The following is a 57671-nucleotide window of genomic DNA, read 5'->3' on the forward strand; positions in this document are numbered from 1 at the left end:
GGCGTTTTTGCGTTGTTACCTGAAGAGTACAAAGAAATCAACGCGATCGAGGATGAGGTAGCCAAAAAGCAAGCCGTTCTTGAAAAGGTGCGGCCTCTGCTGGAGCCGGTGCTGTCCTTTTTTGTGGCATTTTGTCATGCACTCCAAGAGGATGAAAACGAACTCACTGCCGTAGACGCTTATTGGCTCGGGTTGGTCGACGAAGTATTTGGAAACAAGGAACTCTCCGCACTACGCCTTGTAGGCGAGCACAAGGATGATTAAGGGTCCAAGTTCCAACATATGTGCGGTACGTCCGGAATTGCGGAAGCAAAAGATTGCGGAGGCATTCAGCACAAAGCCGGAAGGCGAATTGCCGATGCCGGAGTACGACTACAACGCATCAGCCGATTCATCCGACTGAGTCGAGATTCGTGTAAGGCTCTGGAATTTGCTAGATGCTGATTTGGTGGAGCTGAGCGGGATCGAACCGCTGACCTCCTCGTTGCGAACGAGGCGCTCTCCCAGCTGAGCTACAGCCCCACAAGAGAAATCCGCGCATCTGGTGGGCGCGGACGGTGGCACAACCAACGAGAGTTAGTTTAGCAGACAAAGGGCGCGTCTCTCAACGCGCCCTTTGTCTGCGATCTTTTGATTTCTGTGGAAGCTTTACCGCAGTGCTGCCTGCTTCTGAACGCTGGCTGCCTTGTCGGCCAGCGCCTGTGCCTGCGGCAGGTAGCCGACGGCCTTCTGAATCATCGGGTCCCATTCAGCGCGGACGTGAAGGCCTTCGGTCTGTCCGAACTGCGAGGTGAACAGCTCGGCCTTGATATTGGCCTGGATCCAGTCCTTTACCGCATCGAACTCGGCGTCGGTATAGGTCAGGCTCTGCGTCGGAGGGTTGGTCTTCAGGAAGCTCTTGAAGTCGCTGATCACCGCGTCATCCGCGGTAAACTCCTTGGTGACCGGCTTCGCTGCCAGGTAGTGCTTGGCGTAGTTCATGAAGGCATAGCCAATCAGCAGGCGATCCTGCAGCGGGGTGGACTTCGGCGTGTCGACCTTCTCATCCGGTGTAATACCGCCGCCGCCATAGACCGTGCGACCGCTGTCGGTCAGCTTTACCTCGCGGTTGGCGCTGTCCTTCGGCGTGTCGCGTACGTAGTAGTAGTCGTACAGCGATACGTTGTCGTAGTTGCGCTGAATCAGGCGTCCGCTGGGCGTGTAGTAGTGATAGGTGGTCAGCGCCAGGCCGGTGTTCTCGCTCAGCGTGCTTACCGTCTGAACCAGGCCCTTGCCGAAGGTGGTCTCACCCACGATCAGGGCGCGGTCATGGTCCTGCAGAGCTCCGGAGACGATTTCGGCTGCCGAAGCGGTATTGCGGTTCACCAGGACGACGATCGGGTAACGCTTGCCCTGCTCGCCGCGGGTGGCGCGGTAGACCTCATCCGGGAAGGCGCGGCCCTTCTGGCTGACGACAATCTGCCCCTTCTGCAGGAACTTGTCGCTCATGGCAACCGCTTCCTTCAGCAGGCCGCCGGGATTGCCGCGCAGGTCGATAACCAGGCCGTCCAGCTTGCCATTCTTCTCAAATTTGTCGAGCGCATCGCCAACCTCGCGGCTGGTGGTCTCCATGAAGCTCGAAACATGGACATACGCCACGCCCGGCTTGATCAGGTAGGCCAGGTCGACCGAGTAACGCGGAATCTCATCGCGAACCAGGTCAAAGGTCAAAGGCTTTTCAGAACCCTCGCGGGCCATCACCACGGCAACGTGGGTTCCGCGAGCACCCTTCAGCAGGGTAGCCACGCCTGCCGAATCCATGCCATCGGTCGATTTGCCATCGACGGAGACGATCTGGTCGCCGGGGCGAATGCCGGCCTTGAACGCCGGTGTGCCTTCAAACGGCGCGACAACGATAATCTTGCCGCCCTGCGGCTGGATGGACATACCCACGCCGTAGTATTTGCCGTGCTGGTCCTCGCGCATCTGCGCGTAGGCCTTCGGATCATAGAAATTGGAGTGCGGGTCCAGCGTGTGGAGCATGCCGGGAATGGCGCCGTCGTAGATCGCCTTGTCGATGCGGTCGCCCGTCATCGGGTCGGCGTAGTTCTGCTCGACGATCGAGTAGACGCCGGTAAAGCTCTTCAGGCTGTCGCGGACCTTGTTTTCGTCGGTCGCCTGTTGCGCTCCGACCTTCTGGTTAACGAACGAACCGGCAAGCGCGCAGGTCGCGAGAAAAACGGTGGCGGAAAAGGCGGCACGGCGGGTGCGAAGAGCCATCTGGCAGGTACCTCGTTAACAGGTAAGAAAAAAGCAGCTCAATAGGCGGGCCGCTCTATCTCCCGCGTATGACGGAGTATAGCACCGGAAGGTGAGCCGGAAGGGTCGCCCAAATTACCCTCGCAACGCGTAGAATAAGCGGTGTCGATACCCGATTTCGTCCGTTCGCAGTCGAATCATGGTATGGCAGTTCAATCGGCAGGGAATCCGCTTCGACTTATGACCATTCGCACCTCTATTCTGACCGGCAGCGCCAGCCTGGCAATTCTGGCTGTCTCGGCCTTCGCGCAGACCAGCGCGCCGCGTTACGTCAGCCCTATCGCCCAGCGTCAGCCGGCGTATTCGCCCGCACCGAAGGCCATTACGCCCGATGCCGAGGTGGTCGAGGACATGGTCGTCCGTGTGAATGACCAGGTCATTACCCGGTCGGACTACGAGCGCGCCCAGGCGCAGCTCGAGGGCGAAATCGGCCAGAACAAGCTCTCCCCCGAGGACGCTGAAAAGCGCCGCAAGGACCTGCTGCGCGACCTGATCGACCAGCAGTTGCTCATCTCCAAGGGCAAGGAGCTTGGCATCAACGCGGACGCCGAAGTCGTCCGCCGTTTGGACGAGATCCGTAAGCAGAATCACTTTGACTCCATGGAAGCGCTGGAAAAGGCTGCTCGTGAGCAGGGTGTCAGCTTTGAGGACTTCAAGGCCTCCATCCGCAACAACATTATTACCGGCGAAGTTGTCCGCAATGAGGTCAGCCGCAAGCTGCAGATGACCCACGCCGACGAAGTGCGCTACTACAACGCGCACAAGGATCAGTTCCAGCAGCCGGAGCAGATTCATCTTGCCGAAATTCTGATTCCTACTCCGGCCACGCCCAGTGAAGTGGAACTTGCCGCCTCGCAGAAGCGCGCCGATGAAGTCGCGGCGCAGCTTGCAGCCGGAGCGAAGTTCGACGAGCTGGCAAAGACCGTCTCCGGCGGCCCCACCGCGCAACAGGGCGGCGAACTGGGCATGTTCAAGCGCGGTGCTCTGGCCCAGGTGTTGGAAGACAAGACCTTCGTTCTGAAAGCGGGAGAAAACACCGCTCCCATCCGTACCCGCCAGGGATTCGTCATCCTGAAGGTCCTCGAGCACATCCCCGCCGGTGTTCCTCCGCTGGAGCAGGTGGAGGGCCAGGTGCAGGAGGCCATGTACTCCGAGCAGATGAACCCGGCTCTGCGTGCCTACCTGACCAAGGCGCGTGAAGATGCCTACGTTGACCTGAAGCCAGGGTATGTCGATTCCGGCGCATCGCCTCGCCAGACCTCGTTCGTCATGACGGCCTATACGCCGCCGGCGCCGAAGAAGAAGGTGGAAAAGTCGCGTTTCGATACGACGAAGACCGGCCGTCTGGCACAGGCTCCGAATGCCCAGCCTGCCACCCTTCAGCTGGACAAGAACGGCAAGCCGAAGAAGATCAAGCGTGAGAAGGTTCGCTACGGACAGGCTCCGCGTAATGCTCTGCCTGCTGCCCCTGAGGACCAGGTAGCCAGCGGCACGCAGGAAGCTGCTCCGGGAGCGGCGATTGCTCCGGCGGATGCGAATCCTCTGGCTGCAGCCGATGCCGCGGCGGCCAATAACGCTGATCCGTTGGCGCCAAAGGCTCCGGTCGTTGACCATAAAACCCGTTATTCCTCCAAGCAGCAGGAGTTTCAGAAGGCCAAGACCGACCGCAAGGTCGCCTTCGCCCGGGAAAAGGCTGCGGCCCTGCCGGACGCTCCCGCGGAAGAAGAGGTCAAGACCCAGCAGGTACAGTCCTCCGCACTGGGCCTGAAGGGTGACACGCTCAAGAAGAAGAAGGTCAAGCGCAAGAAGGGCGAGGAAAAGAAGCGCATTCAGCAGACCGTCCAGGCGCCTTCAGAGACCCAGAAGGAAGTCGAAAGCCAGCGCAACGGCGACGGCACCTACAAGAGCCCCGTACCGCCGGGAACCGGCGACACCAGCAATAAGTAAAGCTGGACAGAAACAAAAAGCCCCGGAGAGATCCGGGGCTTTTTGTTTCAGGCAGGGCTTCATCTGGCGATGCAAAGCCGGGTGCCCATATCTGGTGGCATGATCGCCAGATGTGGGAGGGGAGTGCCGCTGCTGTAATCCCTGCAAACCCACATCTCAGAATCGAGATGTGGGCCACCCGTTTCCTTGGTTTCATCCTGAGCAGAAGGACCTGCATTTGTCGCTACCGGCTACACTAATCCCTATCCATGAAGAGCTTTTTCATCGCCGACGCCCCACAGTATGAGAACCAGTCCATCACCACCTACTTCGCCCTGGCCTCCATCTCTGCCCGCGACAAGAAAGGTGGTGGGGGGCAGTATCTCGTCCTCACATTAGCCGACAAGACCGGCACCCTGGACGGGCGCATGTGGGAGGAGTTTGAAGATGGTCTGCGAACCTGCCAGCCCGGCAGCTACGTGAAGGTGCAGGGGCAGATCACCAAGTACAACGGCAAGTTCCAGATCACACTTCAGAAGCTGCGCCTGGCCGCCGAAAGCGAAGTGGAGACGGCCGACTTTCTGCCGCACACCCAGTACGACATCGCGGAGATGTGGCAGGAGCTGCGCGCCACCGTCGATAGCTTCACCAATCCGCACCTGCAGCGGCTGGTCAATGCCTTCCTGGACGACCCCACCATCGGCCCCGCCTTCATGAGCGCGCCCGCAGCCAAGGTGTTGCACCATGCATGGATTGGCGGACTGCTGGAGCACGTCGTCTTCCTTCTGCGCATGTGCAAGCGTGTCGCTCCGCAATACCCTGAGGTCGACCCCGATCTGCTCTGCACGACGGCCATCCTGCATGACATCGGCAAGACCCGGGAACTCGAGTGGAAGTCCAGCTTTGGCTATTCTGCTGAGGGCCAGATGATCGGCCACATCTCCATCGCCATGGGCATGCTCCGCGACAAACTCGCCCAGGTCTCGCAGGTGGAGCCTTTCCCGGACCGTCTCCGCATTCTGGTCGAGCACATGATCCTGTCACACCACGGATCGCTGGAGTTCGGCAGCCCCAAGCTGCCCATGTTTGCGGAGGCGCTGGTCTTCCACGCCATCGACGACCTGGAAGCCAAGATGCAGAACCTGCGCACCCAGCTTGCGAATCACGTAGCCAACGGAGCCCGGCCGGACTCCGTGACGGAGTGGATCAGAAGCATGGATCGGCAACTGGTCGATTCACGCGCGTACCTCAGGGAGGAGTAGTGAATAAGTTCGCCTCTCTTTTGCTGGTCTCGCTATCCGTTTCAGCCTATGCAGGCACGCTTAAATGGCCATGTCCGCGGTCGACGCGTTCATCCCTCAATGCAGAAAGATCAAGGTTTCGAAGAATATCTTCGTAACATTCAAACTGAAGGGCGACGTGCTCGTCACAAGCAAAATCGGCGATACCTTCTAGTTTCCCGTGGGCCGCTCCATCCGGTCCACGGACAGCATCATGATGGAAGCCTTGGTGTACTCCAGCTTTAGCCCTAGCTGCTCCTGCACCGCCGTGAAGATGGAGATCCCTTCCGCAGGCGTATCAGCCGTCTCCGAGGTTGATTTACCCGCAGCCCACTTCAGATCGCAATTGTAACGGCCTTCCAGACCGGTCTTGTCCAGCACGGTGATCTGCAGAATCTGCGTCAGGTTCATGGTCAGGTTCTTCATGTCCGCATTTCTGGCGGAGATGTGGCCAGGACTGTTTTGCAGGGTCGGCACGGTTCCTTCTTTGGCCGTTGACGGCTCCATCTTCGGGCCGCCCTTGCTCGGCAGCAGGAAGTAAACATGGCCTTCCTTCTCCACTTCGTGGGCTTGCAGGTGAAACCGTTCGCGCAGCAGGGCCTGCAGCATGGCGCGTTTTTCCTGAATACTGAGACGTTGAAAGGCCGGAGCATCCTCATCACTGACCTTGGCCTGGATATTGAAGCGCTCGTGCGTCGCCCACTCCGGAAGATTGAGAAAACGCTCACTGTCTGCGTTCATCATGTTGTAGGCGATGCGCAGCAGCATCTGGGGCACGATGCTTTGGGCAAGATATCCGTTGGGCGTCATGCGCGAATAGGCATCCTCCTCATCGGAGACCTGAACCGGGCTGATGGAGACCACCTCGAACTTCACGGCAGGCGCAGGTGTCTGCTGCGCGGAGGCAAGAGTTCCCAAAAACAGCACGGCTGCGACAAAACATCTTGGTTTCATCCGGTTTTCCCTCAGTTGACAATAGGACGGGCAGGCGGCAAATTGGTCATGCTCTTGCGCTTGAATACCATCCATCCAACCATGCCACCATCTCGCGATAAAATCGTAGTTTATGCTTCGTTTCTCCACAGCAGGTGAAAGTCACGGCGAAAGTCTCGTCGCGCTGGTAAGCGGAATGCCCGCCGGCGTGCCCATCGATCTGGAGTTCCTCAGCCATGAACTCTGGCGGCGCCAGCAGGGCTATGGCCGTGGTGGCCGCATGCGCATTGAGCGCGATACGGCGCACATCCTCTCCGGCGTGCGTCACGGCAAGACCATCGGTTCGCCGATCGCCATGACCATTGAGAATCGCGACTGGAAGAACTGGGGCGAGATCCTCCCGGTGGAAGAGGGTGACCTCTCCAAGCACAAGGCCGTTGCTTCGCCGCGCCCCGGTCACGCCGATCTGGCCGGCGCCCTGAAGTACGACTTTCCCGATGCCCGCTACATCCTGGAGCGCGCCTCTGCCCGTGAAACCACGGCTCGCGTTGCCGCCGGAGCTCTGGCCAAGCAGTTGCTGCGTGCCCTCGGTATCGAGGTGGCAAGCCATGTCATCCGCGTCGGCAAGGCTGAGCTGCAGCGCCCGGTGACCTGGGAGGAGATCTTCGCCCTGCAGTCGAAGACCGAGGTTCTGCTGAACTGCGCCGACCCTGAAAGCGAGAAGGCCATGAAGGGCGAAGTGGACGGCATTCTGCGTACGGGCGACACCGTCGGCGGCGTCTTCGAGGTGGTCGCGCACGGCCTTCCGCCGGGCGTGGGGACCCACGTGAACTGGGATGAGCGCCTTGATGGCCTGCTTGCCCAGGCGGTGATGAGTCTGCAGGCGGTGAAGGCTGTCGAGATTGGCCGCGGAGTCACCGCCGCCGAATCCAAGGGATCAGAGGTTCACGACGCCATTGCCTATGGCGAGCAGGACGGACCGTTCACCCGCTTTGAGCGCGACCACAACAATGCGGGCGGAGTGGAAGGCGGCATCTCGAACGGCGAGGACGTGATTGTGCGCGGTTACCTGAAGCCGATCTCGACGTTGCGCCGCCCGCTGGGCTCAGTGAACTTTGAAAGCCGCGAGCCGGTGAAGGCGGCCTACGAGCGTTCGGATGTCTGTGTGGTGCCGGCAGCGGGGGTTGCGGCGGAGTCCATGGTGGCCCTGACGCTGGCAAAGCTGGTGGTTGAGAAGTTTGGCGGCGATTCTTTGAAGGAACTGAAGCGCAATTTTGACGGCTATTGTGAGCAAATCCGTAACTTTTAAGCCGGTTTAAACGCGAAAAGACGATGATTTATTCCATTATTAAGTACCCCGATCCCGTGCTTCTGAAGCCCGCCGAGACTGTTACGGTCTTCGACAAGGAGCTGAAGCAGCTGGTCGCGGACATGTTCGAGTCCATGTATGACGCGCAGGGCATTGGCCTGGCCGCGCCGCAGATCAACATCTCCAAGCGCATCTGCATCATCGACCTGTCGTTCAAGAAGAACCCGGCCGACAAGATTGTGCTCATCAACCCGGAGATTATTGAGAAGGACGGCAAGCAGCACGAGGAAGAAGGCTGCCTGAGCCTGCCCGATATCCGCGAGAAGGTACACCGCGCCGTCTACGTGAAGGTTCGCGCGCAAGATGTTGATGGTAAATGGTTTGAGGTCGATGGGACGGAGTTGTTGTCGCGCGCCTTCCAGCATGAGATCGACCATCTGCACGGTGTTCTGTTCATCGATCACCTGAGCCGCCTGAAGCGCGACCTGGTGTACCGTCGCATCCGCAAGATGCAGAAAAACGGGGAGTGGTAGAGCAGTGCGGCTGGTCTTCTGCGGTACACCGCAGTTCGCTGTACCCACCCTGCAGGCGCTGATCGACGCCGGGCACGAGATTCCGCTGGTGGTCACGCAGCCGGACCGCCCGGTGGGCCGCACCCAGGAAATTGTGGCCCCGCCGGTCAAGCAGCTTGCGCTTGCGCATGGGCGGCGGGTGCTGCAGCCGGAAAAGATCAAGACCAACGAAGAGTTCCGCCGCGAACTGGAGGCGATTGCCCCGGAGGTAATCGTGGTGGTCGCCTATGGGCGCATTATCCCGAAGTGGATGCTGGAGTTGCCGAAGTATGGCAATATCAACGGCCACGCCTCGCTGCTGCCGAAGTATCGTGGCGCCGCGCCAATCCAGTGGGCCATCGCGAACGGTGAGACGGTGACGGGGGTAACTACCATACTGCTGGACGAAGGGCTGGATACCGGGGCGATGCTGCTGAAGCGCGAGGTTCCGGTTGGGCCGGAGCAGACCTCGGTGGACCTGTTCCCGATCCTGTCGGAGATTGGCGCGTCGCTTATGGTGGACACGCTGCGTGGGTTGGAACTGAACACGATTGCACCGGTGCCGCAGAACGAAGCCGAGGCGACGCTGGCGCCGATCCTGTCGCGCGAGGATGGACGGATCCAGTACACGCAGACAGCCCAGTGGAACGTGAACCGCTGGCGCGGATTCCAGCCGTGGCCGGGGTGCTTCACCGTGTTTCGCGGCAAGAAGCTGACGGTACATGCAATGCGCGTGGTCACCGGAGTGGGTGAGCCGGGAGCTGTGCGCGTCGATGGGGAAACATTGCTGGTGGCCTGCGCCAATGGCTCCATGCTGGCTCTGGGTGAGGTGCAGGTTGAGGGCAAGAAGCGCATGGCGGCAGCGGATTTTCTGAACGGCTACCAGGTGAAGTCCGGCGAGGTGCTGGGGTGAGCGGTCATCGTCTGCTGGTGATCGACACCTGCGGGCAGGGCGGATCGGTGGCTGTTGCTTCGGACGGGTTGTTGCTGCAGGAAGAGCTTGCGCCGCGCATGGCGGCATCGCATGGGCTGGCCGCGGTGCGGCGGTTGCTGGATCAGGCGGGTTGGCCGCTGACGAGCCTGGGGGCCATTGCCGTGGTGCACGGGCCGGGATCGTTTACCGGGGTGCGGGTTGGCGTGGCGATGGCCAAGGGGCTATCGGAGGCCGCCGGTGTAGGGCTGATTCCGGTCTCGCGGCTGGATGTGCTGCGGCATATGCCCATGTCCGGGAATCCGGACATGGGGCACACGGCATCCTGTCAGTTTGCGGCGATGGATGCGGGCCGGGGTGAGTTTTACCTGGGCTCGGCCGAGCGGCAGGAACTGGTGACGCTGGAAGAGATGCTGCAGCAGGTGCCTGCCGGGGCGACGGTTGCGGTCTGTGAGGATCGTGTGGCCGACGCTCTGGATGCCTTTTCGCTGCTGCGTGTGGCGGAGCCGCAGGCAAAGGACGCGGTTTCGCTGGCATTCGCGGCACTGGCTGCCGGACTTGTTCTGGGAGCCGAGGCGGTGGACGCGCTGTACCTGCGGCGTCCGGATGCGGAGCGGGCGCTGGGACGGGCCAGCCACGCATGATTCGCCAGGCGGGAGAGCAGGATGCTGCTGCTCTGTTTTCTCTGCAGACAGCCGCGCCGGGCATGCCGCCGTGGACGGAGATTCACTGGCTGGAGCTGCTGCACAGCGATGCGGTTGTCCTGATTGCGGAGATGGATGGGGTCGCGGCTGGGTGCGCGGTCGTGTCGATGGTGCGGATTCCCGGGGAGACGACCGCTGAGCTTGAGGCGATTGTGGTGACGGCCAAATACCGCCGGACCGGGCTGGGTGAGGCGATGATGCGGGAGATGATGGCCACGGTGCAGGCGGAGGGAGCGGTGCGGCTGCTGCTGGAGGTCCGAACCGGGAATTTACCGGCGATCTCGCTGTATCAGAAGCTGGGCTTTGAAAAAGAAGGTCTGCGGCGGCGGTATTATCGCGATCCGGTGGAAGATGCCGTTCTGATGTCTGTGCGGTTTCCACAGGAGGCGGTTGCCCCGGAAAAAAGACAGGAGTAAATTCCTTGGCATCCGTTGAAGGAGGTTTTCATGCTTCCTGCGCACACCCCCACGTCGTTCCGTCATGAGCAGCTGACTCGTCTCGAGATGGAGCACGCGCGCTACTCTGAACGTCTGAACCACATTGTCACCAACCGTCTGCACTCGCCCTACGACCAGTGGGAAGAGGCCCGGCTGAAAAAGATGAAGCTGAAGTTGAAGGATGCGATGGAGCATCTGCGAGGGGACTGATTCCTGTCCCCGGGTATTTCACCATTTCCTGAACAGTGACAACGGTGCTCCCACCCGGGACGCCATGCTGTTTTTGTGTACTGCCGCAACTGGCGCTTCGCTAATTTTCGAAGGCCGGGAGGCGGAAGGCATGTCTTTTGTGTGAAGAGCAGGCCGCAGGCAACGTCCTTTTGCCGGGGCGGTTCTATAATCGGAAGAACTTTATGGTGCGTGACGGTCTTCTTTATGCGCTCGGCCTTGTGGTCGTCGCCGTTTTACTTTGGTTCCTGGTTGGCTCGGCCTGGCTGGTCACGATTCCGGTGTTGCTGGCGCTTTTCTTCCTGTGGTTCTTCCGCGATCCGTCGCGTACCGTGCCGCAGGGCAGAGGCCTGATTGTTTCCCCGGCGGACGGCAAGGTAACGGAGGCGGAGTGGATTGAGACCTCCGCCGGTTCGCGTCTGCGGATCAGCATCTTCCTGAACGTATTTGATGTTCACGTGAACCGTTCGCCGATTGAAGGCACGGTCACGCAGGTGGAGTACCGCAAGGGCCTCTACAAGAATGCGATGGCTCCGGATTCTGCTGTTGTGAACGAGCAGTCGCTGATTACGGTGGAGAATCCGCTGTACCAGGTCAGCTTCAAGCAGATTGCGGGTCTGCTGGCCCGCCGCATTGTGTGCAACGTAAAGCCGGGCGACCGGGTGGAGCGGGGACAGCGTATAGGCTTGATCAAGTTCGGTTCGCGCGTGGATGTTCTGTTGCCCTCTGAGGCTGTGCTGAAGGTAAAGAAGGGGATGCGGGTTAGCTGCGGGTCGACCGTGCTGGCTGAGATGCCCGCTGCACCGGAGGCCTGATGGCTGAAGTGATCGAGCGCCGGAGGAAGCAGCCGCGCCGCGCGATGTACGTCCTTCCGTCGTTGTTCACCGCGGGCAATATTGCGGTGGGCTTCTACGCGATTCTGCAGAGTATGCAGGCGGTGACGACCGGGGACCATAACTATTTTGACCGCGCCGCGCTTGCGATTGCGTTTGCCATGCCGTTTGACGCGCTGGATGGACGCATTGCGCGCATGACGAATACGGCCAGCGAGTTTGGCAAGGAACTGGACAGCCTGGCGGATGTTATTACCTTCGGTGTCGCCCCGGCGATCCTGGCCTACCTGTGGGGCTTCCGTATGCTGCCGGAGCTGGGCAATCTGGTCTTCCGGCAGAAGGTGATGGACCTGGGAATGTTTATATGTTTCCTGTTCCTGATCTGCGGAGCCAGCCGCCTGGCGCGGTTCAACATTACGAAAGATCCGCAGCCACAGAATCCTGGCAGACCTGATCGCAAGTACTTTGTTGGGATGCCGATTCCGGCCGCGGCGGGTGTCGTGGTCTCCGTGGTGCATTGCTTCAATGGCAGCCCGGTAGACAATATCTGGGTTGCGCTTTTGTGGCTGACGTTTGTGTCTTTTGTCGGTTTTCTGATGGTGAGCCGTTGGCGCTTCTGGAGCGGCAAGGAGATCAACCTGAGCCACGGACGTCCGTTTCGCCTGCTGATCCTGCTGACGCTGGCGATTGTTCCGATTTACCTGTTCCACCAGTATGTGCTGATTGCGCTGGGACTGGGATATACGGTATACGGGCTATTCTCGCGCGTGAGCTATGGCTGGATGCGACGCCGCGCCTCGCATGCTGCATCGAATTAGCAGCAACAGGAAGGAAGCAAGATGGAAGAACGTGTGTACCACGCGGGCATTGCCGGTGTGACGAGCCTGGCAGGCAAAGACCTGCATGAAGAACTTGGTCAGAGTGTGATGGCTGCGGCGGATGTTCGCTTGCTGGACCATGAGGAACTGGCCGGGCAACTGGAAGCCACCGATGACGAGATGAGCTTTATCCAGAAGATCGATGCCCATGCGTTTGAGGGGCTGGATGTCGTATTCTTTGCCGGCAGCGCTGCGCAGACTGCCGAGAGTTGGAACTTCGCCAGGAAGGCTGGCGCCAATATTGTGGACCTGAGCTATGCGCTGGAAAGCGAGCCGGAGACGCTGGTACAGGCTCCGTGGGTGGAGCAGGCATTGGCGGCGAAGGGGACGGGTACGCTTCCGGGATTGAGCACGGTTGCGGTGGTTGCCGCTCATCCGGCGTCATTGATGCTGGCGCTGATTGCCGCCCGTGCAGGGAAAAGCCTACCGCTGAAGAGCCTGGCTGCGGTGGTGTACGAGCCGGCCTCGCAGTTGGGCAAAGAGACGATGGACGAGCTGCACCAGCAGACGCTGAACCTGCTCTCCTTCCAGAATCTGCCGAAGGAACAGTATGACGCGCAGGCTGCGTTCAACCTGTTACCGGAGTTTGGGGAGAGCGCGCTGCAGCGGCTGTCCGTCACGGAAAATCGTATTCGCAAGCACTTTGATCTGCTGGCAGCAGGACGTCTGCCGGAGGTTGCGCTGCAGGTCGTCCATGCCCCCGTTTTCCATGGCTACACAGCCAGCGTTCTGGTGGAGTTTGCCGAGCCAGTGGATTTGCCCTTGTTGGAGCGGGCGCTGGAAGGCGAACACGTGGAGGTCCTGCTGGGGGATGCCGAGCCGCCAAGCAATGTATCCGCTGCTGGCCGTAAGGAGATTCTGGTGCGTCTTCCAGAGGACGCGGGACAGGCTGTGTCGCGCGTATGGCTGTGGCTTGCGGCGGACAACCTGAAGCTGGCTGCACAGAATGCGATTGCCTGTGCAGTGGAGTTGGAAAAGCTGCGTCCGCAAGGGAAGGTGCAGTAAACGTGCTGCGGTCGTTTCGGCTGGAAGCCGGGAAGCTGCGTGTGGATGAGACGGGAGAGAGTGTTCCCCTACACCAAGCGCAGTGGATTGACATGCTGTCGCCCACGCAGGAAGAGGAACACACGGTCGAGAGCGCGCTTGCGCTGTCTGTTCCTACGCGGGAAGAGATGGTGGAGGTTGAGAGCAGCAGCAACCTGTACCGCGAGAACGATGCGTCGTATATCACCATTCGCCTGCTGAGCCGACCTCGTGACCAGCAACCCAAGCTGGCGGCGGTGACCATGGTGGTAACGCGGGATAAGTTTGTCACGCTGCGCTATGCCGATCCCACACCGTTCAAGCTGTTCTGTGCCCGTGTAGACAAGAACCCGAAGGTGATTGAGCGCCCGCGTGAGGCGGTGCTGACCTTTATGGAGACGGTGGTCGATCGCGTCGCGGACATACTGGAAGAGATTGGCAATACTCTGGACCAGTTGGCCGGTGAACTCTTTGCGCAGGACGCGACCTCAGTGAAGAAGGACGTGGAGCAGGACCTGGCGCAGATGCTGCGACAGATTGGCCGCAGCGGCGACCTTGCCGGCCGTGCCCGAGAAAGCCTGCTGAGCCTTACCAGGGCGGCCGTATTCGTCGCCGGCGGAGAGGGCGGGGAAGAGCCTACCACCAGCGAAGCCCTTCGCCTGAAGACCTTGCAGAGAGACATCAGATCACTGCTGGAACACGATGCGTACCTGCTGTCGCAGATCCAGTTCCTCCTGGACTCGAATCTTGGCATGATCAGCATTCAGCAAAACGCGATCATCAAGATCCTGTCGGTGGCCGCAGTCATCTTCCTTCCACCAACGCTGGTGGGGTCGCTCTACGGCATGAACTTCGAGCACATGCCGGAGTTGAGGTGGCACATGGGGTACCCAATGGCGATTGTGATGATGGTACTGTCCGCAATTGTGCCGTATTGGTATTTCAGAAAGCGCGGCTGGCTGTAAAATCAAAAGTGCGCCGGGATGGCGGAACTGGCAGACGCAGCGGACTCAAAATCGTCCAAGACAGCGTTTAGAGTGCCATCAAATGACTAAAACTAAACGGCTTATACGAAAATCCCCTTAAGGATTTCTGTTGCACAACCCTTTCACACTTTGGTGTATGTTGGAGGTGTCAGGAGGTGCTTTCGCATGTCCGAACACCACACCATCCTCGGTGGCAAGGTCCACGTCTACAAACGTCCCAATAGCTCAAGCTGGCAATGCGCGACGTATTTAGCTGGGAAGAACCGGCGCACGACAACCAAAGAAGACAGCCTCTCGAAAGCAAAAGAGTTTGCTGAAGACTGGTACTTGCAACTGCGCGGTAAACTTCGCGACGGTGAGTTGAAGACCGGCAGGATGTTCCGCGATGCCGCGAAGTTATATCTGCGCGAGTTCGACATCATGACGCAGGGACAGCGAAACGCGACCTACGCGCGTGGCCAGCATGCGCGTACGAATGGTTATCTTGTGCCGTTCTTCGGCAGCATGGTTCTTCCCGAAATCACTGCGGGCAAAATCAATGAATACCGCATCCATCGACTAGAAGAAGCCAAAGCGTCCCGTGGCAAGCCTCCAGCGCATAGCACGATGCACCAAGAGATCGTGACGCTACGACAGATTTTCAAAACGGCATTACGGCACGGATGGATCGACCATATGCCGGACATGTCTGCGCCCTATCGGGCGTCGGCCAAGATTTCTCATCGAGCATGGTTTTCACCGGAAGAGTATAAGCAGCTTTACGAAGCGACCCGCAAACGGGCGCAACACCCGAAACAGCCACGATTCCGCTGGGAAGCGGAGCAGCTTCACGACTATGTTCTGTTCTCTGCGAATACCGGACTGCGGCCCGATGAAGCGATGTGCCTTCAGTTTCGTGATGTGAAGGTCATCGAAGATGAAGGCAGCGGCCAAACGATCTTGGAGATCGAAGTTCGAGGCAAGAGAGGTATTGGCTTCTGCAAGAGCACAGCAGGAGCAGTGAGGCCGTTCGAACGATTGAAGACCCGTCCTCGTCCTGACGGTGGACCGGGACGGACAGGAAGCCGTAAGGAAAACGGCGAATGGCAGCAACCAGGACCAACTGAACTTCTGTTTCCGAAGTGGTCGCGTGACTTGTTCAACGCAATTCTTGAAGAAGAGAAACTGCGGGTTGATCGTGATGGAAGGCCGCGAACGGCTTACAGTCTTCGGCACACCTACATCTGTTTGCGGCTGCTTGAAGGTGCCGACATCTACCAGATCGCAAAGAACTGCCGAACAAGTGTAGAGATGATCGAGAAATACTACGCCGCTCACCTAAAGACTCAACTCGATGCTTCTGCGATCAATGTGATGAGGCCACGTCCAAAGAAGGACGTGGCAAAGAAGGGTCCCAAGCGAGTAGAGCCGCAGCCGTTAGCCGAAGCGATGTAGTTGGTCTACCCGGATGGAAGCATCCGGGTTTGCTTTGGCACCGGATCAGGGCCGCTCCGGCCCGTTTTGATCCGGTGCTGTCTCTGCACACGAGCGTGTGCCAAAACTAACAACCCTTAATCGAAGCTATTGAGATAGCCATTTGGCATAGGCCATAACATCAATCATCGGAACTGTCCCGCTAAATTGAAGTTCTGAGATGAGCTTCAAAAGGAACGCCGTTGCAGGCTTGCCCTCTCTAACAAAAGCATAGCTGGCAGAAGTCCGATCACGGAAAAAGTGGCCGTGCGATGCGACACAACCAATATCCAGTCGCCCGAGATGCTGATCCTTCTGTAGGCTGGCTTTGATCGGATCGCCAAAGCATGGGGACCAGTCACTCTCGAACGTGAGCAGCCCTCCCAGAATAGTGATGGGATTTTTAGGTGGATAGACTCCACCGGCATGAGGAATAGGCAAACTTGTCCTGTGCAGGCGTCGGATGCTGCTCAACTTCGCTTGTGCGTAGGCTACCTGTTCGGCTGAAATTGCTTGTTTTGCCTCGAAGGCGGCGTAGACGCTTTCGGCTGGTACGACGAGTTGATCTTCATACTTTAGGATGAAGGGTGAATACTGACGATCGAAGATAATTATGTCGATCTGATCGCTGAATGAGCCTTCGCTGTCGACTACGTGGCCAGTCTCAGCAGCATAGCGCTGCGGAAGGTACTGCTGGAGAAGTTTGAGCCATACTCCTTCTGTTGCGTTACCCTTCGTCGTCGAATGACCGAAGGACTTTCGCGACGCTTCCAGCCTTCGATGGATGTCTTCATGCAAGGTCGATAGAAGTTGCCCTAATGACCATTCGCTCATTGCTGTACCTCCTTGAATGGTGGCGTTGGAACCATTTTCTTCGCGAGTTCGATTGCCCTCTTTGGATGGATGGCTTTATCTGGATAGGCGTCCAAGATGAGGTTGGGAAGAAATCGTTGGGTCAGGTCTGAGAATGTGAACCCATAGTTGTGCTTCGTATTCGGTCCCGTAGCATTGACTATCGCATCGAGATCGTGTGCGGAGAACCCTGCTTCCACTAGGGCACCGCTCAATACAGCCTTCCGCTGCGCATCGTCGGGTCTATAAAACTCAAGGATGTCTGCTGCTCTCCGTCGTACAGCAGGGTCCAATGCTCCGAGACGATTGGTGCACATGATGACCGCGGCTGGCAGGTTGCCCGTGGCAAGCCGGTTGATCCCACGGATCAGAGCATTCACGCCAGCACGGTCTTCATGGTGCATCTGAGCCGCTTCTCGGGATTGCGCTAGCGCGTCCGCCTCGTCGATCAGTAGGATGACCCCGCCCCGCGTCTTTCCGCCATTGCCTTTCAGCTTTGTTGCCTCGGCCACCGTGTGATCAAACGCAGCAGAGATGAGTTGGGTCATCTCTCCTACTCGTCCCTGCCCACGCGTCGATAAGCTCAGAGGGAGGAGGGTGATTTCGATGTGCTCTTGCCGCGCAACGGCATCACCAATCGTTTCGGCCAGCTCGGATTTGCCAGAACCAACATCTCCGGCCAAGATGACCAGAGGGGGGCGACTTGTAACAAGTGCAACAAGCCTTTCCGCATGAGGATGGTGCTTGTTAGCCCAATCGTGAAGATGCTTGGAATTGACCAAGAGCCCAAGTATCTTCGTCAGGCGCAGCTTGTAGTCGTCGAGTCCTACGAGGCGATCTAGTCGTTCTCTATATTCGAAGTCGGGATACGTCATACGACGCTCGAATAATTCGTCTAACGATAGCTGGCTCATTAGTAGCTCCGTACTGTGGACCTGTTGAGGGCTTTGCCGCCCGATGAATACGTACGATCGGATTCCAAGTAACCCGCCACTGTCGGTTCTTCAGATCCGCCTCGATAGAAAGGCTGGCTTCTCTTGAAGGCATCTCGTTCCGCCGGGCTAAGAGCATTCCATTTAGCCGTGTAGGTGGCGTAGCTATTAAAGGTGGCACCGCTGACATCAGCGCCCGGACGGACTTTTCCAGGATCATCATCGGCTGACTGCATACCTCCGAGGTCACGAGCTTTGTAGCGGAGGGTAGGTTCGATCCACTTCCCGTCACGTTGAAACCCGTGCGTCATCGTATCTAGGTAGCCGTTTTTCAAGAGTTCGATCAACTCAGTCTCATGCTGAGCAATCCAGCTATCTGACGGTTGACTGTAAAAACGCTGCATCCGCTTCAGATCTGCTGACACCTTGGAAGCAAGGTGCTTCGCGTGTGTCGCGGTAAATGTGACTTCATACGCAATCGAAAAACTTCCCATATCCTCACCCCTGAAAAGAAGAACCGAAAATTTTCTGCCAGTAGTAGACCGTTTCGCCCTTGGTCGGAGCCAATAGCGCGGCGTCAATCGCATCGCCAGCATCGAGAGCGGCTTCCACAATCATGTCGATCTGTGCCTTCGTATATAGACAGCTCACGTTATTAGCGGCATTTACTGGGTCGATGATCTGCATCGGTTCAGTGAAGGAACCAACAGTCGAGGCTTTATAGCAATCTTCGAAGATGATCTTTTCGCGCAGCCCTGACTTGGCGATGAACGTAAAGAAGCTCTGTAACGCCTCCGGATAATCACTGAATGAATGGCCCAAGTCGCTCAGATGAGAAAAGATCAGCTCGATCATGAATGACTTGAAACGGAATCCCTCGCGCTCGGCCTTCATCTGCTTCGCCCAGGCCTTCGCCAAACGCACTACTTGGGCGAAATCATTCGGGTGTGCCGTCTTCCTTTTCTTGGTGAAGCTGAGATGAAGAGGAATGCTCGTCTTAAGTAGGTGGCCGTCGTCCTGACTCACCAGATTGCCGTACCACTGCGGATCGTTATCGTAGAGGATTGGCACAATATCAACATCCAGGCCTGATCCCCTGAACGATACCGTTACGCTGTACGTCTGCGGCTTCACTTGCTCAGGTGAGAAGTTGGGGAACGCCTTACGGAGTTTTTCCGCAAGGTAGTCCAGGAGAGCCTTGATTTCGTGAGGCGCTTCCGCGCCGCTGATGTAGCAGGCGACATCGATATCGTTGAGCGACCGTAGGGCAGTTCCTTTAGCCAAACTCCCCGAGATCAGCATCTTCTTGAGTGAGAAGTCGGGATGGTCGGAGACATATCCTTCCAGCTTCTCGCGCAATCTTGCCGCTTGCGCTCGATATTCATTTGCCTTTTCTCGGGGGAGATTTATGCGAGCCTCAGCGAAAGCACATATTTCCCTGTGATCGATATGCGTCCTACTCATTAGTCCTCCAAAGCCCTCGCCAGCGAGTTCTGATCTAGAAGACTCGAACAAACGTGAGGAGCATCATTTCGAACCAGCATAGCAAAGATTCTCGTATGCGTATAGTTTCAATCCTAATAGATTGCATTTGGGATGCTAATGCTTGTGGATAACTGGTACAATCACGTATAAATATGAAATGGGTGACCAAGATTCTGAGGTTCGGCGTGGTGTCAAGGAACGCCTTGAATTCATCGAGTTTCGACTTTTCTGGGAAGGCCGCATCAACCGGGCGGACATCATGGAGCGGTTTGCGATCTCAACTCCCCAAGCCTCAAAAGACCTGAGCCTTTATGAATCCCTCGCACCCGGAAATCTTGCTTACGACGTGTCCGCAAAACGCTACTCTGCGTCCGCAGATTTCGTACCCCGGTTCATCGAACCGAACTCGAATACTTTCCTTAGTCAGCTCAGAAATGTTGCCGATCGCAATTTGTCAGTAGGGGAAACATGGCTTGGGGTGGTTCCCCCTGCGGAAATCGTTCCGATTCCGACCCGCCGAGTGAATGTTTCTGTTCTTCGCTCTGTGCTTCACGCTATAGAGCACCGAACCGCCGTTCAGGTTTTTTATCAGTCGATGAACGAGAAGCGTCCTGGCCCCATGTGGAGATGGATCGCACCTCATGCGCTCGCTCATGACGGACTTCGCTGGCACGTTAGAGCCTTTTGTTCGATGACGAAAGACTTCAAAGATTTCCTGCTCTCGCGTTGCTTGGAAGTAGGAGAAGAGACTTCCACAGAAATTAAGGCGAGCCAAGATAGATACTGGAACGAATACTTTAGCGTTGTATTGGTCCCCAACCCCGCATTAAGCCCTGAACAACAAGAGGTTGTTGCTCAGGACTATTGCATGGAGTATGGCCAGGTGGCAGTACCTGTTAGGAAGGCGCTGCTCTACTACTTCAATAAGCGATTGCGTATCGATGTGGCCAGGGAGAAGGATCGCATCAAGGAAACGCCAGTCGTTGTATTAAACGACCGCGCATTCCAAGATGCCTTAGCTGAAATGGAACCACACCAGCCAGAAAAGTAGGCAACAAGAGGAAGCCACGGAACGATGCCGAGCAGCTTTTTTGAACATCCGATTCTCAACTCGCCCTACGAGTATCCAGCGCGCCATTGGGAGATGGACGAAAGCGGCCAGCCGACTCAGCAAATCATCGAGTCGCGCCGTATTGCTCAATTCGTTACGCCCATCCCCAAACCTCGCAAGCATCGGCAACCAGCGATTCAGGAAGATATCGAGTTTGGCGACCATACTGGCGTCTCCACTCGTGCACAACGATACGAAACCATCCCAATCATCAACGAATTGCGGCAACAGGTTGATGAGTGGAGACGTCTGCCCAGTCCTTCCGACTGGTTGGTGACACCTGAAACGGCGCGATTACTCCAGCACTGGAGGCATCATTCGTTCCAAAGCATCCGCCCTTTCTTCTGTCAGGTAGAAGCTGTCGAGACGGCTATCTGGCTGACCGAAGTTGCGCCGAAGCGGCCGGCGTGGAAGAAATTTGTTGAGCATGTCGCTGCCGCCAATGCAAACGCCAACCCAGGTTTGAATCGCCTGGCTCTTAAGCTCGCTACGGGAGCGGGCAAGACGACTGTCATGGCCATGCTGATCGCTTGGCAAACGGTGAATTCGGTACGCCGTTCTGGCAGCACGAGCTTCACGCGAGGCTTTCTGGTAGTCACGCCGGGACTCACCATTAAGGACCGCTTGCGTGTCCTCCAGCCCAGCGACCTAGACAGCTACTATGCCAGCCGCGAGCTTGTACCGATTGACATGCTCGACGATATCAAGCGAGCGAAGATCGTCATTACGAATTATCACGCATTCAAACTGCGTGAGCGAATGGAGCTTTCCAAGGGCAACCGGGCTCTACTGGAGGGCCGCCATGGGGATGCGATCAATACCCTCGAAACCGAAGGCCAAATGCTTCAGCGCGTGATGCCCGACCTGATGGGCCTGAAGAACATCATGGTGCTCAATGACGAGGCCCACCATTGCTACAAAGAAAAGCCTGGCTCCCCAGACGAAGAAGACCTTACCCGCGAGGACAAGGAAGAAGCAGAGCGCAACAAGGAAGCAGCTCGACTTTGGATCAATGGGTTGGAGGCCGTCAAACGAAAAATCGGCGTTCAGCGAATTCTTGACCTTTCAGCCACTCCCTTCTTCCTGCGTGGTTCTGGTTATGCCGAAGGCACACTTTTTCCGTGGGTGATGTCAGATTTCTCGCTCATGGATGCCATCGAGTGCGGCATCGTGAAGCTCCCTCGTGTTCCGGTGGCAGACAACAGCCCCGGCGCTGAGGTTCCCATCTTCCGCGAACTCTGGACGAACATCCGCAAGCTTATGCCGAAGAAGGGTCGTGGCAAAGCGGATGGACTCGATCCCCTGAGCCTGCCGACGCCACTCTATACGGCACTGGATGCGTTGTACGGCCACTACAAAGAAACCTTTGAAAAGTGGCAAGAAGTTGGTTACAGGGTTCCGCCGTGCTTCATTATCGTCTGCCAGAACACAGCCATCTCCAAGCTTGTCTACGACTATGTTTCGGGTTTTTTCCGCAACAATGAAGATGGTTCGACGCAACTCGAAAATGGGCGTCTCGAACTTTTCCGGAACTTCGATGCTCATGGAAATCCCTATGCGCGTCCCCGGACCTTGCTGATCGATAGCGAGCAACTTGAGTCCGGCGAAGCGTTGGATGAGAATTTCCGCAAGGTTGCTGCATCAGAGATCGAGCAGTTCCGACGTGAACGCGTTGAGCGCACTGGCCTCCAGGAACGAGCGGAAGACATCGACGACGTTTCCATCCTGCGCGAGGTCATGAACACCGTCGGTAAGGAAGGCCGCCTCGGCGCGGAAATCCGTTGCGTTGTCTCCGTCTCGATGCTTACGGAAGGCTGGGACGCGAACACCGTGACGCACGTCCTTGGTGTTCGCGCATTCGGAACACAGTTGCTCTGCGAGCAAGTCATTGGCCGTGCGCTTCGCCGCCAGTCGTATGAACTGAACGAAGAAGGGCTCTTTGATGTGGAGTATGCCGACGTGCTCGGCATACCGTTCGACTTTGCGGCAAAGCCTGTTGTCGTGACGGCTGTTCCGCCGCGCCAGACTATCCAGGTGAAAGCAGTCAGGCCAGAGCGTGACAAGTTGGAGATTCGCTTTCCGCGTGTGATGGGCTACCGCGCGGAGTTGCCCAACGAGCGGCTCACCGCAAAGTTCACGGACGACTCCAAGCTGCTGGTGACACCGGAGCTTACTGGCCCATCGCAGACGCAGAACTCCGGCATCGTCGGCGAGAGTGTAAATCTCACGGTCTCGCATCTGCGTGACACCCGGCCCTCCACCATCCTGTATGAACTGACTACTCACCTGCTTTACACCAAGTGGCGCAACCCCGGTGAAGAGCCGCCGCTGCATCTCTTTGGCCAGCTCAAGCGCATCGTGAAGGAGTGGTTGGATACCTGTCTCATCTGCCGCGGCGACACGTATCCGGCGCAGGTACTTTATCGCCATCTGGCAGACATGGCCTGCGAACGTATCACGGCTGCCATCAATGCGGAGTCTGGCGACCGCGCGACCATCAAGGCGCTGCTCGATCCCTTCAACCCGGTCGGCTCCACCTCGCACGTCAACTTCGCAACATCGAAGACCACCCGTTGGCAGACCGATCCTCGGCGCTGCCAGATCAACTGGGTCATCCTTGATAGTGATTGGGAAGCTGAGTTCTGCCGCGTTGCGGAGAGCCATCCCCGTGTGCGCTCTTACGTGAAGAACCACAACCTCGGCTTTGATGTGCCTTACCGCTACGGCTCCGACAGCCGCATCTACCGGCCAGACTTCATGGTGCTGGTAGAAGACGGCCACGGCGAAGACGACCTGCTGCACCTTGTGGTTGAGGTAAAGGGATATCGTCGTGAAGATGCGAAAGACAAGAAAATCACGATGGAGACCTACTGGATTCCCGGCGTGAACAACACCGGCAAGTTTGGCCGCTGGAAGTTTGTCGAGTTCACCGAAGTCTTTGGCATGAACGCAGACTTTGCTTCCGTAGTCGAGAGTGAGTTCCAGAAGATGGTGGACTCCGTGACCGAACCCAATTCCGCTGAGAACCATTCTGTAGAGAATTAAGAGAAGACCGATGGCAAAGACCGCAAAGCCCAAACCGAAGAAGATCGTCCAAACCCTGGTGCATGAGGAGGCCTCGCGCAAGAACATCCCCACGGCGGAGTACCAGTCCGTCATGCGCGCCGAGGACCTTTCTCCCATCCGCGTGGCTTATGAGCGCCGCAACCGTGACCTGGACCCGCAACTGGTCTGGCGCGGCAAGGACGAGCAAGACTGGTCCGATCTCGTGGTGCCTGCGCCTCCGCTCTACATCCAGGAGAAGGTGCATCCCAAGGTTCTCATCGACGACCTCGAACGCCAGGCTAAGGCCGGACAGTCCGCTGTCGAGTCCCAGTTCGATCTCTTTGCGGATTTCAACGGCCTACCCAGTGAAGAAGCCCGCACGGAGTTTTACCAGCACGATGCCCACTGGTCGAACCGGATGATTCTTGGTGACAGCTTGCAGGTAATGGCATCGCTTGCGGAGCGCGAAAGCCTACGCGGCAAGGTGCAGTGCATCTACTTCGATCCGCCCTATGGGATCAAGTTCAACTCAAATTTCCAGTGGTCAACGACCAGCCGCGATGTGAAAGACGGCAATAAGGATCACATTACGCGTGAGCCGGAACAAGTGAAGGCGTTCCGCGATACGTGGCGCGACGGTATTAATTCCTACTTAACGTATTTGCGAGATCGACTGACGGTTGCCCGCGATCTCCTCGCTGAATCAGGTTCCATTTTTGTGCAGATCGGTGACGAAAATGTTCATCGTGTCCGGGCGGTGATGGATGAGGTGTTCGGGGATGAGAACTTCATTTCTCAGATTGTCTTTGAGAAAACGAGCAGCACTTCGACGGAGGAAATGGCTTCAATCAGCGACCACATTATCTGGTTCGCAAAGAGTCGCCCTTCGTTCAAATTTCGTGCGGCATACAGGATGAAAGTGCTCGGTGAAACCGGAACCACTCAATATGTCTGGTTCGACGAAGGTGGAGGTTTCGACAAGAGGCTCAGTGCGGACGAATTGAGTGGCAACTCCTCTACGACTGATCGTAACCGCGTATTTGCTTGTGACAACCTTACGAGCCAGCGCCCAGCACAAGGTACAGATGTCACTTCATTTGATTACAACGGCGCTGCTTTCACTCCCGGTAAAGGAACGTTTAAGACCGACGCGATCGGACTGAGCCACTTGGCACGAGGCGGACGACTTCGACCAATCGGGAAATCGTTAATGTATCGCCGCTTTCTCGCCGATTTCCCCGTCGTCCCCATAGCCAACTATTGGAATGACGTGAAGATGACCGGATTTTCTGAGGAAAAGACCTACATTGTGCAAACCGGGCAGAAGGTCATCGAACGCTGTCTCCTTATGGCCACCGATCCCGGCGACCTCGTGCTCGATCCTACCTGTGGTTCCGGCACCACCGCCGCCGTTGCCGAGCAATGGGGACGTCGCTGGATCACCATCGATACTTCTCGCGTTGCTCTTGCACTTGCTCGGGCACGCATCATGGGGGCGCGTTATCCGTTCTATTTACTCGCCGATTCGCGCGAAGGCCAAGTTCAGGAGGCCAAGCTCTCAGGTCGAGTACCATCGGAAGCCGCTACACATGATAATGTCCGCCTCGGCTTTGTCTACGAGCGCGTACCGCACATCACTCTCAAATCCATCGCCAACAATGTCGAAATCGACGTTATCTGGGAAGATGCACAGAAGACGCTTGAACCTCTACGCGAAAAGTTGAACGCCGAACTGAAGCAACGCTGGCAAGAGTGGGAGATTCCGCGCGAAGTCTCCGAAGGCTGGAGCGCAGCTGCCAAGGCCACGCACGCCGCATGGTGGGAAGCGCGCATCGCCCGTCAGAAAGCCATCGACGCCTCCATCGCCGCTAAGGCCGAGTTTGAAAACCTCTACGACAAGCCCTACGAGGATAAGAGCAAGGTCCGCGTCGCCGGTCCATTCACGGTTGAGAGCCTTTCTCCGCATCGCGTACTTGCCGTGGATGAGAGCGAAGATCTGATCGAGATGCCCGGCCTGAGCGACAGTGATACTCGCGACGCGCAGGACTTCGTACAGATCATTCTCGACAATCTGAAGATGGCCGGTGTGCAGCAGGCGCACAAGGAAGACAAGATCGTCTTCACCTCGCTGGCTCCGTGGCCGGGCGACCACATCTGCGCCGATGGCCGCTACACCGACGCCGACGACACAGAGAAACGTGCCGGCATATTCATCGGGCCAGAGTTTGGCACAGTCACACGCGAAGACCTGGTGGTGGCGGCTCGCGAAGCCGCCGACGCTAACTTCGATGTGCTAATCGCCTGCGCCTTCAGCTACGACGCGCACTCGTCGGAGATGAACAAGCTGGGCCGCATTCGTGTGCTGAAAGCCCGCATGAACGCCGACCTGCACATGGCCGAGGACCTGAAGAACACTGGCAAGGGCAATCTCTTCGTCATCTTCGGCGAGCCGGAGATTGAGATTCAGGACACGGGCAGCGGCAAGATCAAGGTGAAGGTGCTGGGAGTGGATGTCTTCGAGCCAAGCACAGGCAAGGTCCGCAGCAACGGCCCGGACGGCATCGCCTGCTGGTTCATCGACACGGACTACAACGAAGAAAGCTTCTTTGTGCGCCAAGCATACTTCCTCGGCGCAAACGATCCTTATAAGGCGCTGAAGACCAGCCTCAAGGCGGAAATCAACGAAGAAGCTTGGGCCACGCTGAACAGCGAAACCTCCCGCGCCTTTGACAAACCCGAATCTGGTCGTATCGCGGTGAAAGTCATCAACCATCTCGGCGACGAGGTGATGAAGGTCTTCCGGGTATAAGGAACGAGCATGGAATTTCGAATTGCGGATACATTTACCGATAGCCTCGCTCGTCTGACCGGCGACGAGCAGAAGGCCGCGAAGATGGCCGCGTTCGACCTGCAGCTGAACCCCGCGCACCCGAGCCTGAGCTTTCACAAACTGGACAAGGCGAAGGACAAGAACTTCTGGTCGATCCGCGTGACAAGCGACCTCCGGCTGATCGTTCACCGCAACGACACCAGCCTGCTATTGTGCTACATCGGACATCACGACGATGCCTACCATTGGGCAGAGCGCCGAAGGATGGAAACCCACCCAAAGACCGGCGCAGCGCAACTGGTGGAGATTCGCGAACGCGTACAGGAGATCACGGTTCCGAAGTATGTAGAGGAAGAGCGGGCTGCCCCCAAGAGTAAGGCTCTTCCAAACATCTCGGAAGGCACGCTGCTGAACTACGGTGTGCCGGAAGAATGGGTGCAGGAAGTCCTGAACGCCAGCGAAGATGATTTGCTGGAGATCGCTGGTCATCTCCCGGCAGAAGCCGCCGAAGCTTTGTTGAATCTTGCAACGGGCATTCGCCCGCCGTTACCGGAGTCCGTTGCGCCGGGAACGAATCCGTTCGAACATCCCGACGCACTGCGACGCTTCCGCGTCATGAACAACACAGAAGAACTAGCTCTGGCGCTCGATTATCCGTGGGAGCGTTGGGCAGTCTTCCTCCATCCCGAGCAGCGGAAACTGGTGGATAAGAACTTCAACGGCCCTGCTCGTGTCTCTGGCACTGCTGGTACGGGCAAGACAATCGTCGCGATCCACCGCGCCGCTCACCTTGCACGAACCCACCGCGAAGCTCGCGTGTTACTGACAACATTTTCGGTTCCACTTGCAAATGCTCTCCAGAGCAAACTTCGGCTGCTCCTAGCAAACGAGCCACGACTCGGAGAACGCATCGAAGTGTATTCGATGGATGCGATCGGAAAACGTCTGTACGAGTTGAATATCGGTAAGTCAAAGATTGCAACGACCAAACAGATTCAGGATCTATTGCGGCAATCATCCGCAAATGCCGGAGAGCACAAGTTTTCTTTGCGATTTCTGACTACGGAGTGGGAGCAGGTAGTCGATGGCTGGCAACTGGATTCGTGGGAAGAGTACCGCGATGTCAGCCGTCTAGGGCGCAGAACACGCCTGAGGGAGGAGCAGCGTAAGCTACTCTGGACCATCTTTGAAGACGTTCGGAACGGATTGCGTGAACAGGGACTCATCACCACTTCGGGGCTGTTCAATGTGCTTGCGCACCACTATGCCAAAGGCGCTCCGTCGCCCTTTGATTTTGCCATCGTAGATGAGGCGCAAGACATCAGCATCGCGCAGATGCGCTTCCTGACGAGTATGGTTGGCGGCAAGCCAAATGGTCTGTTGTTTGCAGGGGACCTCGGCCAGCGTATCTTTCAGCAACCTTTCTCTTGGAAATCAGCAGGTGCCGATGTGCGTGGGCGTGCTGCAACTTTGAAGATCAATTACCGCACCTCACACCAGATTCGTTCCCAGGCGGATCGCTTACTCGATCCACAGATTTCTGACGTGGACGGAAATCTGGAGAATCGCAAGGACGCCGTATCGCTATTCAATGGACCGAAGCCGGATATCAAGACATTTGAATCGGATCAGAAGGAAATCCAGACGGTAGCTGCCTGGTTGCGAGAGCTTATCCAAACAGGCCTTCAGCCACACGAAATCGCATTGTTTGTACGTTCGATTGCGCAGGCGGAGAGGGCCATAAAATCAGCAGAATTGGCCGACATCCAATATCGAGTGTTGGACGAGCATGTCGAAGTTGTTTCCGGGAGCCTTTCCCTTTGCACGATGCACCTGACCAAAGGATTGGAATTCCGAGCCGTTGCGGTGATGGCTTGTGATAACGAGGTGATTCCTCTTCAGGAACGCATCGAGGCAGTTGCTGACGAAAGCGATCTGGAGGATGTGTACAGCACTGAACGGCACCTGTTGTACGTCGCCTGTACGAGAGCGCGCGATCACCTTCTCGTAACCGGTATTGATCCCGCATCAGAGTTTCTGGAAGATATGAAGCAGTAGTGTGTTGGCACCTGTAATGGGGACGTCGATCCAGTTCATTGGTGTTTCTGGTGAGAGCCGCTGCCTCTGGCAGCGGGATGAAGGTTGACACGTCACCCCCAAATGGGAACTGCACAGGTGCACCTGTGTTTACGCGGGTGAACATGTTTAGAAACAGCATTTTGCGAAACGCTTCTTCCGCGCCGTAAACGCAGGGAATCGTGAGAATCCCTGAAATGGCCGAAATGCGTAAACACGGTGAATCGGAACGTACTTAGCCGCGATCAGCCTCAGAGCTGTACTTGACGCGGATTTTGCAGTGGAGCATCTTGGAAGCAAGGCGGGCTTCCCCATGAGCACATCCCGCACGACCAATCCGGCATTCTCAGGCGCTTCGGAAAGCGCACAGGAAAAGCCCGGCTTCCGCACAAAAACCATCGCGACAAGGGTCACTCCAGAGGAACTTCGTGAGGTCGAAGCGGCTGCCGAGAAGAGCGGCAAAACGCTCGCGGAATGGCTTCGGGAACTATCGCTGAAGGCGGCGCGAGAGCACCCTGCCGACCCGGCCGAGCTGGTGCTTTCCGAGGTCGTGGCACTCCGCTACATGCTCCTGAACCTGTTCCATGCGACTGCCCAAGCGAACGCGGAGAGCAAGCATCTGCTGGCCGAGTCGGTGCTGAAAATCCGTGACCAGGCGAACGCCCGAAAGCTGGCCGATGCCCGCAAATTGCTCTCCGATTTTCTGGCCGGGGAGGATGGAACCGGAGGCCAGAAATGAGTACCGGAGCGATGCGCTTTCCCAGCCGTGGGCGGTGGCTCCTGTGGCTGGTTTTGCTCTTCGTGCTGGGGCCGTTTCTGGTCATCGTTCCGGGGACGCTCTGGCTCGGCTGGACGATGAATCCCGTCCAGAACTTTTACCTCGGAACCTATGCCGCTTGCTCCACACTGAGTCCTTATCCCACCGCTCTGACCACGGTACGGTATGTCGAGAAGACGGCCCCGGGGCGGAAGCCGGAGCCGCTTTTGCCAGAGGATGCGGTCAAGAGTTCCGATCCGAAACAACGATTCGCATTAAGCCCCAAGGCCATCGCGGAGGGCTGGCGCGGGATTACGATCCTGCCACCCGGCAAAGTTCGCGCAGCAGAGCTGAAAGCATATCTCCAAGACACAATCTACGACGGGGATAGTGCGTGGTTGATCTTTCTTCGGCCACCGCTTTACCTGACAGCAGCAGTGCTTTTCCTATACACACTGTGGCTGACGTTCGGCCATAAAGTTCGCATCAGCCGGAAGCATGAACAGCGTCACGGACGACGCACTAAAGGCCCGGAGATGGTGGCCGCCTTCAACGTGTTCCGCCGCTCCAGTGAGGACGGAATCCGGTTCCGGATGGAGCGGGACGGCTTGCTCGGCAGGGTGATTCCAGGACCGAGCTTTTCGATTCCGAAGCGGCTGGAATCCAGTCATGTTCTGCTGATGGGTGACACGGGCTCGGGCAAGTCTTCAGCCATCCGGCAGATTCTCCGCCAAGTTCAGGACAGGGGTGAAAGTGCCATCGTCTATGACCCGGCTATGGACTTCTTGGGCGAGTTCCACGATCCGAAAAGAGGCGACCTCATCCTGAACCCACTCGATCAGCGCTGTCCGTACTGGGGCCTTGGAGACGAGATCGACCGACCGGAAACAGCCACCACTATTGCCGCCGCGATGTTGCCGGAGAAGGAATATGAAAAAGCGTTCTTCACCGATGCGCCGCGCCGGGTGCTGGCTCATCTGCTGAGGAACAAGCCACAGCCTAGAGACATCCTGCGGATGATGGCCGACCCTTCATACATAGAGGCGGCGGTCAAAGGAACTCCACTTGCTGCCCTGCTCGATCCCGGCGCTCCCGCGCAGCGTGCTGGCGTTCTCTCCAGCCTGAACATGGTCGCCGATAGCCTGGAGTTGCTGCCCGAGTGGGAGCATACGCGCAAGACATTTGCGACTGCAGAGTGGTATACCGAACGCAAGCGTTGGGTCTTTCTGACATCCTCTGCCGCCTATCGCGAGAAGGTCCTGCCGCTGTACTCTGCATGGCTCGATTTGTTCATCCTGCGCATGATGGGTTACTGCGAAGACCCTGCGGTAAAGCCGGTCTGGTTTGTTCTGGACGAGCTGGCCAGCTTGAACAAACTGCCGCAGCTTCATACCGCCGTGACTGAGAATCGCAAGTACGGAAATCCCGTTGTCATGGGGATTCAGGGACGCAGCCAGATGGAGAAGCGCTACGGCCAGGACGCCGAGGCCATGCTCTCGCAGCCCGCGACGAAAATCTTTCTGAAGACATCCGAGCCACGCGCTGCCAAGTGGATCTCCGAAAGTATCGGCGAGATCGAGGTCGAGCGGCTGAAGGAGTCACGCAGCATGGGGTTGCTGCGCTCAAAGAAAAGCTTTGCGATGGAGATCGCCACCAAACCACTCATCATGGCTTCCGAGATCGCCGGGCTTGCTCCGCTTACCGGCTTTATCCAGCTGGAGAATTATGTCGTTCCGGCAAGGTTCAGCCTGGCAAAGAAGCACAACAAGCAGCCGGAGTTTATCGAGCGAGCATTGGAAAAGCCACGACCGCGCAAGGTTGAGACTGTGAAGACCACGACGCCCACCAAGGCTCCTGCCCCCCCAAAGGCTGTTCAGGGCGTCTTGCCTTTGGATGAAACTTCTGCCGTGAAACGTGAGGGCTTCAGTTGGGATGAGAGCAAAGGCATCGAATGACGCTAACGGCGTTTCACAGGATTAATTGCCCGGTGTCCACGCTATCATCGTCTTCTGAGCAACTAATTCGCCAAGATAATCTGGGTGCATTCCTGCAAGACATATTCAGGAATGTTGTCAAATTTGTGTGGGTTGAGTTGCATCACATACTCGTTTTCGATGTGGAAAGATTCATTCACAAATTTCTGGAGAATGCTGTTGTCATCGACGGTTGCCTGGTGAACCTGCCTGTATATCCTGAAGAGTTGCAATTTGTCATATCCAACTGTTGCCGTCTGGAATCGGCGCTGCATTTCCCCTTTGTCACTAATGATAGAAAGCACGGCATCATAATTAAAATCCGGGATGGATTTCCTAATCTCAGCCAGTGCAGCTGCAATTTCTACGGTCGTCATTGCAACATCGCCAGAACTTGACTTCAGAACCGGAGTTGCTCTTCCGTGTAAAAGATTGGCGAGGTAGTTGTACTCAGACCCAAGATCATTAAGGATTTCGAAATGCCGCCTCAGGTAGATGCATTTGATGACCTCATCCGATAGGTCTCTGACATTTGCATCGCATATCTGAGCGAAGGTCTGGATGTCGGAGTCTTTGATCTCAACCTCGGAAACAACACCGTCTTTTGACGCAAGAAAATATGCAGTCGGTTTTGGATGCTGAAACAGCCTTTTTACGCTTCGAATGATATCGATTGCAGGCTCTATGTCGTGCGTCAGCATGAGCACAGTTGCGTTTCGCAAACTGGCCTTCCCACGGAAAAGCTCATTCAGAATTGCAAACTTTTTCGTCTTATCGAAAGACGACACGGGATCATCTAAGATGGCAAGTCCGGGTTTCTCGCTCAGAACTTGATGCATAAATAAGACAAGAGCAAAAGCATTCTTTTCTCCGTAGCTTAGGTGCTGTGCAGCGGCTTCCAGATGCTCACCGAAATCCTGGTGTACCAGCTTCATCTTGTAAGAATCGGCCTCTGGCTTAATAACCACGCTGTACTTGTAGCCGGCGGACTTCAGAAATCCATTGATACTATTCTGATTTTCATGAATGGACTGCTCAATGTGGCTCTTATGCCGGTTGATTTTTCCCTTAAGCTCTCCAATCTTAACTAATAGTTCCTGAAGTTTTTCATTTATAGGATCGATAACGGATTGCGTCTCTGACGAGTTGAGTCTTGCCAACAATGAAAGATCAATCTTCAGCTTTGCAACTTCATCATCGATTTTGCCTGCATCACGAAGAGCGAAGAATGAGATGGACCGCAGCCCTTCGAGCTTGACGATCAGCGTTTCGACATCCCCGCGAAGTGCGCTCAGAAAATTTGTCTCTTCCAGAGATAACTCGATCTTCGATTTTGTTATCTTCTCCAGACTTTCCCGGCATGATTGTTCAAAGTAGTTGCCAAGCCTTGCAATGATCGCGCGTAAAGCACTTAAATGTTCAATAGATTTCGTGTCGTATTCTTTGGCAACTTGTTTGACTATGTCTTTCTTTTCGGGTTCCCGGATGTCTGATGCGCAGTAGGGGCAGTTGTCGGATAAATCCAGAAATACGTTTCCTTTTGTTTGCCATGCAATCCAACTGGCTGGCTGCTCACTCCTGATGAAAGCTTCAAACGGTTTGAGCTGGAGCGGAATGTTTTCAATTTTATTTCCAGAACCGAAGGCTTTGTAACCCTTACTGGATTTGGAGAGCGCACCGGACTTTGTGACGCCGAAGGCATCGCGAACTTCTTTTAGATCAGAAATTGTGTTGCTTAATGCTTCATTGCCTTCGAAAGCAGACTTGATACCCGCAAGAAGGCCTTCAATTTCTTGCATCGCGGCCTTATAAGTATCTGTTTTGATAAATATATCGAAGCTATTTTTAAGGACCTCATCGCGCTGGAAAACGAACTGGGAGACATAAGATTCGTCAAAGACAAGAACTGATCCGATATTCTCGGCACCATGAACAACAGGCTCGTGCTGCCCGCTCGCTCCCCGGTGTTTGAATGGCTTCAAGGTTTGAAGCAAGCCGTTATTCGTCACAGTGGCGATAAGTGCTCGTGCAATCGTACTCTTACCAAGTCCATTGGGGCCGTACTTGATATTAAGAGTCCCTTCACAAATGACGATTTTAGCGTTCTCGATGCAGTTGCAGTTTTCAATTGAGACTGTAAACGAACTCATCTCGTTCCCCTTCTCGAAATCAGGGCCCAACTTCTGGCCACAATTCTATAGCTTTTGATCGTAGGCAATTTCAAGATTTGTGGCTGCTACGAGGATCTCACCCTGCATCTCAACCGGAAGGCCGCTGCGCCCGTATCCGCCAGAATCAAAGCTGTTATCCCAGCTAAGTTTGGAAGTGTTCGTGGGCGCCAAATCGTCAATGCGCTCGGACCCATCGGATTAGCTGATATGTCGGCCTGTGTAGCTTCCCAAGCATAGAATCTCAATATGCTGACGCTTTCCAAACCGTTGTCAGCGGGTCAGGTACGTACGTACCATGAGCGGGAGTTTGCGTCGGAGCGGCAGAACTACTGGAGCCGTAATCAGCAAGGACATAGCGAGTGGCAAGGACAGCTTGCAAGAGAGTGGGGCTTGTCTGGTCCAGTAGGCGACGAACACTTTGCGCGGCTAACTGAAGGCCAGCATCCGTTCACGCAAACGCAGATGGTGCAGCACCAGGTCTCGCGCACCTACGAAGGCAAGGATGGCAAAGACGTCACCAGCATGGAGCACCGTGCGGGATGGGATGCGACGTTCTCCGCACCCAAGTCCGTATCGCTGACCGCCTTGGTGGGCGGTGATGAGCGGGTGCGATTGGCACATCGCGACAGTGTTCGCGTGGCCTTGGGCGAGCTGGAGCATTACACGCAGGCCCGCATTGGCAATGTCCACGCGCCCGAGACGACTGGCAAATTCGCCGTAGCGACGTTCGAGCATGACACGGCCCGGCCCGTTGAAGGCTATGCCGCACCGCAGTTGCATACGCATTCTGTGATCTTCAATGTCACCGAACGCGACAATGGACAAACGCGCTCTCTGCAACCGCGTGAACTGTATGCTTCGCAGCATTTCGCCACGGCCATCTACCGGGCGGAGTTGGCAACACGGTTGCAGCAGTTGGGTTACGAGATCGAACGCGGCAAGTACGGCCAGCCGGAGATCAAAGGCTACACGCGTGAGTATTTGGAAGCGTCGAGCCTTCGACGGGAGCAGATCAAAGATCATCTTCGGGAACAGGGATTGGATGGTGCCGGAGCCGCCCAGATTGCGGCGCGCTCCACCCGCGACAAGAAAGAATTGCTGTCGCCGGAGGAAGTCCAGCGGCAGCACCGCGAGTTGGCAGCTTCGTTCGGCCATCAGGCGGACCATGTTGTAGCAGCGGCGCGTGAGCGTAGCCAGCAACATCAGCAGGAAGGAAGCCCAGAGGTAGCTGCGCGGCAGGCCGTCACCTATGCCCGCGATCATCTCTTCGAGAAGTCTGCCGTGCAGGACCGCCGTGCTTTATACGACATCGCTTTGCAGCGCGGCATGGGTGAAGTGACCTATGGACAGGTGCGACAGGAGGTGAATCGACGCTTTGAATCGGGTGAGTTCCGGCAGGCTCCGTCCTCTGTGCGTGGTCCGCAGATCACCACCGCCGAGATGGTCCGCACGGAACGCGAGATCGTCGCCATCCTCGAAAATGGCAATCAGCGTGGGTACCACCATCCCATGCTCCTCGAAGGGAGGGAGCGCTTCGATACTGTGGAGCGGCACCCTGAACTAAATGCCTCGCAACGGCAAGCGGTCGAGCAGCTCTTCGCTTCGCGGGAGAAGATTGTCGGAATGGACGGTGTGGCCGGAGCTGGGAAGACAACCACACTGGCTGTAGTGCGCGAAGGTGCGGAGCGGGAGGGATACACAGTACAAGGCTTTGCTCCTACATCCCGCGCGGCACAGAAGCTTGGCGAAGCCGGAATCGAAACATCCACCCTTCAGATGCATCTTGCGCGAGGCCAGAAGCCGGATATCGGCGAGAGACGCCTGTACGTTTTGGATGAATCCTCACTTGCTTCTACAAAACAGATGCATGAGTTCCTGACACGCTTGCACCCGAACGACCGTGTATTGCTGGTGGGCGACAAGCGACAGCATGAGGCAGTCGAAGCAGGTAGACCGTTTGCGCAGTTACAGCAGGCTGGCATGAAGACGGTTTCGCTCGACCAGATCGTGCGCCAGAAAGACTCAGAGCTGAAGCAGGTTGTCGAACAGCTTGCTCAGGGTGATGTAGGTGTGGCTATTCAGAGACTAGAGCAACAGGGCCGAGTACATGAGTTCAAAGGGCGGGAAGAGCGGATCGAAGCCATTGCGAAGGAGTATGCCAGGAGCCCTGAAAACACCTTGGTTGTTTCTCCCGACAACCGTTCGCGCATGGAGATCAATCAGGTCATTCATGCAGAGTTGCAGGTGCGCGGCATTGTGAACCACGACGAGCACACCGTGCGAACGCTGGTGCCGCGACAGGAGCTTACCGGTGCGGCCCGCACCTGGGCGGAGAACTATGAAGTCGGTGATATTGTCCGCTACAGCCGCGCGTCGAAAGAAACCGGCATCGGCAAAGGCGAGTATGCTCGCGTGACCGATGTGGACGCGCGTAGTAACCATGTGACTGTGAAGACCAAGGACGGAATCGAGCGAAGCTACGATCCACGTCGGCAGTCCGGCGTCTCTGTCTATCGAGAAGAAGAGCGTGCCTTTTCCGTAGGAGACCGCGTACAGTTCACCGCTCCCGCGAATGAGTTGAAGGTCGCGAACCGTGAACTGGCGACAGTCGAGCGGATCGAGGATGGACGGATGAGTCTGCGCATGGACGATGGACGGAATGTCCAGATCGATCCTGCCAAGCATCCGCATCTCGATCATGGCTACGCAGTGACCAGTCATTCCAGCCAGGGACAGACCGCAGACCGGGTGCTGGTCCATGTCGATACCGAGCTTGCTGCCAAAGACCTTCTGAACAACCGCATGGCCTATGTAGCTGTCTCGCGCGGCGCAGAGGATGCGCAGCTCTTCACCAATGACCGTAGCAAGCTGGGGCAAGCACTCGGACGGGACGTGTCGCAGCAGAGTGCCCATGTCCCAGAAGCCAAGCTGGAAAAGAGCACTGGGATAGAGACCCCGGAGATGAAGCAAGACATCGGATACGGTCACGGCATTTCGATGTAACTCACACTGGGAGCTCGTATATCGCCCGCCTCTCGTCGTGGGTGCGAGCAGGCTATTTGGTCTTCTTAGGCGTTACCTTCCTGACAGCCGACTTCTTAACGGGTGCCTTTTGGGGGCCCGTTTCCTTTCGTGGCCTTCCAATGGGCATAGGTGTAAAGGCTTCAACCTCTGATCTAAGCACTAGCATCCGGCCACCGATTTTGCGTGCACTCAATCGCTCGCGCGCAATAAGTTTGGCGATGGCTTGCTTGGACACTCCACGTATTCGCGCAGCTTCAGATTGGGAAATCCAAGCGTCAAGGTTTTCTTCAACATTTATGGTTGACGACGACACCTATTTTAGTTATTCTCCTTACTAGTTAATGGTCACGGTTCCACTATAGCCGCGACGACGCACCCTCGTGCGCCTCGGCAACCCCTTGTTTCTAAATAGGTCTCTCAGGAGGTCTCCGATGAAATGGGATTTTCGGCACCATCTGCTCTTGCAGATTGAAATGTTGCGGGGAGAACTCTCGCATCAGGAGTTAAGCAAGCGGCTCGGCGATATCCACGAACGCTGTCTGGCACGGTATATCGCTGGAAAGTCCCATCTGACTGAACGGGACTTCAACGAAATCGCCAAAGCATTAGGTGTGGGCTCCGATGTGTTGGCGCGGACATGGGCGTCCTCGCTTGGACTTTCTGTTTCCGGCGATGCGGTGACTTCGATGGTTCACGAGGCGCACATGCGATGGCTGAAATCCTCCCGCATCCACGGTGTTCCAAGCAGCCCTTCGCCCATGGCAATCATCCGGGCGAAGTATTCCGATCAGCTTTCTTGGAAGACGCCTCCTCTCTGGTTCGGGGCTCGTCGTGCGGAATGCAAGAGAAAGGGCACTCCTGAAGAACATGCGAGATTTGCACGCGCCTACGCGATGCTGATCGAGTCCGTGCATGGAGGTCTGTCTGCCCGTGAGATTGGCGCTATGCGCGGGATCAGCGCCAGCCGAGCAACGTACTTGATGGTGTGTGCTGCCTACAGATGGGCGGATAGCAAGAAGATCGACCTCCTATGTCGCTCTGTGCCATTCAAGAATGAAGCCCTCTTCGTGAAGCAGCTCTATGCAGGGCTAGAGTTCTTCGCTCAGCAAAAGTTTCATGAGCTCGCGAAGGAAGCCAGGGCAGCGAGAGCAGCAGGCAACAACAAGGATTCTCTATGATGTCGCGGACGAATCCTGCCGCCTTTCAGCGGTATGTGAAGGAACATCAACGCTGCCTGGGCGTGGCAGTCTACGAGGCGCGTACGGAGAAAGGCTTGTCGCTGGAGGAACTGGCGAAGCGCGCAAAGATGTCCACACGATGGCTGAAGAAGTACGAGGCCAACCAGATTCATACCAACTACTCGATTGGGAGGCTGGATCGGATCGCTCAGGCACTTGGTGCGGACTTGGTCGATATCTATAGCCGGGCAGGTGAGTTGACAGGGCCACCACCGTGGATCACGAGGGAGGTCCCGAATGAGCGCTAAACCGAAACGTGCTGTCGTGGTACTTAACGAAGCTGCAGGAAAGCAGATACGCCAGCTCTCTCTGTCAGAGCCATACCCAAAGGCTCACGACATCTATCTGTCGATTGAGTTCGAGGATGGGACAGAGACGCTGATCGAGATTGCGTGCGTTCCATGTTTTGGGATCAATCATCTGATTCGGGATGCTGCGGGGGAGTTGCAGCCAACGAAAGAGCGGGTGGAAGGAACGATCAAAGAGCTTGTGAGGAAGTGGGATCATGAGGAACCGTGAACCGCTGTCGTAGGAGCGTGCGTCGTTCTCTTGGTCGGAGGAAGTTTCCTCCGCGCTGCAACCGCTTCGCGTTCTTCGCTTCCACCTCTGCGGGCCGTTCCTTCCCGCAGCGCCCTCCCTATAGTTCTTGTACGCTGACGCGCACTGAATAAGGAATCCACGCATTGCTAAGGGGTCTCCCCTCGCGCACTGCAAGGACATTCGCCCTGAAGGGTTTTGGCTCCCCCGCAGGCGGTCCCCCCAAAAAGCTTCGCTCGAAGACCTTTCCGTTTGCTACCCCCGCCTTCGCCAGGAGGCGTTCGGCATGTACATGCCGCGTTCAACGCGGACGTGCAAAAGCAAATGCCGACAAGGAGCCAACACCATGAGCACCACAGCAAACACCGCAATCCTCAAAACCAAAGAGCAGCCCAAGACCGCCCGCGAAGTCATCGCGGAGAACGTGCAGTTTCTCATCGAGCAACTGGAGGCCGGGCATTCCGAAGCACTCACCGACTACCTCAACGCCATGAGCCGGTTTCACAACTACTCGCTTGGCAACATCCTTGAAATCGCACGGCAGCGACCGGATGCAACCCGCGTAGCTGGCTTCTGGACATGGAAGAACTTAGGCCGTTCCGTAAAGAAAGGCGAGAAGGGCATCCGCATCCTTGCGCCCATCATTGGCGTTCGCCGGAAGAAAGATGCCGAAGCCGAGAAGGACATCACCAAGCAAAACACCGCTGTGCTATGTGGCTTTCGTTCGACGTATGTTTTCGATGTCTCGCAGACGGACGGCGCAGATCTGCCCGACATGCAACAAGTATCCGGCGATCCCAGCGAGAACTCAGAACGTCTGGCCGCTTTCGTTCGGTCACGCGGCATCACCCTTGTCTATAACGCCAATATTGCCCCGGCGCTTGGCATGAGCTACGGCGGGCGTATTGCAATCTTGCCAGGACAGTCGAAAGCTGAAGAGTTTTCAACGCTGGTACACGAGACGGCGCACGAACTGCTGCACAAGGCAGAGCGCAGGACAGCTACCACCAAGTCCGTGCGTGAGACTGAGGCGGAGGCCGTTGCCTTTGTTGTGGGCAAGGCCGTTGGCTTGGTGACAGGTACGGCGTCCGCCGACTACATCCACCTGTACCACGGCAATGCATCACTGCTGGCCGAATCACTGGAAGTCATTCAGAAGACGGCAGCGGTCATCCTTGCCGCACTGGAGCCGACCATTGAAGAGGAGAGCGATACAGCCGCCACCGACGAATTCGAGGAGGTGGCGGCATGAAGATCATTCTCAACATCCTCAAGAAAGCCGGAGGTTGGCGACCGAACCTCTATATCAAAATCGAGAACCCGCCCTATTTGCCGTTGGTCATCGAGGGAATGCCGGAGTCAGGCCCACTCGGTCTCCCTGCGCTGGCAGTCGCCCACTATGGCGAACAGAACGGCGACGCCATGCGCGACCCGGAAATGTGTTTCGAGCTTGGTCTCGCAGGAGGCGCACACCTGATTCCGTACTTTTGGCGAAATGACTCTGTAGCAGTAGAGCAGGTCTCACGTGCCATCATCCGTGACCACTACGTCGCTCTTCTCGAATTGCAGAAGCGACACGAGAAGTTGGCGGAGATATGGGACAACAACCTGCGCTTGCAGGGCTACGAAGACGCTTTCACGAGCAAATGCATTCTCGGCTAATAAGGGCAATGGGGAGGCCGCGAATCTGCGGCCTCTTCTTAGCGCGCACTCATCGCGCGGCAGGGAGAAACCCGCCGGTTTCTCCCTGCACCCATTTCCGACTGTCTTCCGGCCCCCGCTCGTCGGCTGCGCGATGGAAGAGACGCTCAGAGCGCGCATCGGCTCATAGTACTGCGGTACAATCTAGAGGATGGCCGAGTGGTGAAATTGGCAGCCACAGCAGACTCAAAATCTGCCGAAGGCAACTTCGTGTCGGTTCGAGTCCGACCTCGGCCACCATCCCTTCCACATCCTTTTCGACACCGACGCCAGATGTAGATTTAGCAGCCTCACGCTACAGCTTCAAACGTGAAAGATTTCCGTCTGAAAACCACGTTGTCATCTCTGCTGTGGGATCGAACAGGTATATAAATCGTCCCCAATCATCTGTCAGCTCTCCCAAGATGAAGGTCTTGCCGCGTCAGGTTTGGGCGCGCTCCAAGACGTCTCCAGCCAGGGGGCAGACTCTTAAAAAGACGCTTCTGTGAAGATGTCGGCGCAGCAAGCTGAGCGTCATCCAAGCTCTGCACAGGAAGGCTGATCACTTGAGTAGCAAACATATCATTTCCGTCATGTCGATAGACAGTACGACGCCACGGCTCATAGTAGGGAGATACGGCAATGGAACCGCCAAAGAAACCTGTATTGCAAATGACCATATTGCAATACATGGTGCGAGCTAGCGATTCCGCATGGTGTCTAAATGATTCGGTGTCCTGGTTGTATGCAATAACGAACATGTGATGCACTCGGCCTTGATACAGCAACGCTCTTTCAAGGTCCATTAAGTCGTAACATATGGACACACCGAAGTCTCCGATATCATCGGACCTGAAGAGCCACAGCTTAGGGTCACCTCTGAACCTCCATCCCGATTGTTGTAACTTCGCATGCTCCCCCGGCGCAGGGAACGTTTTCCCTATATTCACAAATGCTGGCACTTTCGGCGGGATACTCCTTCTCGATGCAGGAACCATAACCATTGCTTCATTCCATACGGTTTTGGTTTCGTGCTCGATCTTATAATCAAGTCCCGCGATAACTATGCTTCCCAATGAAGCAGCGGCTGTTCTTAAACTGTTAATTTGACCTCGAGGCAGTGCAAGCTCAGGTAAAAGGACAATATCGGGAGTTGGTGACAAGGCAGAAAAGCTGCGGAAGGCACTCCTGATGTCTTCCCAAGTGCTCTCTTGCTCATCAGTGGTCATGCGTGGTCCCGCTTTCCATGCTGAGCGGGCATCGACGTTTGTCTGAACTAAGCCTACACGCATATATTCCACGTATCTTTTTGGCATTATTGGTCGTCATCCTCCGGGATTTCATCACGATTCTGTTCGATTGCCCATTCTTCCCGTGAAATCTGCTCCAATCTGAGGGGTATGAGCTGCCTCGGTTGGTGATTGTGAACTGTGATCTGACCTTGCTCTAGGACCTCAGTTGCTCTCTCTAAGTAATGCCGCAGGTCCCTTTTTGTAAAAATCCTAGGTGGATCGTATGCTGTATCGTCGTCTCCTCCGAAACCACTTAGTAGTTTGTGGTCAAACAGGAAGTTTTCTTTCTGACGTGGGATCAAACACGCTTCCAAAATCGCAGTCGTCCAAGACGATGCAGCGACTTGACGAATGAGTTCTCGAGATATTTCTCCGCTATCAGACTCACGCCCCGGCATGTTCCATGCCGCAGGCAAGGTGAAATCCCTCCTCAAGAGTCCAAGAAGAACGAGACCAAACTCCTGAAGATCAAGGAACTCTTTCTCCACTATCGGAACATCAATCCCAATCGGGTGTAACGATGCAGGTATATGCCTTGAAATAACCGTGCCCTTCTCTAACGCACTATTCCAGGTATCCCACCGCGGAATTGAGTCAGTGGGCTCGAGCCACATAGCTGGAATCCAAAACTCAGACCAATGTATCGGAGCTGCGCCACGTTTATGTTCAGTCACTGATAAGAGCTTCAGAGTTATTTTGAGCGCAGTCCACTCCCCGGTCCGCGGGTCGAATGGCTGGACTTCTGCACGAGCTCTTGTCCATTCGCACCACGCACTCAGGCTTATCATGTTAGTTTTTGGCTTTGTCACAAATGTGATCAATTGACGAAATCTACTATTTCTTGGATACAGGTTAATGCTTTGCGGATGATCAGATACGGATTCGAGCAACCAACCGATTGGATTCGAAGGCGGGATCATTCGACTAGACGGGATTGACTGACGCGAGAATTCAGCCAATGCGGCGGGATAGCGCGACAACATAGCCCAAGCAGATTGTTCTTTTGGATTGAGGTTGGGTGCGACAGTTTGCCACAGAAGACCCGGTTTGGTAGCTAGCTTGGGCTGAATTCTCGTGTCCGCCCACCATGCCCAGGTACCGAGTGAATAACCTGATTCACTTATCCATTCGGCAGGAACTCTAGACCAGTTCAGCGCTTCCGCCCTTCGTGCAGCGCGGCTTATCGATGCGATATCAGTTTTTGAAAGGACCTCGTCTGTTGAAGCATGTTGTATTTCGAGGCGTACGATTCCAGCAGCCGCCTGGCAGAGCAAAACGGATCGTCTTTCATAGAATTTTGGCATTTGCGAGGGGGAAAGCTTTTCAACCAGTTGGAAGCAAGCTCCGATGTATCTCTTTGCTGCTAAGCGTCGCCGACTCGGGTACTCGTCTGAAAGCAATACTCGGACGGACACCAGAAGCTGTTTCGCCACTGTTTGGAGTAACCGTGCTCGCAACACACGACAACCCGTTGTCCCTTTTAAGGCCTGCCGGTTCAGCTCATCGATGATAGGCACGAGCTGGTCGTGGCCTGTCAGCCGACAGTATTCAAGAACCCTCTGCCAAAGTCGCAACTTCTCTGGATGATCTCTGACAGCTTTCATCAAAGTTGCGAATATGCGTGCTCTTTCCTTCCGCTCCTGAGAATCGATCCACTGACGAATCGAACGAAGTGATTCAGAGATACCAGATGAAAGAGCCTTATCCGCAGCTAATTGTTGACGTAGCGAGCGCTTCAGGTTGACTTCAACAGACCTATCTTTCAATCGCTCGCTTGTCGCACGAATACGGTCACTAATCGAAAGTAATTCTCGTTCTTTAGCGACAAGTTGTTGTTTAGATTCCTGCCTGTTCGAGGCAAGGCGTGCGATCTTCGTTGCGGCGAATGAGGCGCGGGTAGCAGCAGGCAGTTCTGTTTCTGGCAAGGGAGCCAAGAGAAGATGTTCGAGATCATGAAGAGCGGCATCTTCTTCTTTGCTGTCTAGTAAGTCGAAATCTACGCGACCGATCTCAGATATCTTCGCCAGAGTCTTGGTCATAAGAGGGGTCGGAAAGCGAGGGTCCAGCTTAGAGGCTTCCGTTGCGCTTCTCTTTTGTATAGCTAGGGCTTCGAAGTCAATTTTCTTCCGTTGAAGCGAGTAGTAGTTTCCAAAGTCTTTCGGATCGAATTTGTCTGGATTGAATGTCGCTCCTATTGCGTGTTTTGAGAGAAGTTGGTCATACTTCCGCACCCAAGATTCAAGTTTTTCAAACGTCGGAGCCAAGACGACATGGTCATCAACATAACGGAAGTGTGCCACTTGTGCGTCCGCCACCTTTCTGTTCACAATGCTGTCAATCTTCAGCATGGCGACGTTCGCCAGAAAACCGGCTACCATCAATCCAGTGGGTACGTGAGAAAAGTGCTCGTCTTTGCTGCTAAGACCTATTTGCATGAGCTCTTTGTCAGACCAATTCTTGTAATCAACCTTAAAGCGGAGCAGATCGTCTAGCAGAGAACCTGTAATGTCCGAGGCGTCTTTGCAGTATGCGCGGATATTCGAGGCCACCGCTGAAGAGAGAAGACTGGGATAAAACTTTTCAAGATCTAGCGATACCCAGTACGAATTGCGGGTGCGTGTTCGCCAGTACCCGGCTTGCAGGTATGGCAAGCGATTTGACCGTCGCTCTTCAGCTTCGAGCGCAGCTCGCTCCGCATCGTTCAGAGCGACTTCGGCGTCGTACTTCTTTAAGCCCATTCTGCGAACAGTCAAATAGATATGTCTTCGGTAAAGAGGCCAACTATGTTGGAAGCGTCTGTATAGCAAACCACCCGAGTTTCGAAAGGGACCGAAGCGAAGGGACATGCTGGAATCAGACGTGTCGTACCAAACAGGCCTGTAGAGACGATTACCGTAGCTCCACGTTGGCATCTGTTCTTCGAGCTCCGGACCTATCACATTAGTGAATGCCACCCACGCGACTTGGTCTCGCACCCGGACCCAGAACGCTTGACGTGCTCTGGGGCGCGCCTCCGAATCGGGCGCTTTGGGCTGTGGTAGCGGGACCAAAGGAGCCATGGTATAAGTCCCTTTTGCAAATTGCTTCCTGATTGAATCGAGTTCGACATCAAGATTGGCCTCAAATTGCGCTACCTCGAGTTCGTCGTACCATGCGTCAGTTGTTGTGTAGTAACGTCTGACCTTTCCCCACGCCCAATAGAAGTTTTCACGCAGGAGGAGATGTTCTAAGGCTGCCATATTTCGAAGCTCCAGAGATAGCGGGTACTGCTGGGCATATCAATAGAATGATTCTTGAGCGGTCTTGTAACGGATAATAGAGTTTACCGCCATGCGCCCTTTTCTGGGGCGCGGAGGTAGTATGTATCCGCACCCAACAGTTTCTTGCGCCTCCACACCTTTGGTTCTGACAAACGAACAAGGCAAGGAACTTGTTCGCCTTTGCCGCACTGGGAGACTCTACGAAGTGGACGCTTGGATAGCGTCGGGCAAGTCGCTTTCTGTCCCTTCGGGATTTAGGATGACGCCACTCCAGGTCGCTGTCGAGATTGGATTCCACAGCCTCATTCGATTACTCGCGTGCAACGACAGAGACGTAGCGAATCTAAACCGGGCGTTGTCGGATGCGGTTGCACTTCGGAACCTCGACAGCGTCTCTCTTTTGCTCGAACACGGCGCTGATCTGAAGAGCGTTCCTCTTGCGGATGTCTTATTGACCTGGGAACCAAAGCTTATCCAGCTATTTCTAGATGGCGAGGCCGAGGTCATCGAGGGTCTGCCGTTCACCGTAGCTTTCTGCGCAAAAGTCCGAACAGTTTTGCGCCCCTTCATGAACTTCAAACAGGCTCATCCTGAGCTTGAGACTGTACTACAAGAGCAGCTAGAGCGTGCCCTTCGCCATTTCGCTCGTGAGGGCGATTTGAAGTGGGTGAGCTTGCTCCTTTGGGCGGGGGCCAACCCTCGATCGACGGGCCCAAGCGGCACGGACGAGGACGATCCAGAAAGCTATGTCTCAGCTCTAGAGCAGGCGGCTTCATCCGGTCATGTTGAGATCTTGAAGAAGTTCAAGCTCAGTCGGGAGCGAGATGACCTGTCTCATCTCCTGTGTGAAGCGTCATTTGGGCAATCGAGCGACGTTTTTGTCTATTTACTAGAGCTCGGGGCGCGACCAAATGATAGGCCAAATGGCGGGTCGGCTTCTCTTAGCCGCTGTTTAAACTTCATGCGCTTTGAGCGGATAGGTATCCACGGCCTTGTAGGAAAATGTGCAGTTTATTCCGTCTCTGAATCCCTGAGAAAAATCCGTATCCTCGCCGAGCATGGAGCCATCTGGAATCCTGACGATGCCTATGAAATGAACTCGTTGCGTAGAACTCTGCTCGAATGCGAGCCTGAGGTCTCGATAGCACTTTTCAAAATCTTTGTTGCGAACGCTGTGTGTTCTCAGGACACCTGGAAGAGTCTTTTCTCAAGTGCGCGTTTTAGGCAGCATCTAGAGAAGGAGTCCTGGTGGCTGACTCGATTGAAGCTGAGAGACTTTGCTGATGGGCCGCCGGGTAAGAGCAAAAGGATGCCAGCATCTCCGCCACGGATTTCCCGCCAACTCTTGGCTCGTTACGACCGGGAGCAGCTCTATCGCCAGGTGTGGGAACAACCAATGCAAGAGCTGGCGAAGCAATATGGCATCTCTGACGTGGCTCTGTCTAAGACCTGTAGGAAGCTCCTAGTGCCGGTGCCGGGTCGAGGATTTTGGGCGAAGAAGGCGGCCGGGGTCCCGCTTCCAAAGAGGCCCAAGCTCCCGGCGCTTGACTGAAAGGGCGTCTGTCAGCCTCCAGTGCTGTCCGCAGTGAGGAGCCTACAAACCGCACTGCATGAGGCTCCGATGCGCAGAGCTACTCTCGGCCACCATCTACCTTCACGCGACTTTGACCTGCCCCGTCATCTCTGCTTTGAAACTGTTGAAGCAGTAAAAAGCCTCTCATTTTCGAGCATCAAGTCATCAAGAGTAGGCCGCTTGCTCGCTGCGACTTGAAGGTTGAACTCCAGGCCGAGTGAAATCAGGATGTTGTTTACTTTCATGTATCCCAGCTCGCCCATCCTGCCATTTTCAAGAGCGTCCAAAGTCGAACGGCTAACGCGCGCCATCTTCGCAAGTTCAGCCTGAGTCAAACCAACAGTCTTTCGCCTCTTTGAAATCTCTTCACCGATATCAATCAGTAACAACATGTTGCCCAGTATATCGGGCACTACGGAGTGCCAAATCACCTTTGACTCGTATACGAGGCAGGTGTCCATGTCGAACCCCAAACGCCTATTTCTCTGCGAGCATTTCCATCCATAACTTCATCGTCAGATCTTCGCGGTCCGGCCTTCCAAGTTGCCAACGCAGCTCCGCTTCATAGCGTTGCTGGAGCGTTGGCAGGCTGAACGGCACCGTGCGGCTGAGATACCGAACGTCATCACGGTCTTTCTGACTGTTCCGTTCGAGTTTCGATAAGGCGATATCGTATGGATCGAGAGCCATCAGTCTGAGGTGTCGATATGCTCCAGGGAACATCTCTGTGAGCCGTTCTTCGTAATTCTCCGGGATTGCAGCCACGCCGACGCGATCAAGGTAAATCCGATGCTTTCGATGAAGAGGGCCTCCTTGCATTGCAATCTGCATCAGCGCCTCGGACGCCTCTCTCGGTGCAAGTTCGATGACGTCCACATCCGCCGTCGGGCGGGCGAGTCCATATAGCTGTGTGACAACAAACCCTCCGATGCAGTCCAGGCGAGCGGGCACTTGCAAGGCATCATCAAGATCGCGAAGGAACGAGTGCCAAGGTTCGGGAGGCCTTAACTCAGAAGACATGCTGGAGGTCCTCGGCTTTCAGGTCAGTGAGCAAATTCCAGTGAGCTGCCGATGGAGTTCGGTGGGTGCGCAGCCATTTGCGTTCGGCCTGTGACATGGAACTTTTGGCGAGTGTGTCTTCGTTGGCTAGGCGAGAGCGTTCCAGCGCCGTCACACGAGAGTGCAGCTTCTCTGCTATCTGCGTGTCTCCGCGCTTTTGTGCAACGTCGCTTGCTAGCAGAGCGACGTATGCAAGCCGGTTCTGTCTATCCCGAGATTTGCTCTCGGATGTAAGCCAGTTCCAGTTCATCTCTGGGAAGTGAAAAGGGAGCCAGGGCAAGGCTTCTGTCACCCGAGCATCAAGATCTTCGCTGTCGAGTGCAAGGAGAAGCAATTCGGCTGGATTGAGCAGTTGCTGACTCTCCATATAGGCAAACCCCGGATATCCCAGCTCTCCTAGAGCTCGCTTGAAGAACTCTTCTCCTGCCTTCGCGGCAGGACGATCTTCTATGGGGCGTGCCGTTGCAGGTAAAGGGAACACCTGAAGAGCTGCCGACGTGAGATCGTCTGAGACCGGCCTATTGCCGCGTTCAACCATGGAAAGGTAGGCCTGTGTGACGCCAAGGCGATGGGCGGCTTCGGCCTGAGTCCAGTTCGAAGCAGTACGAGCCGATTTGAGGTCGTTACCAGTCACAGCAGTATTATAACAATAATTGTTATATAGCTGAGCGGCACGGACAGGCTTACAGGCGGAGTCAAAAAAAGTGCAAATTTGCACATTTTCTTACACAGCGCACAGCTTTAGCGAAATAAATGCATATTAATCAATGACTTACGAGTATCAAGAAAGGACTCAAAATCCGCCGACCCTTGCGGTCGTGGGGGTTCGACCCCCCCTCCCGGCACCAAGATTCTAAAGGGCTTATATGCGAAATGACCTCTCCGAAGTGAGAGGTCATTTTCGTTGGTGGCTATTGGTTTCGAGCAACCCTCGGATTTAGGGCCTTATCGATTAGCAAAAGTGCTGACTTCGATTCTGTGTCTAGACATAGCAATTCACGCTGCACGAAATGCGCGATGATGAATCAAGCTAATTGTGTCGAGCAGGACAGGAGTAAGCGTGACGCCACAGGCCTTTACATTCAGCAGATATCGCGCATTCAAAGACCCCATTCGCGTGGAACTCGCGCCACTCACCTTGGTGATCGGAAGAAATGGCGGTGGCAAGAGCATAGTCACGCGGGTACAGCTCCTCATTGCCGGCGGTCTGCAGGCGAAAAGTCGAGCTCCTTTGGACCTCCAAGCAGGCGGCATCACGCACGGGTCGCGCTTCAAAGATCTGATCTTCCAGCGATCGTCGCAGCCATTCTCACTCGGTGCGGAGATCCTTGATGGAGACTCAGTAGTACGGTTTTCTACTTCACTGCGTCATATCTCCGAGAAGCATGTGCTCGGAATCGAGTCATTCCATCTTTATAGAGATGGCATTCTGCTATTGCAATTTGACGCGGAGGCTCCGGAAGATATCAGCGAGAGAGAGGGGACTTTCGTTGCGAAACCGATTGCCGGCTCAAGAACCCCGTGTTCGTAAATGATGGTGCCAATGCAAAGGGTGGCTACAACTACATTCAATGGCTGAATGTGGGCAATGTGACCACGACGTATAACAATGGCGTCTGCACTTACACCGGCGAAGGATTTGTCACGGATCCACAGTGCCAACCTAGTAACAATTCGCGGTCGTTTCCGACCTACTTTCAAGGGGTCCGCTTGAAGGGGCCGAATTCCTGGAACGCGAATGTGCAACGTTCCTTCAAGCTGAAAAACAGATTGACCATGGAAACCCGGCTTGCCGTGTACGACGTTTTCAATCAACAGCTCTATGGCGCGCCAAACACAACTCCCACGTCGCCCCAGTTTGGACAAGTCACCACTGATGGGTACTCCAACGGAGGCGGGCTGACACGCTGGCTCGACATCTCAGGTCATATCCGGTTCTGAGTGACTCCCCACACAATCGCCGAAGCGAGTCTGTTGAGTCCCATGTAGCTCAGCAAGCTCACTTCGGCATCAGCGGCTTCGTGAAGCGAGTGTCACAAGTTTGAAATAGCAATGCATGCCCAACTCCATCGCGACAGGATGAGCATTCGAACAGCATGACATAGATCCAACGGAGCGTTGAGCAACGAATATGGATCGCTGCTGGACCTTAGAGCAGGCGCGTCGCGAGCCTGGCGCAACTAACTTGAGCGCCAGGCCGTTATCCGTTCATGGGTAAAGCAAACGGCACGGCCACTGAGTATGACCGTGCCGTTGTTGCTGGAAACGATGGTTAGAAGAGGATCTTTGCTCCCAGCTGTACGATGCGTGCAGATAGCGCCGAGGTAATGGTGCCAAACGTCGCGCTGGTGTTGGCACCGCCCTCCGCGGCCGGGTTGTTTGGGTCTGCCGGAGCACCCGCAACAAAGGTTGTGTTGGGTTGGCCAAGCTCGGTGTGGTTCAGTGCGTTGTATGCTTCCACGCGGAACTCAAGCCGAGCACCATGGGACAACGATGTTGTTTTGAAAACAGACATATCAAAGTTCGTCTGCGATGGGCCACGTGCAGGCGCATACGCTCGGGGCGTATTGCCAAAGGTGTAATCCGGCGGATTCACAAACGCAGCGGTATTGAACCACTTGGCACGTGATGGATTCGCAAGCTTCACGCTCACGCCGGGTAGTATGTTAGGGCGCGTTGCAATGCCTTGATTGCTCGCGCCAGAGATGACGAGTGGCCGTCCAGATTCCGCAGTCATAATCACGTTGAATTGGAAGCCACCTAACAGCCGGTCAATCGCAGAGCCGCCCGAAAGAAATTTCTTGCTTGGTCCAAACGGCAAATCGTACAGGCCGGAGACAGTTACACGATGCGTCACATCCTGTACGTCCACACTGTAATCGCCGGAAGGGTCACGCCAGTTCTGCGGACCATTCACTGAATTGGTGCCAGCCCCCGGCGAATTCAGCAACAGGTCAAAAATGGGAACATCCATCAGTTTGCCATAGGTATAGGACCCAATGATCTGCAGACCGTTTGTGGCACGGCGTGTTGCTGTCACATACAGATAGTTGCCGTTGTACGACTGTGTGCGTGCATAGCTTTGATATACACCACTGTAGTAGGGGAATGGCTTCAGCAGGTTTGCGCGCGTAATGGTGGCTGCGCCAAGCGATCCTGGCACCATACCCGCATATGGGTTCGGAACGCTGGTATTCAGATAGCTGCTGCCAAGGCTGAAGTACTTGGGGTCCAGCGTGTTCTGGTTGATGGTGTAGCTATACGGGAAATGGCGGCCATGGTTTCCCAGGTACGTGGCCTCCAGTACCGTTGAGAACGGCAGTTCACGCGATATCGACATAGTGTACTGCTGCGACGAAGGGTCTTTCGCCACCTGCTGCACCACGTACACTGCATTGCCCAGGAAAGCAGTCTGGCCACCTGCTGCGCCCAGCACCTGGTTGGGCGCATATGGCAGGCCACCGGAAAGCTGAAACGCGGGGCCAGCCTTCGTGGCCGCACTGTACGATGTCGCCTGACTGGCAAAGCCGTTAATGTTTCCTGCTGCTTCCGTGTAGTCCAGGCCGGCATTGGGTGTGTAGTAAATCGCATAGCCGCCGCGAAGCACCGTCTTGTTGTCGTTGGTCAATAGCAACACAAAGCCAAGACGCGGACCCCAGTCATTGAAGTTCTCTTTTGCAAAGTTCGTGCCATAGCCAACACCCGCATACTGCACCAATCCCATCAGTGCAGGGTTCGCCCCATTGGGTTTGGTGATGTCCACATTGCTCAGACCGTTCTTCTTTTCCTTGGCCTGTGGTCCAAAGTCATAGCGCAGACCAGCATTCACCGTAAGCCTGCGTGATGTCTTCCAGTCATCCTGGATATAGCCTGCGTAATTAATCTTGCGCATGGCAATGCCCGCTGCCGAATTATCAGAAGCCGTAGCAACGGCACCAGCCAGGAAGCTGGCAAAGGCACTCCCTGTACCGGTGGTTGTTGTGGTGTTGTTGCCAGCAGCAGTCTGTGTTGCGCTAAAGCTAAAGGAGTCACCGCCGTTCAATTGATAATTGAACGCTTCTGTCCAGCGGAAGCTGGCACCCATATGGATTACATGACTGCCGCGGATGAGAGTGACGTCATCCACAAGGTCCAGCCCGGTATTGGTGCGGAAACCATACGTGGTATTGAATGTGGCCAGACCGTTGCTCATCACTGGCCCAATCAGTGGTGTGGGGTCAGGCAGGCCAATCTTGCTGGAGATGTTCTGCCCCGCTGTTGCCGACTGAAATGGAAAGCCATTGCGGATCATACCGATGCGTAGTTCGTTCACCAGATTCGGTGAGAAGACATGGATCTCCGTCAGCAATGCATTCTGTGTCTGCGATTCGTCGTTGCGATTGAAGTAGGTGCTGTAGCCGCCGGGATTGTTGCCCGTGTTGTCATACAATGCATAGCGAGCGACAAAGTTGTCTTTATCGCTCATCTGGTAATCCAACCGGCCCAAAATCAGCTTCTCTGTACTTACACCGCGCGGACGGTTGATGTAGTTATTCGCATGCGTACAAGGATCGTAGCTACCGCCGGTGTTGTTCGCTTGTGGATAGAACATCTTGGTGTAGGCCACGGCCACTGGATCAAGGTTGGTGATCTTGTTACCGGGGTACTGCGTGCGTGCGCCTGTAGTGCCTGTTGTACTCGGGTTATAGATGGGCACAATGGTGCATGCACCGTTGGAACCACGTACACCCAGATCGCTGAAGTCTCCGGCATATTCCTGCGCTGTAGGAACGGTCATATATGCAGGTGTCTCGCTGATATAGTGATAACCCTCAAGATTCGTAAAAAAGAACAACTTCTGCTTCAGGATGGGTCCACCCAGAGTGCCGCCATAGTTGTTGAAGCGTACCTTCGGTTTTCCAAAGGGCGACCGAGGAAAGGCAATGTTCGCATCCAATGCATCATTGCGAAAGAATTCATACAGGCTGCCGTGATATTGGTTGCCACCGGAGCGTGTCACCACGTTGATGACACCGCCCGACGTAAAACCAAACTGGGCGGGAATCACGCCGGTCATAATGCGGAATTCCTGAATCGCATCGGACTTTACATTTACGCCAATTTCGCTGGTGTGTGAGTTAACGTTGTTAACACCATCCAGCAGATTGCTGTTCTGTCCTGTGACGCCACCAGAGATGCGGATGGCCGAGACCGACGTGCCGCGATTTGCAAAGCCTTCGCTCACAGCGCCAAGGTTCGAGACAACACCTGGCACCAGCGTGGCCAGCGCCAGGGCGCTCCGCCCATTCACCGGCAACTGTTGTGAGGCGCGTGTGTCAATCGTGTTGCCAATGGTTGCGTCGGTTGTATTCAGAGCAGGCGGCAATGCGGAGACAGTGACGGTTTCGGTCGCTACGCCCACAGTCAGCGCAGCGTCCTGTGTTACGTGTGCTGCGGCATCCAGCACAATGTCTCCACTTACCAGTGTGGAGAAGCCATCCTTTGACACCTCCACCTTGTAGTGCCCAGCTTCCAGTGGACCTGACGTGTAGGAGCCGCTATCATTCGTTACCATGTCTTGCGAAAGCCCAGTGCTCTGATTGGTAATGTGGACTTTCGCGCCCGCCACGCGCGATCCCACGGCATCTGTCACCGTACCCGCAATGGTGCCGCGCACAAGCTGCGCACCTGCTGTGTATGGCATGCTCATGACGACGATCGCCAGCATTAACAGTGCGGCTCTGTTTGATCTGAGAGTATTCATTGCGTCTGTTCTCCTCTTCGCCCGTTGCTGCTGGGCCCTTCAACGTGTGTCGGATCGCGTCCTCTTTCGGGCGCTACGAGTGCTTCGGTGTACTCGCATCCACGGCCAGCAGCGCAGACTGCAACGCCTTGCCCATGACTGCCTGCTTTGCATGCACAGTGTCCATCACGGACAGAGCCCTTGCTCTTGCCGCTGCAGGATTGGCAAGAATGCCCTGCAATGTGTGCCACACCTCATCCGCGTTTGTTCTGTCCGCCTCAAATTGCCATGCTCCCGCGCCCAAGTCGGGATACATCTGCCCCTTGCAGGTGTCCGTTGGTTGCCGGATATAAAATGCCGGCGTGCCCTGCACCAGCGCGATGATGGGGGAATGGCATTCAAACCCAACAAGGGCTGACGCCTGCGCGTACACCGCCGCAGCCTCGTCCGGCATCCAGAACGTATCGCGGAACACCAGCTTGCCTTTTAGTTCTGTCGGAAAGCGATCAACCAGATATTGCTTGCCAACAGCAATCTGATAGGTCATCTCGGCGCACACCATCACCTTGTTACCGGTGGCACGTACATAGCGAACGATTACGTCCAGCAGCATATCCATGTCATGCTGCACATGCTCAGCGTTGACCGCTTCTCTCGCTTCGTTGGGTGCCTGTCCGTTCTTGGAATTAATGGTGTAGCGAAGCCGTGGGATGGCGCAGATGAATTTGTGTGGTTGTAGACCGTTCGCCTTTAGATACGCATTGCCGCGCGCCGTGTCCTTCAGTGTCATACCAAACTGCGTGTCCGGCCCCATCTCCAGCAGAGGAGCGTGTACTCCCTGGGCCTTCAGATAGCCCAGTGAGATGGTGTCCCTTGTGAACATGAAACTGCTCTTCTCAATGACCTCGCGCAGGTCTGGTGCGATGGAGTTCGGTGGATACGCGAGGCTTGCTGCGCGAGACTCAGTCAGCGTCCCCCCCTCAAGCCATGGTCCGGGAACACCCTGCGGGCTTGGATCTGTGCTCACGGGGAACACGCCATACGGCTTGCCCGTACCCTTACTCCACGCTTCCACGTCGCGCCGCGCAGGGAAGCCAGAACCGGAGCTATGAAGCAGAAAGCATGCCTCCGCCCACGCCGCGGTCAACTCTGGCGTATTCGGTTTGCCATCCTTCACAACGCCTTCCGCAATCCGCAGCGAAGGGAAATTGCGCCGCAAAAACTCCCCAGCACCCAGGTCCAGGCCGCCCGTACTGGGCCACAGGATGATCGGTCGACCGGGGCAGAAGCGCTGCACAATCTCAATGGCGCCTGGCGTATGGCCAATGTCGCCAATATTTACCGCCTGCCATCCGCTCCGCAGCAGAATGGGACGCAGGGTGGTCTTGCTCTGGGCGCGCAGGCCCGCAGCGTGAAGGCTAATGGCCGTGGCGGCGGCAGTTTTCAGAAAATCTCGTCGTTGCATTCGGCTGGATCCTCGTCGCAGGTTCGTGTGGTTTTTGGGGAACGAGAGCCAGTCTTCGGGCGTGCCGCTTGCATGGACAAGACAATTAACCGTATAAAGTTGTCCGTTCACGTGAAGGAATCGCGCTTCGCTGGGAAAATCGGCGGTTGGACATGCAAACGGAAGCGGCAGACAGTATCGAGGACGGGGTAGAGGGCAGTCTGGCGGGGGATGTCCGCTGGCAGTTAGTGCAGCGTCTTGTGCGCAGCCGCACCATGCAGCGTGCCTCGTATCTGAAAAAGATACTGCTCTTCGTCGCGGAAACATCTCTGTTACACCCGGACACGGTTATCCGCGAACAGGACATCGCGCGCCGCGTGCTTGGCCGCAAGGACGACTTTGACCCCGCGTACGACACCATCGTGCGTGTGCAGATGGGGCATCTGAGGCAAAAGCTACAAACCTACTTTGAGACTGAGGGTGCGTCTGAGTCGCTCCGTCTCACACTGCCACGCGGCAGCTATCGCATCGTCTTCGAGGAGGCAGTGCATCCTGCGATTGAGCAGCCTGTTATCGCCGTTACAGAATCTGTTTTTGCTGTACCATCGCCCCCACTGGTGGAACTAAAACGTCGTCCATGGAGGTGGATCTCGCTTGTCGCAATCCTGTTGTGTGCCGCAGCAGCATCCTTGTCCTGGTGGCGCTCACATCGCGTGGTTGCTCCGGAAGACTCATCCATTGCCAACCGAATGTTCCCGTACCTGGCAAAAGGCGGTAAGGTTTCCGTTGTGTTGCCGGACACGTCACTCCTGCTGATTCAGAAGACCTTCTACACAGATATTCCCGTGGAGGTCTACAGCCAGACGGGTAATCGAGCCATGGTTGATTCGCAGGCGCAGGACCAGAAGTTCAGCCAGCTACTCTCGTTGCTGGGACGTGTCCGGACGACTACACTGGACGAAGCATCCGTGGGCACGGACTTCCTTCAGGCTTTAACTCGAGCTGGTATGCGGGCGGAACTGCGTTATGCGCGCGATCTCCACATCCGCGACTTCGGACAGGGAAGCTATATCTTGATCGGCAATCAGCGCAGCGACCCATGGGTGTCGCTCTTCGCCGCCAGGAGCAACTTCCAGTACACAGGCAAACCCGCCGGACATAGCTATGCCTTCCACAACGCGAACCCTTTCAAGGGAGAGCAGCCCGACTACGTGCCGGTGGAAGGCGATGTGGAAAGCACCAACTATGCGGACGTTACGCTGACGCCAAATCTTACGGATAGTGGATATGTACTCACCATCGTTGGCTCCGATGTCCCGGCCAACGAGGCGGCAGCACGCTTCCTCATGGGCGACGAATTGCCGCCAGATCTGCAGGCCATCCTGAAAAAAGGAACGCTCCGTAGTTTTGAACTGTTACTTCGCGGCCACCACCTACATGGCGAATCCAACGATAAATTGGCGATTATTGCCTATCGAGTGTTGAGGCGTTAGCAGAAGTCGATCGAGACGCATACTGGAACTCTGCTTCAGTCATCGAAGCTTTGCCGTTTGGCGGTTCAGAAACGCTTTCTGCCGACCGGGCACTCCCTGAAGTTCGCGGCCAGTTGAGGGTCTCAAGCTTCGCGACTCGCCTCATCTGATTTGGCAGGGGACATTCCGTCCTTCTCTGACGGGACAGAGTGTATTTCCACCGCCCTTGCAAGAACGTCATCCGGTCTGGCTGGCAGGATGCTGGCGCCTACGGAGTGTACGAGGAGGTGCTCGACATGAGCGGCGACGTCGTGCGGATCATCATGCCCGCGTCGTCCGGCATTCGGAAAGGACACCTCGCGGTCCTAGTCCATCCTCAGATTCATGTTGCTGTCGCCTTCGATCTGCTCCACCTTACTCAGCTCTCGGTTCGCTAGCTTCTCCGCGTAGTACGGCTCGGTCATCTGCACGTGGTCGCCCTGGGCGAACATGCGCTCGCCTCTTCCTCTTTCACACTGTGTTGAAGATCAATTGTGTGTCTGTCGAGGAATATTGGCAAAGGTCTGTCTCAATTGCGGAATTGTTCGCAGCGAGAGGCGGCCCAATGACCCAACCTCGTTGTCCCCTCGTTCACGCGTCCCCACGCGTTATGGAAAGGCCTTTTCATGTCAGGTTCAAGCTGGCGCTCGTTACAAGCGCTGCTCTTAGCTGCGCTGCTTCCCACTCCGTTTTACGCACAATCCGTGACTGCAACCGTAACAGGCACGATCCACGATCCGTCAGGTGCGCTGATTCAGAACGCGACGGTGACTGTCACCGACCTTGGTACGAACACCAGCCAGACCTTCGCGACAAACAACGAGGGCGAGTACACGTTCGTGAACCTCGCACCGTCCAGCTATCGGCTTGAAGTGGATGCTGTAGGGTTCCAGCACTACACGCAACGAGGCATCACGCTCAACGTCTCGCAGAACGCAATGATCGACGTCGGTCTATTGCCCGGAGCATCCAGCAGCGTTGTCACCGTGGAAGCAGATGCAAATGCGATCGACACGACGGATGTCACGATCTCCTCTGTGGTGACCGGTTCGGAGATTCGAAACCTTCCTCTGAATTCGCGCAACCCGTATTCACTCATCGCGCTGACACCTGGCTTTGCTGGTTCCGTCGGGAACAATTACAACTCGGTGGGTTACTCGATCAACGGCACGCGTCAGGGATACACAGACGTGCTTGTAGACGGCATCCCGGGCGGATTTCCCACGGTCAACGGCAACTCCGGTGTCGGAGTCTTTCCGTCCGTGGATGCAATCAACCAGTTTCGCGTGTTGGGACAGAATTACCCCGCGGAGTTTGGCCGCAGCCTCGGCGGAATCCTGAACACTGCCTTCAAGAGCGGCACAAACCGCTTCCACGGCACGCTGTTTGAGTTCGCGCGTAACTCGGGCTTAGACGCGAACGACTACTTCTCCAATCGCAATAAACGGCCGCTGCTCAACTTCCAGCGTAACCAGTTTGGCGGTGTGCTGAACGGCCCCATCCTTCACGACAAACTCTTTTTTCTAGTCTCTGCGGAACTGCTGCGTGCTTCGCAGGCAACGCAGACCACGGCAACTGTGCCGACACTGCTCCAGCGACAGGGCGACTTCTCACAGACCTTCACCTCTGCGGGTGTTCCTGTGCAGATCTACGACCCCTTCTCCACGCGTTCCAACGGAGCCGGAGGCTATATCCGAACTCCCTTCATGGGCAATATTATTCCCAAGACTCGCCAGAGTCGCGTCGGGCAGACCTTGATGAACTACTACCCGCTTCCGAACATCGCGGGTGATCCTCGCACGGGCCAGAACAACTTCTTCGCCACCAGCACGCAGGACAACCGTATCGATAGCTGGGACGTCCGTCTGGATGCGAGACTGCGACATAACCAGACGTTGTTCGGCCGTTACTCGGATCGCTTTTACGACGACAACCCGCAGCCCTTCTTTCCGGCTGCGATCTCGAAGGCAGAGAATCGTATTGAGCAGCGCAACTGGATGCGCAACTTTGTCGTCGGCTACACGGCAACGCCGAAGCCCAATCTGGTGTACGACGTTCGCATCGGTTTCGCCCGCGCCTTGTATGACTACCTGAACGCAGGACTCGGCTTCCAGGCAAGCGATCTTGGTTTGCCATCGTCTGTGGTCAATGGCGGCGGCCTCCCGATCTTTCCGGTGGTCACGGCAAACAGCTACGTTCAGCTTGGCAATGGAGACAACCGTCACAATGCGTTCATGTCGTATAGCTTGCTGCAGAGTGTCACGTGGCTAAAAGGCAACCACGTTGTAAAAGCGGGCCTGGACGCGCGCATGATCCGTGTCAACGATCGT

General features: G+C 55.9%; 47 protein-coding genes and 2 tRNA genes (2 of these 49 only partly in view). 32 read left to right on the forward strand and 17 right to left on the reverse strand.

Annotated features, from left to right (window positions below):
- A protein-coding gene (locus tag OHL13_RS02445; protein WP_263409110.1) for an ATP-dependent Clp protease proteolytic subunit crosses the window boundary here: on the forward strand, window positions 1-264 show its end. 819 nt of this gene lie to the left of the window's left edge; the window shows 264 of its 1083 coding nt (coding positions 820-1083); its start codon lies off the left edge, out of view; the stop codon is at window positions 262-264.
- Window positions 265-446: 182 nt separating this feature from the next.
- Here the strand turns inward: OHL13_RS02445 and OHL13_RS02450 are convergent.
- Window positions 447-522: transfer RNA gene (locus OHL13_RS02450), tRNA-Ala, on the reverse strand.
- A 126-nt stretch (window positions 523-648) separates the two neighbouring features.
- Entirely contained in the window at window positions 649-2259 is a 1611-nt protein-coding gene (locus tag OHL13_RS02455; RefSeq protein WP_263408523.1) for a S41 family peptidase, read from the reverse strand.
- A gap of 219 nt (window positions 2260-2478) precedes the next feature.
- Between OHL13_RS02455 and OHL13_RS02460 the strand changes: the two genes are divergently transcribed.
- Window positions 2479-4245, forward strand: coding sequence for a peptidylprolyl isomerase (locus OHL13_RS02460; RefSeq protein WP_263408524.1), 1767 nt, complete (start codon window positions 2479-2481; stop codon window positions 4243-4245).
- 248 nt (window positions 4246-4493) lie between these two features.
- Window positions 4494-5486 (forward strand): 3'-5' exoribonuclease YhaM family protein, encoded by a 993-nt coding sequence (locus tag OHL13_RS02465; RefSeq protein ID WP_263408525.1) that lies wholly within the window; start codon window positions 4494-4496, stop codon window positions 5484-5486.
- 189 nt (window positions 5487-5675) lie between these two features.
- Here OHL13_RS02465 and OHL13_RS02470 read toward each other — a convergent pair whose 3' ends face one another.
- Complete coding sequence (locus tag OHL13_RS02470; RefSeq protein WP_263408526.1) at window positions 5676-6458, reverse strand: TIGR03435 family protein; 783 nt, start codon at window positions 6456-6458, stop codon at window positions 5676-5678.
- A gap of 112 nt (window positions 6459-6570) precedes the next feature.
- Between OHL13_RS02470 and aroC the strand changes: the two genes are divergently transcribed.
- The 11 genes from aroC to OHL13_RS02525 all read left to right on the forward strand — a co-directional run bounded on the left by aroC (window position 6571) and on the right by OHL13_RS02525 (window position 15751).
- On the forward strand, window positions 6571-7746 hold the full coding sequence (aroC, locus tag OHL13_RS02475) for a chorismate synthase (protein ID WP_263408527.1): 1176 nt from the start codon (window positions 6571-6573) through the stop codon (window positions 7744-7746).
- 23 nt (window positions 7747-7769) lie between these two features.
- Window positions 7770-8279, forward strand: coding sequence for a peptide deformylase (gene def, locus OHL13_RS02480; protein WP_263408528.1), 510 nt, complete (start codon window positions 7770-7772; stop codon window positions 8277-8279).
- Between the two features lie 4 nt (window positions 8280-8283).
- Window positions 8284-9210, forward strand: coding sequence for a methionyl-tRNA formyltransferase (gene fmt / locus OHL13_RS02485; protein WP_263408529.1), 927 nt, complete (start codon window positions 8284-8286; stop codon window positions 9208-9210).
- The gene (gene tsaB, locus OHL13_RS02490; protein ID WP_263408530.1) at window positions 9207-9872 is read left to right on the forward strand and encodes a tRNA (adenosine(37)-N6)-threonylcarbamoyltransferase complex dimerization subunit type 1 TsaB; all 666 of its coding nucleotides are present in this window, start codon (window positions 9207-9209) and stop codon (window positions 9870-9872) included. Before fmt ends, tsaB begins: the two co-directional genes overlap by 4 nt.
- A complete protein-coding gene (gene rimI / locus OHL13_RS02495; RefSeq protein WP_263408531.1) occupies window positions 9869-10348 on the forward strand; it encodes a ribosomal protein S18-alanine N-acetyltransferase in 480 nt (159 codons plus the stop codon). Before tsaB ends, rimI begins: the two co-directional genes overlap by 4 nt.
- Window positions 10349-10378: 30 nt before the next feature.
- Window positions 10379-10579 carry a DUF465 domain-containing protein gene (locus OHL13_RS02500; protein WP_263408532.1) on the forward strand — a complete coding sequence of 67 codons (201 nt, stop codon included), beginning with the start codon at window positions 10379-10381 and terminating at the stop codon, window positions 10577-10579.
- A gap of 203 nt (window positions 10580-10782) precedes the next feature.
- Window positions 10783-11412 (forward strand): phosphatidylserine decarboxylase family protein, encoded by a 630-nt coding sequence (locus OHL13_RS02505; RefSeq protein WP_263408533.1) that lies wholly within the window; start codon window positions 10783-10785, stop codon window positions 11410-11412.
- A complete protein-coding gene (pssA, locus tag OHL13_RS02510) occupies window positions 11412-12248 on the forward strand; it encodes a CDP-diacylglycerol--serine O-phosphatidyltransferase (protein ID WP_263408534.1) in 837 nt (278 codons plus the stop codon). The genes OHL13_RS02505 and pssA overlap by 1 nt, the downstream gene beginning before the upstream one ends.
- Window positions 12249-12269: 21 nt before the next feature.
- On the forward strand, window positions 12270-13313 hold the full coding sequence (locus OHL13_RS02515) for an Asd/ArgC dimerization domain-containing protein (RefSeq protein WP_263408535.1): 1044 nt from the start codon (window positions 12270-12272) through the stop codon (window positions 13311-13313).
- 2 nt (window positions 13314-13315) lie between these two features.
- Window positions 13316-14296, forward strand: coding sequence for a magnesium transporter CorA family protein (locus OHL13_RS02520; protein WP_263408536.1), 981 nt, complete (start codon window positions 13316-13318; stop codon window positions 14294-14296).
- Between the two features lie 186 nt (window positions 14297-14482).
- Window positions 14483-15751, forward strand: coding sequence for a tyrosine-type recombinase/integrase (locus tag OHL13_RS02525; protein ID WP_263408537.1), 1269 nt, complete (start codon window positions 14483-14485; stop codon window positions 15749-15751).
- Between the two features lie 126 nt (window positions 15752-15877).
- Here OHL13_RS02525 and OHL13_RS02530 read toward each other — a convergent pair whose 3' ends face one another.
- Genes OHL13_RS02530 through OHL13_RS02545 form a run of 4 tightly spaced genes read right to left on the reverse strand, consistent with a single transcriptional unit; the run spans window position 15878 to window position 19017 of the window.
- Window positions 15878-16603, reverse strand: coding sequence for a DUF6602 domain-containing protein (locus OHL13_RS02530; RefSeq protein WP_263408538.1), 726 nt, complete (start codon window positions 16601-16603; stop codon window positions 15878-15880).
- Window positions 16600-17535 (reverse strand): AAA family ATPase, encoded by a 936-nt coding sequence (locus OHL13_RS02535; RefSeq protein WP_263408539.1) that lies wholly within the window; start codon window positions 17533-17535, stop codon window positions 16600-16602. Before OHL13_RS02535 ends, OHL13_RS02530 begins: the two co-directional genes overlap by 4 nt.
- Window positions 17535-18047, reverse strand: a complete 513-nt coding sequence (locus tag OHL13_RS02540) for an HORMA-1 domain-containing protein (RefSeq protein WP_263408540.1) — start codon at window positions 18045-18047, stop codon at window positions 17535-17537. Before OHL13_RS02540 ends, OHL13_RS02535 begins: the two co-directional genes overlap by 1 nt.
- 4 nt (window positions 18048-18051) lie before the next feature.
- Entirely contained in the window at window positions 18052-19017 is a 966-nt protein-coding gene (locus tag OHL13_RS02545) for a CBASS oligonucleotide cyclase (protein WP_263408541.1), read from the reverse strand.
- 178 nt (window positions 19018-19195) lie between these two features.
- On the opposite strand from OHL13_RS02545, the gene OHL13_RS02550 reads away from it, so the two are divergent.
- From OHL13_RS02550 to OHL13_RS02575, 6 genes are all read left to right on the forward strand, one after another.
- Window positions 19196-20089 carry a WYL domain-containing protein gene (locus OHL13_RS02550; RefSeq protein ID WP_263408542.1) on the forward strand — a complete coding sequence of 298 codons (894 nt, stop codon included), beginning with the start codon at window positions 19196-19198 and terminating at the stop codon, window positions 20087-20089.
- A gap of 24 nt (window positions 20090-20113) precedes the next feature.
- Entirely contained in the window at window positions 20114-23194 is a 3081-nt protein-coding gene (locus OHL13_RS02555) for a BPTD_3080 family restriction endonuclease (protein WP_399255089.1), read from the forward strand.
- A 10-nt stretch (window positions 23195-23204) separates the two neighbouring features.
- A complete protein-coding gene (locus OHL13_RS02560; protein WP_263408544.1) occupies window positions 23205-26003 on the forward strand; it encodes a site-specific DNA-methyltransferase in 2799 nt (932 codons plus the stop codon).
- 9 nt (window positions 26004-26012) lie between these two features.
- Complete coding sequence (locus OHL13_RS02565) at window positions 26013-28082, forward strand: 3'-5' exonuclease (RefSeq protein WP_263408545.1); 2070 nt, start codon at window positions 26013-26015, stop codon at window positions 28080-28082.
- Window positions 28083-28413: 331 nt separating this feature from the next.
- Window positions 28414-28839 carry a plasmid mobilization protein gene (locus OHL13_RS02570; RefSeq protein WP_263408546.1) on the forward strand — a complete coding sequence of 142 codons (426 nt, stop codon included), beginning with the start codon at window positions 28414-28416 and terminating at the stop codon, window positions 28837-28839.
- 245 nt (window positions 28840-29084) lie between these two features.
- Window positions 29085-30812 carry a type IV secretion system DNA-binding domain-containing protein gene (locus tag OHL13_RS02575; protein ID WP_263408547.1) on the forward strand — a complete coding sequence of 576 codons (1728 nt, stop codon included), beginning with the start codon at window positions 29085-29087 and terminating at the stop codon, window positions 30810-30812.
- 62 nt (window positions 30813-30874) lie between these two features.
- Here the strand turns inward: OHL13_RS02575 and OHL13_RS02580 are convergent, their stop codons facing one another.
- Window positions 30875-32980, reverse strand: a complete 2106-nt coding sequence (locus OHL13_RS02580; protein ID WP_263408548.1) for an AAA family ATPase — start codon at window positions 32978-32980, stop codon at window positions 30875-30877.
- 267 nt (window positions 32981-33247) lie between these two features.
- Between OHL13_RS02580 and mobF the strand changes: the two genes are divergently transcribed.
- Complete coding sequence (mobF, locus tag OHL13_RS02585) at window positions 33248-36004, forward strand: MobF family relaxase (RefSeq protein WP_263408549.1); 2757 nt, start codon at window positions 33248-33250, stop codon at window positions 36002-36004.
- Between the two features lie 52 nt (window positions 36005-36056).
- On the opposite strand, the gene OHL13_RS18660 is transcribed toward mobF, so the two are convergent.
- Window positions 36057-36338 (reverse strand): helix-turn-helix domain-containing protein, encoded by a 282-nt coding sequence (locus tag OHL13_RS18660; RefSeq protein WP_399255093.1) that lies wholly within the window; start codon window positions 36336-36338, stop codon window positions 36057-36059.
- Between the two features lie 118 nt (window positions 36339-36456).
- Here OHL13_RS18660 and OHL13_RS02590 point away from each other — a divergent pair, with 118 nt between their 5' ends.
- The 6 genes from OHL13_RS02590 to OHL13_RS02615 all read left to right on the forward strand — a co-directional run bounded on the left by OHL13_RS02590 (window position 36457) and on the right by OHL13_RS02615 (window position 39741).
- A complete protein-coding gene (locus OHL13_RS02590; RefSeq protein WP_263408550.1) occupies window positions 36457-37203 on the forward strand; it encodes a helix-turn-helix domain-containing protein in 747 nt (248 codons plus the stop codon).
- Window positions 37200-37511, forward strand: coding sequence for a helix-turn-helix domain-containing protein (locus tag OHL13_RS02595; RefSeq protein ID WP_263408551.1), 312 nt, complete (start codon window positions 37200-37202; stop codon window positions 37509-37511). The genes OHL13_RS02590 and OHL13_RS02595 overlap by 4 nt, the downstream gene beginning before the upstream one ends.
- Window positions 37501-37782, forward strand: coding sequence for a hypothetical protein (locus OHL13_RS02600; RefSeq protein ID WP_263408552.1), 282 nt, complete (start codon window positions 37501-37503; stop codon window positions 37780-37782). Before OHL13_RS02595 ends, OHL13_RS02600 begins: the two co-directional genes overlap by 11 nt.
- Before the next feature lie 364 nt (window positions 37783-38146).
- Window positions 38147-39052, forward strand: coding sequence for an ArdC family protein (locus tag OHL13_RS02605; protein ID WP_263408553.1), 906 nt, complete (start codon window positions 38147-38149; stop codon window positions 39050-39052).
- The gene (locus OHL13_RS02610) at window positions 39049-39462 is read left to right on the forward strand and encodes a DUF6908 domain-containing protein (protein ID WP_263408554.1); all 414 of its coding nucleotides are present in this window, start codon (window positions 39049-39051) and stop codon (window positions 39460-39462) included. Before OHL13_RS02605 ends, OHL13_RS02610 begins: the two co-directional genes overlap by 4 nt.
- A 192-nt stretch (window positions 39463-39654) precedes the next feature.
- Window positions 39655-39741: transfer RNA gene (locus OHL13_RS02615), tRNA-Leu, on the forward strand.
- A gap of 143 nt (window positions 39742-39884) precedes the next feature.
- Here the strand turns inward: OHL13_RS02615 and OHL13_RS02620 are convergent.
- Together OHL13_RS02620 and OHL13_RS02625 are read right to left on the reverse strand one after the other, a co-directional pair.
- Window positions 39885-40709, reverse strand: a complete 825-nt coding sequence (locus OHL13_RS02620; RefSeq protein ID WP_263408555.1) for a carbon-nitrogen hydrolase family protein — start codon at window positions 40707-40709, stop codon at window positions 39885-39887.
- An 86-nt stretch (window positions 40710-40795) separates the two neighbouring features.
- A complete protein-coding gene (locus OHL13_RS02625; RefSeq protein WP_263408556.1) occupies window positions 40796-44011 on the reverse strand; it encodes a hypothetical protein in 3216 nt (1071 codons plus the stop codon).
- A 280-nt stretch (window positions 44012-44291) separates the two neighbouring features.
- Here OHL13_RS02625 and OHL13_RS02630 point away from each other — a divergent pair, with 280 nt between their 5' ends.
- Window positions 44292-45584 carry an ankyrin repeat domain-containing protein gene (locus OHL13_RS02630; protein ID WP_263408557.1) on the forward strand — a complete coding sequence of 431 codons (1293 nt, stop codon included), beginning with the start codon at window positions 44292-44294 and terminating at the stop codon, window positions 45582-45584.
- 125 nt (window positions 45585-45709) lie between these two features.
- Here OHL13_RS02630 and OHL13_RS02635 read toward each other — a convergent pair whose 3' ends face one another.
- From OHL13_RS02635 to OHL13_RS02645, 3 genes are all read right to left on the reverse strand, one after another.
- A complete protein-coding gene (locus tag OHL13_RS02635; RefSeq protein WP_263408558.1) occupies window positions 45710-45997 on the reverse strand; it encodes a helix-turn-helix domain-containing protein in 288 nt (95 codons plus the stop codon).
- A gap of 85 nt (window positions 45998-46082) precedes the next feature.
- On the reverse strand, window positions 46083-46625 hold the full coding sequence (locus tag OHL13_RS02640; protein ID WP_263408559.1) for a DUF6036 family nucleotidyltransferase: 543 nt from the start codon (window positions 46623-46625) through the stop codon (window positions 46083-46085).
- Window positions 46615-47298: a helix-turn-helix domain-containing protein gene (locus OHL13_RS02645; RefSeq protein WP_263408560.1), complete on the reverse strand. Its 684-nt coding sequence runs from the start codon at window positions 47296-47298 to the stop codon at window positions 46615-46617. The genes OHL13_RS02640 and OHL13_RS02645 overlap by 11 nt, the downstream gene beginning before the upstream one ends.
- 426 nt (window positions 47299-47724) lie before the next feature.
- Here OHL13_RS02645 and OHL13_RS02650 point away from each other — a divergent pair, with 426 nt between their 5' ends.
- Together OHL13_RS02650 and OHL13_RS02655 are read left to right on the forward strand one after the other, a co-directional pair.
- The gene (locus OHL13_RS02650; protein ID WP_263408561.1) at window positions 47725-48195 is read left to right on the forward strand and encodes an AAA family ATPase; all 471 of its coding nucleotides are present in this window, start codon (window positions 47725-47727) and stop codon (window positions 48193-48195) included.
- The gene (locus OHL13_RS02655) at window positions 48186-48605 is read left to right on the forward strand and encodes a hypothetical protein (protein ID WP_263408562.1); all 420 of its coding nucleotides are present in this window, start codon (window positions 48186-48188) and stop codon (window positions 48603-48605) included. The genes OHL13_RS02650 and OHL13_RS02655 overlap by 10 nt, the downstream gene beginning before the upstream one ends.
- A gap of 331 nt (window positions 48606-48936) precedes the next feature.
- On the opposite strand, the gene OHL13_RS02660 is transcribed toward OHL13_RS02655, so the two are convergent.
- A complete protein-coding gene (locus tag OHL13_RS02660; protein WP_263408563.1) occupies window positions 48937-52347 on the reverse strand; it encodes a TonB-dependent receptor in 3411 nt (1136 codons plus the stop codon).
- 133 nt (window positions 52348-52480) lie between these two features.
- Complete coding sequence (locus tag OHL13_RS02665; protein WP_263408564.1) at window positions 52481-53851, reverse strand: polysaccharide pyruvyl transferase family protein; 1371 nt, start codon at window positions 53849-53851, stop codon at window positions 52481-52483.
- 146 nt (window positions 53852-53997) lie between these two features.
- Here OHL13_RS02665 and OHL13_RS02670 point away from each other — a divergent pair, with 146 nt between their 5' ends.
- Window positions 53998-55323, forward strand: coding sequence for a helix-turn-helix domain-containing protein (locus OHL13_RS02670; RefSeq protein ID WP_263408565.1), 1326 nt, complete (start codon window positions 53998-54000; stop codon window positions 55321-55323).
- A 344-nt stretch (window positions 55324-55667) separates the two neighbouring features.
- Here the strand turns inward: OHL13_RS02670 and OHL13_RS02675 are convergent, their stop codons facing one another.
- Window positions 55668-55793, reverse strand: a complete 126-nt coding sequence (locus OHL13_RS02675; RefSeq protein WP_263408566.1) for a hypothetical protein — start codon at window positions 55791-55793, stop codon at window positions 55668-55670.
- Between the two features lie 174 nt (window positions 55794-55967).
- On the opposite strand from OHL13_RS02675, the gene OHL13_RS02680 reads away from it, so the two are divergent.
- On the forward strand, window positions 55968-57671 hold the 5' portion of the coding sequence (locus tag OHL13_RS02680) for a TonB-dependent receptor (protein ID WP_263408567.1). Its footprint extends 1710 nt past the window's final position; 1704 of the gene's 3414 nt are visible here — the first part of the coding sequence; the start codon lies at window positions 55968-55970; its stop codon lies beyond the right edge, outside the window.

Origin of the sequence: Terriglobus tenax (genome assembly GCF_025685395.1) — a bacterium.
Taxonomy (GTDB): Bacteria; Acidobacteriota; Terriglobia; order Terriglobales; family Acidobacteriaceae; genus Terriglobus; species Terriglobus tenax.

Coding starts and splice junctions, on each gene's coding strand:
- OHL13_RS02570 (WP_263408546.1), top strand. CDS start 28,414: ATGAGCACATCCCGCACGACCAATCCGGCATTCTCAGGCGCTTCGGAA.
- OHL13_RS02620 (WP_263408555.1), bottom strand. CDS start 40,709: ATGACCACTGATGAGCAAGAGAGCACTTGGGAAGACATCAGGAGTGCC.
- OHL13_RS02455 (WP_263408523.1), bottom strand. CDS start 2,259: ATGGCTCTTCGCACCCGCCGTGCCGCCTTTTCCGCCACCGTTTTTCTC.
- OHL13_RS02600 (WP_263408552.1), top strand. CDS start 37,501: ATGAGCGCTAAACCGAAACGTGCTGTCGTGGTACTTAACGAAGCTGCA.
- OHL13_RS02465 (WP_263408525.1), top strand. CDS start 4,494: ATGAAGAGCTTTTTCATCGCCGACGCCCCACAGTATGAGAACCAGTCC.
- OHL13_RS02550 (WP_263408542.1), top strand. CDS start 19,196: ATGGGTGACCAAGATTCTGAGGTTCGGCGTGGTGTCAAGGAACGCCTT.
- OHL13_RS02625 (WP_263408556.1), bottom strand. CDS start 44,011: ATGGCAGCCTTAGAACATCTCCTCCTGCGTGAAAACTTCTATTGGGCG.
- OHL13_RS02555 (WP_399255089.1), top strand. CDS start 20,114: ATGCCGAGCAGCTTTTTTGAACATCCGATTCTCAACTCGCCCTACGAG.
- OHL13_RS02560 (WP_263408544.1), top strand. CDS start 23,205: ATGGCAAAGACCGCAAAGCCCAAACCGAAGAAGATCGTCCAAACCCTG.
- OHL13_RS02675 (WP_263408566.1), bottom strand. CDS start 55,793: ATGTTCGCCCAGGGCGACCACGTGCAGATGACCGAGCCGTACTACGCG.
- OHL13_RS02605 (WP_263408553.1), top strand. CDS start 38,147: ATGAGCACCACAGCAAACACCGCAATCCTCAAAACCAAAGAGCAGCCC.
- OHL13_RS02515 (WP_263408535.1), top strand. CDS start 12,270: ATGGAAGAACGTGTGTACCACGCGGGCATTGCCGGTGTGACGAGCCTG.
- OHL13_RS02530 (WP_263408538.1), bottom strand. CDS start 16,603: ATGAGCGAATGGTCATTAGGGCAACTTCTATCGACCTTGCATGAAGAC.
- OHL13_RS02565 (WP_263408545.1), top strand. CDS start 26,013: ATGGAATTTCGAATTGCGGATACATTTACCGATAGCCTCGCTCGTCTG.
- pssA (WP_263408534.1), top strand. CDS start 11,412: ATGGCTGAAGTGATCGAGCGCCGGAGGAAGCAGCCGCGCCGCGCGATG.
- OHL13_RS02595 (WP_263408551.1), top strand. CDS start 37,200: ATGATGTCGCGGACGAATCCTGCCGCCTTTCAGCGGTATGTGAAGGAA.
- OHL13_RS02630 (WP_263408557.1), top strand. CDS start 44,292: ATGACGCCACTCCAGGTCGCTGTCGAGATTGGATTCCACAGCCTCATT.
- def (WP_263408528.1), top strand. CDS start 7,770: ATGATTTATTCCATTATTAAGTACCCCGATCCCGTGCTTCTGAAGCCC.
- OHL13_RS02545 (WP_263408541.1), bottom strand. CDS start 19,017: ATGAGTAGGACGCATATCGATCACAGGGAAATATGTGCTTTCGCTGAG.
- OHL13_RS02540 (WP_263408540.1), bottom strand. CDS start 18,047: ATGGGAAGTTTTTCGATTGCGTATGAAGTCACATTTACCGCGACACAC.
- OHL13_RS02460 (WP_263408524.1), top strand. CDS start 2,479: ATGACCATTCGCACCTCTATTCTGACCGGCAGCGCCAGCCTGGCAATT.
- rimI (WP_263408531.1), top strand. CDS start 9,869: ATGATTCGCCAGGCGGGAGAGCAGGATGCTGCTGCTCTGTTTTCTCTG.
- OHL13_RS02665 (WP_263408564.1), bottom strand. CDS start 53,851: ATGCAACGACGAGATTTTCTGAAAACTGCCGCCGCCACGGCCATTAGC.
- OHL13_RS02580 (WP_263408548.1), bottom strand. CDS start 32,980: ATGAGTTCGTTTACAGTCTCAATTGAAAACTGCAACTGCATCGAGAAC.
- OHL13_RS02505 (WP_263408533.1), top strand. CDS start 10,783: ATGGTGCGTGACGGTCTTCTTTATGCGCTCGGCCTTGTGGTCGTCGCC.
- OHL13_RS02640 (WP_263408559.1), bottom strand. CDS start 46,625: ATGTCTTCTGAGTTAAGGCCTCCCGAACCTTGGCACTCGTTCCTTCGC.
- aroC (WP_263408527.1), top strand. CDS start 6,571: ATGCTTCGTTTCTCCACAGCAGGTGAAAGTCACGGCGAAAGTCTCGTC.
- OHL13_RS02590 (WP_263408550.1), top strand. CDS start 36,457: ATGAAATGGGATTTTCGGCACCATCTGCTCTTGCAGATTGAAATGTTG.
- OHL13_RS02660 (WP_263408563.1), bottom strand. CDS start 52,347: ATGCCATACACAGCAGGTGCGCAGCTTGTGCGCGGCACCATTGCGGGT.
- mobF (WP_263408549.1), top strand. CDS start 33,248: ATGCTGACGCTTTCCAAACCGTTGTCAGCGGGTCAGGTACGTACGTAC.
- OHL13_RS02525 (WP_263408537.1), top strand. CDS start 14,483: ATGTCCGAACACCACACCATCCTCGGTGGCAAGGTCCACGTCTACAAA.
- OHL13_RS02610 (WP_263408554.1), top strand. CDS start 39,049: ATGAAGATCATTCTCAACATCCTCAAGAAAGCCGGAGGTTGGCGACCG.
- OHL13_RS02635 (WP_263408558.1), bottom strand. CDS start 45,997: ATGTTGTTACTGATTGATATCGGTGAAGAGATTTCAAAGAGGCGAAAG.
- OHL13_RS02500 (WP_263408532.1), top strand. CDS start 10,379: ATGCTTCCTGCGCACACCCCCACGTCGTTCCGTCATGAGCAGCTGACT.
- OHL13_RS02535 (WP_263408539.1), bottom strand. CDS start 17,535: ATGAGCCAGCTATCGTTAGACGAATTATTCGAGCGTCGTATGACGTAT.
- OHL13_RS02470 (WP_263408526.1), bottom strand. CDS start 6,458: ATGAAACCAAGATGTTTTGTCGCAGCCGTGCTGTTTTTGGGAACTCTT.